Here is a 55,338-nt window from a genome sequence, read left to right on the forward strand (position 1 = left end):
TAGTGCCGGGCCGCGGACGGGCCGTCACCGAACGGGGAGCCCCCCGCCGCCTGCGCGAGCACCACGCCCAGCGCGAACATGTCGACCGCGGGCGTCACCGCCCCGCTGGTGAGCTGCTCCGGAGCCAGGAAGCCGGGCGTGCCGATCTGCAGACCGGTCTGGGTCAGGGCCGTACCGTCCAGGGCGCGCGCGATGCCGAAGTCGATGACGCGCGGTCCGTCCTCCGCGACGATGATGTTGGCGGGCTTGAGGTCGCGGTGGATGACCCCCGCCCGGTGGATCGCCTCCAGCGCCTCCGCCAGGCCGGCCGCCAGGACGCTCAGGGTGTCCGCGGGCAGCGCGCCGACGCGGGCGAGCACCGCCTGCAGCGTCGGGCCGGGCACGAAGGCGGTGACCAGCCAGGGCGGCTCGCCGTCCGGGTCGGCGTCGACGACCGGCGCGGTGTGGAAGCCGCCGACCCGTCGCGCCGCCGCCACCTCGTCGGCGAACCGGCGCCTGAAGCCGGGCTCGGTGCCGAGCTCTGGCCGCACCACCTTGACGGCCACGGCACGGCCGGACGGGGAGCGGCCCAGGTAGACCACGCCCATGCCTCCCTGCCCGAGGCGTCCCACCAACCGGTAGCGGCCCTGCCCGACCGATGTGGGATCGCCCGTTTCGAGCGGCTTCATGGGTCCCCCGTCTCACACCTCACGCGATGAACAGCCTCTGACTACCGGTCGCGTCGCGTACCAGTCAAGCGAGGCCCCGCCCGAGGCCCCGGGAGCGCCGCCGTGGCGCTCGGGGGCGCGGACCACCGGGCGGGCCGGCCCCCCAGCCTGCGCCGATCCTGCGGGCTTCCTTAAGGGACCGTGAAGAACGCCTCCGGAAGGCTTTTTCGCCTGGTCACGGGCCTAGGCTCGGTCCGACCCTGCTCCCCCTCTCCTGCGAGGTGCTACCGGCATGAGCCGCAGCCGAACCCCCGGAACCCCCTCCCGCGTCGAGGCGCGGCGGAAGAAGACGGTGCGTGCGCGCGTCGTACTGTCCCTCACCGCGGCCGCCGCGGCGGTGGCGGTCGGGGTCGCGGTGGCCGATTCCGACGGCGGTGCGCGCACGGACCACCGGGCCGGCGGCCCCGCCGGAGGCGGATCCGCGACGCCGGACTCCGCAGCGGCCGGTGCCGGTGGCGTGGAGGTGACGGCCACCTCCTCCTCCCCGCTGCCCACGCCGACCACCGCGGACGCGTCCGCGGCGGGCGCGACGCCGTCCGGGACCCCCGGCGCCGGATCCCCGGAGTCCGCCGCGCCCACGCGGGCCGGGACGCAGGAGGGGGCTGCCGACGCGCCGGAGCCGGCCCGGACCCGCGCGCCCTCGCGCACGCCCGCCGCTCCCGCCGGCGGGTCCGGGTCCTCCGGCGGTTCCTCGGGCAGCTCCTCGGGCGGTTCGTCGGGCGGAGCCGCCGGCGACACCGAGTCGGCGGTCCTGGCCCTCGTCAACAAGGAGCGGTCGGCGGCCGGTTGCGGGCCCCTGGCGGCGAACTCCAAGCTGACGGCGGCGGCACGGGCGTACAGCGACACCATGGCGCGCAGCGGCGTCATGTCCCACACCGGGCCCGACGGGTCCACCATGACCACCCGGGTGGAAGCCGCCGGGTACGGATGGTCCCGGCTGGGCGAGAACATAGCCCGCGGCCAGGCGGACGCCGCCGCGGTCATGAAGGCATGGATGAACAGCCCCGGCCACAAGGCCAACATCCTCAACTGCTCGTTCAAGGAGATCGGCATAGGCGTGCACAAGGGCGACGGCGGCCCCTGGTGGACGCAGAACTTCGGGACACCGAGGTAGCCCCACCACCACCGGCCGGCCGCTTCCCCCGGCCGGCCCGTCGGCCCGTCGGCTCGCCGACCCGCACCCGTCCTCCTGGCCCGTACGCCGGCCAGGGGGCCATGGGCGTTCCCCGGCCGCTGCCGCCCGCTCGGGGGAGGCGGCGACGGACGGCGCGGTGCGTCGGCCACTATGGGGCCGTGCCCCGAATTCCGCGCTACCTGCTCATATGGCTGTCCTGCACGGCCGCCAGCGTGACCGCCGTGCTCGGCACGGTCCAGTTCGTGGTCGGTTCGACCAGGCACACGCCGCCCGTGGCCCGGTCCGCCCCCATGGTCTTCGACTCCCCGCCCGCGTGGCAGGCGGGGGACGGGCGGTCCCCGAGCCCGCAGCCCCCGAGCGCACCCCCCACCGGGTCGCCCAGTGCGACCGAGCGACCGTCCCCCTCCGCTTCGCCGCCCGCACTCGCGAAGAGCCCGACAGGAGCGTCCCGCACCACCGCGCCGAAGCCCGCCGTCGACTGCGAGCAGGGCGGACCCGGCCTGCACACCGTCCCCTCGCAGGGCGGCAAGGTCACCGTGCGCTACGGGAGCCGCGGCGTCTGCCTGATCTCCGCGATCCCGAGCCGGGGCTTCAAGGCCGCCACGTCCCAGACCGCGGACCACACCCTGACGGTCACGTTCACCAGCGCGGACCACCGCTCGGTCATCACCGCGACGATCGAGCCGGTGGCCAAGGCCAGCGTCCGCGAGTCCTCGCTCTGAGCCGCCGGACACTGCGGCCGCCGCGCCTGGTATGCCCGGTTCGTGATCCCGTATCCGCTCATCGGGCGCGTCGCGGTGTAGCGGAAGTTGAGCTCTTCCTTAGGGGATCCTCAAGATCACGCGCATCGGGTCCCGGCCGTCCCGAGCGGTCCTATGCTCGCGTCAGCCGAGCGGCCCGCGGCGCCCGGGCGGGATGACCCCGGCGGCCGTCGGGCCGCCGGGCCGTCCGGCCGTCCGCCGTCGGCTTCACCGAGTCGGGAGGCATACGCCGCTCCCGCCGTCCGAACCGTGCCTTGGGGTGTCCTCGCCATGACTTCTCGCCAACTCCGACCCGTTCGCACGGGCCGCCGCACGCCGCGGCCGCGCTCCGCCGCGGCCCTGGGGATGCGGCTGCCGCTCGCCGCCGCCGTCGTGGTCGCCGCCGGGCTGACCGCCGCCTGCGGGCCGTCGGCGTCCCAGCCGGTCGGGGCCGCCGTGCCCAGCGCGATCGGGACGTCCGCGCAGGCCCTGCCCACCGGGGCCGAGTCCGCGCCGGCCGCCGCCTCGGCGTCCGCCGGGGCGTCCCCCAGCGCCTCGCCCTCCGCGTCCGCCGGCACCCCGACCGCCGCCTCGGCGAGCCCCTCGCGCGCCAGGGCCACGTCGGCCGCCCCCCAGCCGGCCCGCACGTCCGCCGCGCCCGCTCCGGCCCGGATACCCGGACCCGGCTACGACAGCGCCGCGAACGCCAAGAAGCTGATCGACGCGGCCCTGAGCGCGGCCAAGGCCGACGGACGGATGGTGCTCCTCGACTTCGGTGCCAACTGGTGCGGCAACTGCAAGGCGGCCGACAAGGTGTTCGCCCAGCCGCAGACGGCGGCGGTCCTCGGCTCCTCCTACCACCTCGTCAAGATCGACATCGGCGGCGACAACTCCGCCAACTCCGCCCTCCTGCGCACGTACAGCCCCGCGGGCGGCACGTACAAGATGCCCGTACTCGTCGTCGTCACGCCGTCCGGGACGGTGCGCACGGACACCCACGTCACGGGCAACCCCGCCCTGACCTCGGAAGGGATCAACTCCTTCCTGCGCCAGTGGGCGTCGTGATGGGCCGCAGTGTTCGCCGGCCCGCCGGCCGGGCCGCCCGTGCCGGTCTCGCGGCGGCCTCCGCCTTCCTTTGCCTGGCCGCGCTCGCCGCGTGCGGCGGGAAGCCGGCCGGCGGCGGCGCCGCCGCGGCCCCGGTCGGCTTCAGCGAGAACGGGGTCACCGTCACGCTGTCGGTCTCCGCATGGCAGGGCCGCCAGGGCACCCTGACCGCCGTCTTCACCCCCGAGGGGAAGGGGTTCCACCTCTACAGCACCGATCTGCCGGCCGACGGGGTCGAGGGCGTCGGCCGGCCGACCGCCATGGAGGTCACGGGCGCCCTGCGGTCGGACGGGAAGCTGACGGCCGCCCCGGAGGTGCTGACGATCAGCGTGCCCGGCGTGGAGGCCCCGGTTCCGGTCTACCCGGACGGCCCCGTCACCGCCACCCTGCCCGTCCGGGCCGACGGCGACGGCGAGGCGACGGTCCTCCTGGGCTACGCGAGTTGCAGTTCCCGGGACGGTTGCACCATCCCGGTCTCCGACCGCCCGGTGCACCTGCGCGTCACCGACCGCGGACCGGTCCTCGCCGCCCCCACCGCCCCCAAGCCCTAGCGAACGGGCGTTCACCTAAGGTGTGCCCATGCCCAGCGTCCTGGTCGTGGAAGACGACCCCAGCATCCGCCAGTCACTCATCGAGGTCCTGGCGGAGCACGGGTACGCCGTACGCAGTGCGGCCGACGGGTTCGGCGCCCTGCGCGAGGTCACCCAGACGCCCGTCGACGCGGTGGTCCTCGACCTCGGACTGCCGGACCTGGACGGAGGGGACGCACTGCGCATGATCCGCGGCATATCCTCCGTCCCCGTCCTGGTGGCCACCGCCCGCGACGACGAGACGGAGATCATCAAGCTCCTGAACGCGGGCGCCGACGACTACCTGGTCAAGCCCTTCTCCGGAGGGCAGCTCATCGCACGCCTCACCGCCGTCCTCCGGCGCACCACCCACCTTCCGCCCGCCCACGCCCCCCACGCCCCGGGCGGCGGTCACGGGGCGCGGCCGGCGGCCGCTGAACCCCTGCGCGCGATCACCGTGGGCGAACTGGCCGTCGATCCCGGCGCACGCACCGCGCACCTGGCCGGCCGCGAGCTGCGCCTCACCCGCCGGGAGTTCGACCTGCTGGCCTTCCTCGCCCACCACACCGGCCAGGTCGTCTCCAAGCGGCGGCTGCTGACCGAGGTGTGGCGCGAGCCGTACGTCGACGACCAGACCGTCGACGTGCACCTGTCGTCCCTGCGCCGCAAGCTCGGCGAACGCGCCGCGGCCCCCCGCTACCTGCTGACCGTGCGGGGCGTCGGCATCAAACTGGTGACACCGCGGTGAGACGCTCACTGGCCGGAGTGGCGCTCGCCGTGACCTCCATGGTCGCCCTGTCCTTCCTCATCCCGCTCGCCGCCCTGGTCATGTCGCTGGTCAAGGAGCAGAGCGTGACCGCGGCCGAGCAGCGGGCCGCCGCCCTGGCCCCGGTCCTGACGCTCACCACCGATCCGTCCGCCCTGCGGGAATCCGCCGCCGGCCTGGACGCGACCCAGTACCTGGTCGTCCATCTGCCGGACGCTCCGGCCCTCGGCACGTCCCGGGCCCCCGCGGCCCTGCTCGAACGCGCCCAGCGCGGCCGGGAGTCCATCTCCGAGGAGATCCCCAGCGGCTGGATATGCCTGCAGCCGGTCGTGCTGCCCGGCGAGCGGGTCGCGGTCGTGGAGAACTTCGTCCCCGAGGCGGAACTGACCCGCGGGGTCACGGCGTCCTGGGCGGTCATGCTCCTGCTCGCCGTGGGCCTGGTCGGCGGCTCCGTACTCGTCGCCGACCGCCTCGGGGCCAAGGTGGTCAGGTCCTCCAAGAGGCTGGCGCACGCTTCGCACGCGCTGGGCGAGGGCAACCTGGACGCCCGCGTGGACCCCATGGGCCCCAGGGAACTGAGGGACGCGGGCGTCGCGTTCAACGCGATGGCGCACCGGATGACCGAACTGCTCGCCGTCGAACGCGAACTGGTCGCCGACCTGTCCCACCGGCTGCGCACGCCCCTGACCGCCCTGCACCTGGCGTCGGAGCGGATGGCGGGCTCGCCGGAGTCGGCCAGGGTCGAAGCGGCGGTGTGCGCACTGGAGACGGAACTCCAGGCCATCATCACGGCGGCGCGCACCCCGCTCGCCGTGGGCCCCATGGGCCAGGGCCTGCGCGGCCCGGACGCCGACGGGGGCGCCGACCCGGGAGCGGGCCACCGCACCACCGGCGCGGCAGCGTCCGGACCCCGCTGCGAGGCGGCCGACGTCGTCCGCCGCCGGGCCGCGTTCTGGGCCGTCCTGGCCGAGCAGCAGGACCGTCCCTGCGCCCTCGACGTCACCCAGGAGCCCGCGGCCGTCGGGCTCTCGGACGACGATGTCGCCGCCGTGGTGGACGCGCTCATCGGCAACGTCTTCCGGCACACCCCGTCCGGCACCCCGTTCGGCGTTAGCGTCGTCCGCACGGCCCAGGCGGTGGAACTGGTCGTGGAGGACGCCGGTCCCGGCATCCCGGACCCGGACCGGGCCCTGTCCCGCGGCGGCAGCACCGGCTCCTCGGGGCTCGGCCTCGACATCGCCCGCCGGGCCGCGACCGTCACCGGCGGCTCGGTGCGCATCGCACGCGGCCCCCTCGGCGGCGCGCACATCACCGTGGTCTTCGCCCTGGCCGCGCCCGCGCCGTCCGGGCGCAGGCCGCGCATCTCCCGGCGGCGCACGGGACGGCCGCGCGGCCGGTGACGGAGCCCTGCCGCGGTGGCGCCCGACCCGGGCGGCACCGGCAGGGCCCGCCCGTCACAGGGGCGTGAAGACGTCCTCGAGCGCGTCGTCGAGGATGAACCCGTTGTCGAAGCGGACCCGGAGCGTGACGCGCGGCCCCCGCTCCTGGTGGGCGCGCCACTCCGGCTCCAGCGAGGCGATCTTCTCCTCGAGCTGCCTGCGGCTCTCCGTCGGCATGTCCCGGCCGAACGCGTCGAACAGCGACGTGAGCCGCTCGTACTCGAGGACCCCGTGGCTCCGGTGCCGCTCCTCGACCACCCGCTCGACGGTGCCCTCGGTGCCCGCGGCCAGCGAGAGGAAGCCGGCGACGGCGCCCTGCGACGGCACCGGTGACGCGGAGTCCTCCGCCACCGCGACCGCCCCGGTCAGCCGGGTGTCCGCCGCCAGCTTCACCCGCTGGCCTTCCTTCAGCGTCATGGTTCTTCTTCTCCCGGATCGGTGCGTGGGCCGTGCCATTATCCGTGCCGGGCGGTGGTCCGGGGTCGGAGAGTGCGAGAGTGGGGGCATGTGCGGTCGTTACGCTTCCTCCCGGGCCCCGGAAGACCTCGCGGGCCACTTCGACGCCGAGCGGGAACCCGGCGCCGGGGCGCCGGGTCCCTCGTGGAACGTGGCCCCCACCGACGACGTGTGGGCGGTGCTGGAGCGCGCCGACCGCGACACCGGGGAGGTGGCCCGCCGGTTGCGGCCGGTGCGGTGGGGTCTGGTGCCGTCCTGGGCCAAGGATCCCTCGGTGGGTTCGCGCATGATCAACGCCCGTGTCGAGACCGTCCACGAGAAGCCGGCCTACCGTCGCGCGTTCACCCGCCGGCGGTGCCTGCTGCCCGCCGACGGCTTCTACGAATGGGTCGCCGTGCCCGCCACCGGCTCCGCGAAGGCCTACAAGCAGCCGTACTTCATCCGCCCCGAGGACGCGGGGGTGATGGCGATGGCCGGACTGTACGAGTTCTGGCGCGACCCGGCCGTCAAGGACGACGACGACCCGTCGGCCTGGTTGATCACCGCCACCGTCATCACGACCGAGGCGACCGATCTCGCGGGCCGCGTCCACCCCCGCATGCCGCTGGCCCTCGACCCCGCGGACTACGGGACCTGGCTGGACCCGGCCCACCAGGACACCGCCGACCTCCGCGCCCTCCTGCACACCCCGGCCGACGGCCGCCTCGCGGTGACGCCGGTCTCCACGGCGGTCAACAGCGTCCGCAACAACGGCCCCCACCTCCTCGAACCGGCCGAGGCGTAGCCGGGCCCTGCCGTCAAAGCCCCGCGCGGCCCACGTGCCCGCCTACGAAGCCCTCGTGTGCGTCGGGGACGTCCCGCACACGTGACCACCACGGCCGGTGGCCCCTGCCCGGGTGGCCCGGCCCAACCGCGCGCCCGGCCCGGGGCGATGACGGACGCCCGCGTCGCCGTGCCGCGCGCCGGGCCTCGCGCTGCCGGACTTCTCACGGGGGTACACCGCGCGCTCATGCGGGCGCCGTGCCGCCTCCATCCCCGGCTACCCGGGAATGGACCAGGGTGACGGCGGCCCACCGGCCGCCCGGCCCCGCCCCGTCACCAGGAGGCGCCATGCCCGTGCCCCCCGGCCCCCCGGCCGCTTCGTGACCGACGAGGCGGCGGCCCCGCTGGTCTGCTCCTCCGGCCAGGACGCGGTCGGGGACCAGCGCACCGCGTACGGCCCGGCGGCCTACACCGACCGCCACCGCGGCCGTGCGTTCGCGGTCACCAGCAGGCGCCACGAGACCGGGCTCGCACGCGCGACGCGAGGGCCGGTCCGGGCTTGGGAGGCCGCCACATCAGCGCCGCCGTGGAAGGGCTGCCGATCTGGCGCGCCCCCGCGGATCCCCGCCGCGACGGCTACCTGATCGCCTCCAGCCAGGGTGACGACACCGTCACCGTCGTCCACCGCGGCCACGGCAACGCCTTCGTACGGCAGCCATGGGGTCGCGGCGGGCGACGCACCCGGCGCTTCCCGACGGCTCGGCCGCCGGCGACGACGCCGCCGTCACCGGTGCCCCGCTCGGCAGGCGGTTCCCGCACGGCCTCCCGGTGGTGCAGGACGGCTCGAACACGCCCGAGAGCCCCGGACCCGACGGGCAGGCCGGTACCGACACCGACTTCACGTTCGTCGACTGGGGCGCGGGCGCCCTCCGGCGAGCCGCACGCCTCTGACCGACGTGCCCGTCGCACACCTCTGGCGGACGTGCCCGCCGCGGCCCCGGCCGTTCGGCGGGTACACCCGTACCGGGACTCCTCAGTCGACCCCCAGCTCGCCCATCCGGCTCCAGCCGGTCGCGCCCACGATGGTGGTGCTGACGATGTCGGGCGTACGGGAGATCAGCGGACGCATGGTCTCCATGGCGGCGCGGAAGTGCTCGGAGGTCACGTGGGCCTCCGCCGCGTCGTCTTGGAACGCCTCGGTCAGGACGTAGACGTCCGGCTCCTCCAGGCTGCGGGACCACTCGAACCACAGGTTGCCGGGCTCCGCGCGCGTGGCGCGGGTGAACTCCGCGACCTTCTCGGGCCACCGGTCGACATATTCGGGTTTGACGGGGAATTTCACCACAATGAAGATCATTCGCGCATTGTAGGCGCGAGAGTGCGGCCGGCGGCGCCCCGCCCCGTCCCGTCCCGCCCCGCCTCGACCCCGCCCCCGCTCCACCCGTGCCCTCCGTCGCCCCGTCAGCCACCGTGTTTCCGGGGTGTGTTCGCGAATGCACCGGCGCGTGACGCGAATGTGTGGGTGATTCGAAGAGTGTGGTCATTCCGAGGTGCCCGCGCGGAGGTCTCTTTAAGGAAGCTTGTTGAACAACTCCGAGGCCCGGGGTGGTCTTGAATCAACTCCGGTAATCGGTCAGGGTTTCGACCTGACCCCCGGAGATCTTTCGGCTCCTGCGGGGTTGCGCAACACCGCTTGACGCCCCACACGTCAACACGAGGAGCACCTCCTTCATGTCAACTCACAAGCACGCACGCACCCGTTCGCGCGGCTTCCGGGTCCTTGCAGTGGCCACCGGAGTCGCCACTGCAACCGGTGTCTGCATGCTGCTGCCCTCCCTCGCCGGTGCGAGCACTCCGGCCGAGGGAACGGTGTACGGGCTCGGCGCACCCGGTGCGCTCAGCGGCAGCTACATCGTCATCCTCGACCAGGACGCCGACCGGCAGGCGCTCGTCAAGAAGTACGGCGGCGAGCTGAAGCGCACCTACACGTCCGCGGTCAACGGCTTCTCCGCGTCGGGGCTTTCGGAGCAGGGCGCCCGGCGCCTCGCCGCCGACCCGGCCGTGGGCAAGGTCGTCCAGAACAAGAAGTTCTCCATCAGCACCACCCAGAGCAACCCCCCGTCCTGGGGCCTCGACCGCATCGACCAGACGGCGACCGCGGGGGACAAGAAGTACGCGTACCCCGACGCGGGCGGCGACGGCGTGACGGCGTACGTCATCGACACCGGCGTACGGATCAGCCACAAGGACTTCGGCGGCCGGGCCGTCCACGGCTTCGACGCCGTGGACAACGACCAGAGCGCCGACGACGGCAACGGGCACGGCACGCACGTGGCTGGCACCATCGCGGGCACCGCCCACGGGGTGGCGAAGAAGGCCAAGGTCGTCGCGGTCCGGGTGCTCGACGACAACGGGTCGGGCACCACCGAGCAGGTCGTGGCCGGCATCGACTGGGTGACGCAGCACCACAGCGGGCCCTCGGTCGCCAACATGAGCCTCGGCGGCGGCGCCGACGAGGCGCTCGACGAGGCCGTGCGCCGGTCCATAGCCGCCGGTGTCACCTTCGGCGTGGCGGCGGGCAACGAGTCCTCCGACGCGGGGCAGGGCTCTCCCTCGCGGGTCACCGAGGCCATCACGGTGGCCTCCAGCGCGGCCGACGACTCCCAGTCCTCGTTCTCCAACTTCGGCAAGGTGGTGGACATCTACGCACCGGGCTCGGACATCACCTCGGCCTGGAACGACAGCGACACCGGGACGAAGACCATCTCCGGAACCTCCATGGCGACCCCGCACGTGGTCGGCGCCGCGGCCCTGTACCTGGCCGGGCACAAGGGGGCGACGCCCGCACAGGTGGCGCAGGCCCTGACTGCGGACGCGACCCCGGGGAAGATCACCAACCCGAGCGGCGGGACCCCGAACAAGCTCCTCAAGGTGTCCGCGCAGTAGGCGCAAGCCGCCCGCGAAGCGCCGGGGCCGCCACACCAGAGGGGTGTGTGGCGGCCCCGGCCCCGTGCTGCGCCCGGCAGGTCAGGCCGGTCGACCCGACCAGCCCGTCAGCCGATCAGCCCGTCAGCCGATCAGCCCGTCAGCCGATCAGCCCGTCAGCCGATCAGCCGGTCGGCCCTCAGCCCGGTCAGCGCACCCACGGCTCCCACACCTGCGGGTTGCGCTCCACCCACTTCTTCGCCGCCTGCTCGGGCGGCAGCTTCTCCTCCGCGATCATCAGCGCCACCTCGTTCTGCTCCTCCACACCCCAGTGGAACTTCTTCAGGAACGCGGCGGCCTGGCCGCCCGTGTCCGCGAAGCGCGCGTTCAGGTACTTCCGCAGCGGGGTGTGCGGATAGGCGCAGGCCACCCGCTCCGGCACGGCGTCGCAGCCTTCCTGGTAGGCGGGCAGCTTCACCTCCGTCATGGGAACCCGCTCGAACAGCCACTGCGGCTTGTACCAGTAGGTGAGGAACGGCTTGCGGTCCTTGGCGAACTGCCTGATCTGGGTGATCTGGGCGGCCTCGGAGCCGGCGAACACGACTTCGAAGTCCAGGTCCAGGTTCTTCACCAGCGCCTTGTCGTTCGTGACGTACGACGGTGAGCCGTCCAGCAGTTGGCCCTTGCCGCCGCTCTCGGCGGTGCGCAGCTGGTCGGCGTACTTGTCGAGGTTCTTCCAGTCGGTGACGTCCGGATGGGCCTCGGCGAAGTACGTCGGGACGAACCAGCCGATGTGGCCGGTCACGCCCAGCTCACCGCCCGCCGTGATGGTCTTCTTGTCCTGGACGTACCGCTTCTCCTGCTCGGGATGGCCCCAGTCCTCCAGGATCGCGTCGACCCGGCCTTGGCTGAGCGCGTCCCACGCGGGCACCTCGTCCACCTGGACGGTGTCGACGCGGTAGCCCAGCTCGTGTTCGAGCAGGTAGGCGGCGACGGCGGTGTTCGCCTGGGCCCCGACCCAGGACTGGACGGACAGGGTGACGGTCTTCGCGCCCTCCGCGGCGGCGTACGGGGAGGTCTGGCGGGTCATGTCGGCCGCCCCGCACCCGGTGAGCACGGCCAGGGCGGTCACGGCGGCGAGCCCGCCGAGTCGGCGACGGCCGCGACGGTCGGCATGCATGTCAGGCCCCCTTCGCGGGCTGGGTGATCCGGTCGAGCAGCAGACCGAGGCAGACGATCGCGGCGCCGGCGACCAGACCGGTCGCCAGATCGCCCTGCGCGAGGCCGAGGACGACCTGGTAGCCGAGCGCGCCGCCACCGACCAGGCCGCCGATGATGACGACGGCCAGCACCAGCACCACCGCCTGGTTCAGGGCCAGCAGCAGTGCGGGCCTGGCCAGCGGCAGTTGGACCTGGCGCAGCTGCTGCGCGCCGGTGGCGCCCAGTGAACGCGCCGACTCCATGGCCGCCGGGCTCACCTCGCGCAGGCCGTCGGCGGTGATGCGCACGACGGCGGGCAGCGCGTAGACGACGGCCGCGGCCGCCGCGGGCGCACGCCCGACACCGAACAGCGCGACCACCGGGATGAGGTAGACGAACTGCGGCAGGGTCTGGCACACGTCGAGCACCGGACGCAGCAGCCGCTGCGCGCGTCCGCTGCGGGCGGCGCCGACGCCGATCGCCAGACCCAGGACGAGCGTGACGGCGACGGCGGCCAGCACCTGCGAGAGGGTGTCGAGGGACGGTTCCCACACGCCGAGCACACCGATGGCCGCCAGGGCGAGCACGGCGGTCAGGGCGGTGCGCCAGGTCCCGGCCAGCAGGCCGAGTCCGCCGGCCACGAGCAGCAGCAGCCACCAGGGGGTGGCCTGCAGCCCGGCCCGCAGGGGGTCGAGGATCCAGCCGGTGAAGCGGGCCGCCCAGTCGGCGGTTCCGCCGACCACGGGAACGCCGGAGTAGAGGTGGTCGGTCATCCAGCCGACGGCCCGGTTGACCGGCTCCGCGATCGGTACGGTCCAGGATCCGGGCCACAGCGAGGTGCCCGCCATCCGGCCCGCGACGGCGGCGGCGACGGCCGTGAGGAGGGTCAGCAGCCGCCCGTACCAGCCCGCGAACACCCGCCGCAGCAGCGGCTGGCGGTGTGCGGGAACCGGGTCGGCGCCCAGCCGGGCGCCCGCCGCGTCGGCGGTGCGGTCCAGGACCACCGCGAGCAGCACGATGGGGATGCCGGCGGCGAGCGCCGCACCCACGTCGACCGAGGCGAGGGCCTGGTAGACCCGGTCGCCGAGGCCGCCCGCGCCGATCACCGAGGCGATCACGGCCATCGACAGCGCCATCATGATGGCCTGGTTGACGCCGAGCAGGATCTGCCGGCGGGCCAGCGGCAGCCGCGCGGTCCGCAGCCGCTGCCACCCGGTCGCCCCCAGCGAGGCCGAAGCCTCCAGCACCCCGGCGTCGGCCGCGCGCAGGCCCAGTGCCGTCAGCCGGGCCATCGGCGGCGCCGCGTAGACCACCGTCGCGAGGACCGCGGCCGGCACGCCGATCCCGAAGACCAGCACCATCGGCAGCAGGTACGCGAAGGCCGGCAGCACCTGCATCGTGTCCAGCACGGGGCGCAGCGCGCGGTCGGCCCGCGGCGACAGCCCGGCGGCGAGACCGAGCAGGCCGCCCACCGCGACGGACGCGGTCACGGCCACGGCCATCAGGGCGAGGGTCTGCATCGTCGGCACCCACATGCCGAGCAGTCCGCACACGGCGAACGCGGCCACACAGGTGACGGCGAGCCGCAGGCCCGCCAGGCGCAGGGCGATCAGACCGGCCAGCGCCGTGACGCCGGTCCAGCCCGCCGCGAGCAGGATCACGTACACCGCGCGGACGCAGACCACCACGGCGTTGCTGACGTGCCCGAAGAAGTAGAGGAAGAGCGGATGGCCGTCGCGGTTGTCGATGATCCAGTCCCCGGCCCGGCCGAGCGGCCCGGAGAGGTCAACGGAGAGCGCGGCGGGCCAACTCCCGGCACCCGGGAACGCGATCGCGAGGGACAGCGCCACCACAGCGGCGGCGGCGAGGGGCAGGACCCGGCGGCCGGCGCGGTGGTCGAGCAGCAGCTCCTTGAGGCGGCGGCGTGGCGCAGCGGCGGCGCCGGCGGCGCGCGGGGGAACGGACAGGCCGTCCGCGGGCCGCCGCTCCGGCCGGCCGGGCCGGATCTGGCGTGCGCGTTCGGAGGCGGGTCTCGTCGTCGTGCTCATCGGCGCCCCCTCCCGGTGCCGGGGACGGCACCGGCCCGCTGGGCGCGGACACGGGCACGGGTCAGGCGCGTCATGCCGCCACCCCCCGCCCGGCCGGCGCCGGCAGGCCGGCCACCACCGCGAGCAGTCCCGCGTCGTCCACGACACCGAGGCAGCGGCCTCCGTCGACGACGCGCGCCGGACCTCCACTGCGGGCGACGGCCTCGATGGCCTGCACCACCGTGGTGGCGGGGGTCAGCGCAGGGCCCTGACCGGCTTCGCCGTCCATGGCCGGGCGCATCGCGCTGCGCACGGTGAGCACCTGCTCGCGCGGCACGTCGCGGACGAAGTCCCGTACGTAGTCGTCGGCGGGGGAGCCCACGATCTCCTCCGGGGTGCCGAGCTGCACGATCCGGCCGTCGCGCATCAGCGCGATCCGGTCGCCGAGGCGCAGCGCCTCGGACAGGTCGTGCGTGATGAAGACCATGGTGCGGCCCTCCTCGTGGTGGAGCCGGGCCACCTCTTCCTGCATCTCCCGCCGGATGAGCGGATCGAGCGCGCTGAACGGCTCGTCGAACAGGAGCACTTCGGGGTCGGCCGCCAGGGCGCGGGCGAGACCCACCCGCTGCTGCTGGCCGCCGGACAGCTGCCCGGGCCGGCGGTCCTCCAGACCTTCGAGGCCGACCTTGGCGACCATCTCGGCGGCCTTGGAGCGACGGTCGGCGCGGCCCATGCCCTGGATCTCCAGACCATAGGCGACGTTGTCGAGGACGGTGCGGTGCGGCAGCAGGCCGAAGTGCTGGAAGACCATGGAGGCGCGGTGGCGGCGCAACTCGCGCAGCCGGGGCGCGTCCATCGCCAGGACGTCCTCACCGTCGATGGCGAGGGAGCCGGTCGTCGGCTCGATCAGCCGGGTCATACAGCGCACCAGCGTGGACTTGCCGGAACCGGACAGGCCCATCACCACGAAGACCTCGCCCTTGCGGACGTCGAAACCGACATCGCGGACGGCGGCCGTGCAGCCCGTACGCTCCCGCAGTTCGGCGGCGGTCAGCGCGGCGTGCTCGGAACCCGGCACCAGCGCGGCCTTGCGCCGCGGACCGAAGACCTTCCACAGGCCCCGTACGCAGAACACGGGAGCGGCGTCGCCCCCGGGTCCGGCCGGGCGCCCCGCGGCGAGGGCGGAAGCAGCGGAGGGGGTGGGGGCGGCTGATGCGGCGGAGGCGCTGCCAGGTGCGGTCACCGGAGCTCACCGCCCAGCAGCTCGGCGGCCTTCTCGCCGACCATGAGCACTCCGATCATCGGGTTGACGGCGGGGATCGTCGGAAAGACGGACGCGTCCGCGATCCGGATGCCCTCCAGGCCGCGTACCTTCAAGTCCGGTCCGACGACGGCGGTCTCGTCGTCGGCGGCGCCCATCTTGCACGTGCCCGCCGGGTGGTAGACGGTGTGCGCCACCGAGCGGGCGTACACGCTCAGGCTCTCGTCGTCGGTGACGTCCGGGCCCGGGCACACCTCCCGCTTCAGCCAGCCGGCCAGCGGCTCGGCCGCCGCGATCTCGCGGGCCAGCTTGATGCCGTCCACCAGGGTGCGGGCGTCGTAGTCGTCCTCGTCCGTGAAGTAGCGGAAGTCGAGGGCGGGTTTGACCTCGGGGTCCGCACTGGTGAGGTAAAGGCGTCCGCGGCTGCGCGGCTTGGGGATGTTCGGAGTCAACGACACGCCGTGCGCCGGTCGTTCGTAGCCGATGCGCTCGGGGTTGTCGGTGAACGGGATCTGGTAGAAGTGGAACATCAGGTCGGGCCCGGCCGAATCGGGATCGCGCCGGACGAACAGACCCGCGTCGCTGTCCATCGCCGAGTTCTCCGGGATGGGGCCGTCCGTCTCCCACACGATCACGGATTCCGGGTGGTCCAGCAGGTTCTCGCCCACGCCCGGCAGGTCGTGCACCGGGGGTATGCCCAGCGCCACCAGATCCGCGCGCGGACCTATGCCGGAGTGCAGCAGCAGGCGCGGGGTGTCCACGGCGCCCGCGCAGACCACGACCTCGCGGCGGGCGGTGATCAGCGACTCCGTGCCGTCCGCGGCCCGGACGTGCACGCCGCGCACCCGGGTGCCGTCCAGGTCGAGGCGGTAGGCCCAGGTCTCGAGCAGGATCCGCAGGTTGGGCCGCTCGTCCATCACCGGGTGGAGGTAGGCCACCGAGGCGGACGACCGCTTGTTGGTCTCCGGGTGGTAGGCGAGGTCGAAGAAGCCGACGCCCTCGTGGAACGGCTTCCGGTTGAAGCCCTCGACCTGCGGGACGCCCAGCGCGGACGCCGCCGCGTCCACGAAGTCGCGGGCGATGGAGTTACGGTCCTCCTCGCCGACCGGCACGATGTTGTTGAGCAGCCGGTCGAAGTAGGGGTCCATGGCGGCGGCGTGCCATCCGTCGGCGCCCGCCTCCGCCCACTCGTCCCAGTCGGACGGCAGCGGCTTGAAGGCGATCAGGGTGTTGTGCGAGGAGCAGCCGCCGAGGACCCGGGCCCGGCTGTGCCGGATGTGCGAGTTGCCGCGCGGCTGCTCGGTGGTGGGGTAGTCGTAGTCGAGGTCGCCGCCGAGCAGGCCCATCCAGCGGCGCAGGGTGAGCACGTCGGGGCGGTCGACGTCGCTGGGCCCGCCCTCGATGACGGCGACGCTGACGCCGGCGTCCTCGGTCAGGCGGGAAGCGATCACGGAGCCGGCGGTGCCGCCGCCGACGACGACGTAGTCGTACTCCCGGACGTGGTCGCGGTCGGGTTCCCGCGCGCCGCCGGCCTCCGGATGCTCGCGCCGGTGCGCGGTGGTGGTGTTCCCGGTCATGTCGCTCCCTCCTCAGCCCGCGAACCAGCGCACGGGGCGCGGAGCGAGGTTCTGGTACACGTGCTTGGTCTCGCGGTACTCGGCCAGGCCCGACGGGCCGAGTTCGCGGCCGATGCCGGACTTGCCGAAGCCGCCCCACTCGGCCTGCGGCAGGTACGGGTGGAAGTCGTTGATCCAGACGGTGCCGTGGCGCAGCCGGCCCGCCATCCGGCGGGCACGGCCCTGGTCGGCGGTCCAGACGCCGCCGGCGAGGCCGTACTCGGTGTCGTTGGCCAGCGCGACGGCCTCGTTCTCGGTGCGGAAGGTCTCGACCGTCAGGACCGGTCCGAAGACCTCCTCGCGCACGACCCGCATGCTCCGGTGGCAGCGGTCCAGCACGGTCGGGCGGTAGAAGTAGCCCGGGCCCCCGGGGCGTTCGCCCCCGGCGCGCAGTACGGCGCCCTCGGCGAGCGCGGAGGCGACGTACGACTCCGTGCGCTCCAGCTGCGCGGCGGAGACCAGCGGGCCGCATTCGACGCCCGGGTCGGTGCCCCGGCCGATGCGGATCCTCCCGGCCCGGCGGGCGAGTTCCGCCACGAAGCGCTCGTGCAGCGACTCCTCGACGATCAGTCGCGATCCGGCGGAGCACACCTGCCCGCTGTGCATGAAGGCGGCGTTGAGGGCCTGGTCGACGGCGGTGTCGAAGCCGTCCTCGGTGGCGCAGGCGTCGGCGAAGACGACGTTGGGGTTCTTGCCGCCCAGTTCGAGGGCGACCTTCTTGACCGTGTCGGCGGCCGCGCGCATCACCTTCGTACCGCTGGCGAGTCCACCGGTGAAGGACACCAGATCGACGTCGGGATGGGAGGCGAGGCGGGCGCCCACCGGGTCGCCGGCTCCGGTGACCAGGTTGGCGACGCCGTCCGGCAGCCCCGCCTCCGCCAGCAGCTCCATGAGGGCGACCGTGGTCAGCGGGGTGATCTCACTGGGCTTGACCACGAAGGTGTTGCCCGCCGCCAGGGCCGGGGCGATCTTCCAACTCGCCTGGAGCAGCGGATAGTTCCACGGCGTGATCAGCGCGCAGACCCCGACCGGTTCGTGGACCACGACACTGTGCACGTCGGGGGAGCCGGCATCCACGACCCGGCCGCCGCCCTCACCGACGACGAGGCCGGCGAAGTAGCGGAAGGCGTCGACGACGCAGTCCACGTCCACCCGGCCCTCTTCGAGCGTCTTGCCCGCGTCCCGGCTCTCCAGGAGCCCGATGCGCTCGCGGTCCCGGACCAGCAGATCGGCCGTGCGGTGCAGCAGTGCGGCACGGTCGGCGGCCGAAGTGTCCCGCCAGGGGCCGCCGTCGAAAGCCGCCCGCGCGGCGCCCACGGCTGCGTCCGCGTCGGCGGCGCCGCCCTCGGCGACCACGGCGAGGACGGAGGCGTCCGCCGGATCCAGGACCTCCCGAGTCGCTCCCGATACCGCGGATCGCCATGTCCCGGCTGTGTAGATGGTCTTCTGCTCCGACACGACGCTCCGTACCTCCGGTACCTCCGGGACCGCCACCGCGGTGGACCGGCGGTGACCTTGCAATCGCCGCGCTTGCCCTCTGCCCCGGAACCCATGTCCCATCCGCCCCAGGAGTGACTGGAGTCACGTGCGTGTCGCGAACGGCCAGGGCTCAGCCGGTTCCCGCCCCCCGCATCCGCAGGCTGTCGTAGACCGGCGTGCTCTTCATCCGGTCGGCGGTCAGCGTCGCGGCGAAGCAGGCGAGGAGCAGCGGGACGAGCAGCGTGGTGGAGCCGGTGATCTCGACGGCGAGCACGATGCCGGTGACGGGCGCCCGGACGACCGCCGCGAACAGTGCGGCCATCCCGGTGATCGCGAACGGGACGGCGGTGGAGCCCCCGCCCGGCAGGAGCGGCAGCGCGAGCGCGTGGACGAGTGCACCCCAGACGGCGCCCAGCGCCAGCAGGGGAGCGAAGAGCCCGCCCGGCGCGCCGGCCGCGAAGCTGAGCGGACCGGCGACGAACCGGACCACGAGGTACGCCGCGAGCGCGGCGGCCCCGGGGACGGCGCCGTCCAGCAACTGCTCGTTGAGCCGCTCCCCGCCGCCGCCCAGCAGCGGATCGACGGACAGCAGCAGGCCCACGACCGCCCCGATCGCGGCCGCCCGGGCGACCGGACCGACCCGTCGTACGCGGTCGCAGAACGACAGCATCCCGAGCAGGAGGCGGTTGTAGCACGCCCCGAGGACGCCCGTGGCGGCGCCGAGCAGGAGGAACGCGGGCACGAGCGCGAGCGGCGGGTCCGGGAGGGCCGGGACCGGGTAGACGGTCCGGCTGCCGACGATGAGCTGGGAGCATGCGACGGCCGTGGCGGTGCCGATCAGCGCGAGGAGCACCAGGCGCGGCCTGATCGTCTTGGTCACCTCCTCGAAGACGAACAGGATGCCGCCGAGGGGTGCGGTGAAGGCCACGGCGAGGCCGGCCCCGGCGAGCGAGGTGTGCAGCAGGGTGACGTCGGCATCGCTCATCCGCGTACGGCGCCCCGCCTCGGCCCCGATCACCGCGCCCATGTGCACCGTCGGGCCCTCCCGTCCGAGGAGCAGGCCGGAGCCGATGGCGATCACCCCGCCCGCGAACCGGGCCGGTAGCAGCCAGGGCCCCTGCGGCCGCGCCTGCCGCAGCCATACGGCCGCGACCTCCTGGATGCCGCTTCCGGCGGCCGCGGGCACCAGCCGGGCGATCGCACACGCGAGTGCGGCGCCCGCTGCCGTGACCAGCACCGGAAGCAGCAGGCCGGGCCCGCCCAGCCGCTGAGAGGTGTCCAGCAGCGCGCCGTAGAGCTCCTCGGCCCGGACCAGGCACCAGCGGAAGCTCCCGCCGACGAGACCCACGAGGCAGCCCGCGACAGCCGCGACGAGATACACGGAGGGTCGGCCCCGGGGATCACGGGCGGCGCGGGGAGCACGGGGGGTGCCGGGAGCACGGGGCATGCGCGGACCTCCGCCTGACCGTGGGGTGCGTCCGTCAGAGACTGGCCGGGTGCCGGCGCGGCGTGGCGGACATCACGGCTGCCGCGCCGAAACCGTCCCCGACCGGGCCAACGGCGAGGGTCTCCAACCGGCTTGGGATCGCATCGGGCCACCGATTCAGAACTTGAACTCGGCTCGCTCGGATTCGGAGACGGAGAGTGATGACAACGGTGCCATCTCGTTACTAGTTCACTTCTTGACGACGATCGGGGGCGCCGAGTTGACTGCTCCACCTCGGCCGTACAGATACGGCCTCGTCAGGGAGGTTCATCTCGTGAACGCACATCTGGGTCGCGCCGTCATCGCGACCGCCGCTTCGGCGGTCGCCGCCGTCTCGCTCACCGCCTGCGGCGGCGCGCAGGACGCCGACGGGCAAGGGCGCGCGGCCAAGGGTGACGCGATCACGGTCGGCCTCCTGCTTCCGGAGAACCAGACCGCGCGCTACGAGAAGTTCGACAAGCCCCTCATCGAGAAGGAGGTCGCCCGGCTCACGCGCGGCAAGGGCAAGGTCCTCTACGCCAACGCCGAGCAGGACGCGGCCACCCAGAACTCCCAGGTCGACACGATGATCGCCGCCAAGGTGGACGTCCTCGTCCTGGACGCGGTGGACGCCAAGGCCATCGCCGCCTCCGTGGGCAAGGCCAAGCAGGCCGGCATCCCGGTCGTCGCCTACGACCGGCTGGCCGAGGGCCCCATCGACGCCTACACCTCCTTCGACAACGAGGACGTCGGCAAGGTCCAGGGTCAGGCGCTCCTGGCGGCCCTGGGCGACAAGGCCAAGGACGGCCAGATCGTCATGGTCAACGGCTCGGTCACCGACCCGAACGCCAAGCTCTTCAAGGCCGGCGCGCACGCCGTCCTCGACGGAAAGGTCAACGTCGGCAAGGAGTACGACACCGTCGACTGGAAGCCGGAGAACGCCAACACCCACATGGCGGCGGCGATAGCGGCCCTCGGCAAGGGACGGATCGCGGGCGTCTACTCCGCCAACGACGGCATGGCGGGCGGCATCATCACCGCCCTCAAGGCCGCCGGCCTGACCACCCTGCCCCCCGTCACCGGCCAGGATGCCGAACTGGCCGGAGTGCAGCGCATCGTCGCGGGCGAGCAGTACATGACCGTCTACAAGAGATACGCCCCCGAGGCCGCGGCCGCCGCGGAGATGGCCGTCGCCCTCGCCAAGGGCGAGAAGATCGACGGGATCATCAACCAGTTCGTCGACAGCCCGACCTCCAAGCGCGTGCCCGCGGTGCTCGTCCCGGGCATCTCCCTGACCAAGGCGAACGTCAAGGCGACGGTCGTCGACGACGGCGTCTACACGGTCGCCGAGATCTGCACGGACAAGCTCAGGGCCGCCTGCGAGGAACTCGGCCTCAAGTAGCCGGGCCGCAGCGGTAGCCGGATCGGCCGCCCGGCCGCCCGTCCGGCCGACCCCGCCCCACCCCTCCGCCCGTCCGACCCCGGCCCCGCCGGTGGCCCGGCCGGCCCGCGCCCGTGGCTCACCCGGGCCCCGGGGGTCCGCCGGCCGGCCGCGCCCACAGGCGGGTCAGGTGGGCGTCGAGCACCTCCCGCGCCGCTTCGGGGGAGAGGTGGCCGACGAGCACCTGGGCGGTGAGTCCGTCGGCGAGCGCCAGCAGGGTACGGGCCTCCAGGCGCGGGTCGAGGGGCGCGTCCGGGCGGGGGTCCACGGGCGCCGTCCCGCCGGCGTCCGCGCCCGCCTCGCAGATGAGGCGGGCGAAGGCGTCCTGCAGAGCCGCGTAGTTCTCCCTCAGGGTCTTGGCGAGGGGCTCGCTGACCACGGCCTGCGCGACGAACGCGAGCCAGACCCGGGCCTCGGCGCGGCGCTCGTCGCGCAGCAGCGCGACCTCGGTGACCGCATGGCCCAGCGCCGTGGCGGCCGACTGCGCCGGACTCCCGACCAGGCGCGCCCGTACCCGCTCGCCGATCCGCTCGCCGACGTGCCCGACGGCGAACACAAGCATCTCCTCCTTGGTGCGGAAGCACCGCTGGACGGCGCCCATGGACACGTCCGCCCGAGCCGCGACATCGCGCAGGGTCACCCCCTCCAGGCCCCGCTCGTCCGCCAGCCGGCAGACCGCCTCGGCGATCAGGCGACGCCGCCCCTCGTGATCCACCTGTCTGGGCATGCCCGCCCCCTCCCTCTCGCGCGCCCCCAAAAGCGAGCGCCGCGCCTTTATCCGATGCGTTCGTATCGGTCTCAGGTTACAGTTCCGATGCAGATGCATCGGAACAGATCGGGGAGCAACGCGTGCGACAGGGACGGGAACAGGGGCAGGGACATGGACAGATGCAGGAGCGGGGGAATCCGCTCCAGCAGTGCCCGGAACCGGAACCCGTGCGGGCACGGGCGTCGGGCCGGCGCGAGGGCGACCGGCCGGCGCTGTGGAGCATGTCGGCCGCCGAGCAGGCGCAGGCGGTCCGCCGCGCGGAGATCTCGGCCGTCCAACTCATCGACAGCCACCTGGACCGCATTGCCGAGGTCAACCCGCAGGTGAACGCGGTCACTCAGCTCATGGCGGAACGCGCACGCGAGGCCGCCCCCCGCACCGATCGGCGACTGGCGGCCGGTGAGCCGCTCGGGCCGCTCGCGGGCGTGCCGTTCACGGTGAAGGAGACCACCCCGGTCGAGGGCGTCCCGACCACCTTCGGCGTCGAGCGCTTCCGCTCCCTGGTGGCCGCCGCGGACGCGCCCCCGGTGGCCCGCCTGCGGGCGGCCGGTGCGATCCCCATCGGCCACGCCAACATGCCCACGCTCGTCCTGGCGGGCATGCACACCCGCAGCGAGCTGTTCGGGGACACGCTCAACCCGTGGGACAGCACCCGCACGCCGGGCGGCAGCAGCGGCGGCGACGCCGTGGCCGTCGCCACGGGCATGGCCGCGCTCGGGCTTGGCAACGACTCCGGTGGCTCGATCCGCGTCCCGGCCCAGTTCTGCGGCGTGGCCGGCCTGAAACCGACGGCCGGGCGGTTCCCGGCCGACCACCGCGTCCTCGGCGAGGACGACCCCGGCCCCGCCTCCCAGATGCTGGTGACCGACGGGCCGCTCGCCCGGACCGTCGCGGACCTGCGGCTGGCGTACGAGGCACTGGCCGGCACCGATCCCCGCGACCCCAGGGCCGTACCGGTCCCCGCGTACGGCCCGCCGCTCCCCGGACCCGTGAAGGTCGCGGTGGTGGCGGACCCCGGGGGGCACGGCGTCCACCCCGCCGTCCGCCGCGCCGTCGACGCCGCGGCCGGGGCCCTGCGCGACGCCGGCTACGAGCTGTGCGAGGTGCCGGACGTACCGCGGCTGGAAGAGGCCCTCGACGCGTACGGCCGCATCACGCTCACCGAGTTCGCCCCCACCTGGCCGGCCGTGCGCACCCTGCTGGGCCCGGGCGGGGACCGCTACATCGAGATGGCCATGGACGGGACGCGGCCGGCCGACGCCGCCGAACTCATGCGGCTGATGGGCACCTGGATGAACATCCGCCGCTCCTGGGCCGGCTTCCTCGACGCCTACCCCCTGCTGCTCGGCCCGTCCTTCACCGAACCGCCGGTGGAGCCGGGTCTGGAGTCCCGCGACCGGGCGGGACGCGACCGGGTGGCTTCCGGCATGCGGCTGTGCACGGTGACCAGCTTCGTCGGCGTACCGGCGGTCGCGGTCCCGACCGGCCTGGCCGACGGCCTGCCCTGCGGGGTGCAGATCGTCGGGCGCGCCTTCCGCGAGGACCTGTGCCTGGCCGCGGCCCAGGCGATCGAGGACCGGCTCGGGACCCTGACCCCGGTCGACCCCCGCACCGCAGCGGCCTGAGCGGACCCCGGCCCGGCCCCCGCGGCACCCTCCCGGAGGGCGCATCGGTGAATCCGCGACGGTGCGGAGCCGCGGTCGCCCAGGGGCCCGGACGGTCCCGAGGGACCGCGCCCGTCCGACGTGAACAGCCAGGACCCGGCCCGCACCACCTCACGCTCGATGAGGACGGCAACGTCGTCCCGGAGGACTGGCGGCCCGGTCCGCCGGCCCGGGCCCGCGACGGAAGCTCTGGAGTTGCTCAAGTCCGATTGGCGTGCCCGCCGCACGGGGCATCTCACTCGCACCGGCAGGAGCCGAGGGGAAGACAACGGAAGCGGGGGGCGGGGCACATGGACTACCTGGTGATCGTGGGGATCGTCGGCGTCGTGCTGTTCATCGCCGCGGTGCGCGCGGTCGGCCGGCAGTCGCCGAGACGGGGGCGCGGGTCGCGGTCCGGCGGTGACGGGGGCGGCTCCGGATGCGGAGGCGGCTTCTCCTGCGGCGGTTCGTCGTGCGGCGGGGGAGGCGGAGGCGACTGACCCGCGGGCAGCCGGCGGCGCCGGACGCGCACGTCCCGATGGCGTCACGGAACCGCCACAGCGCGGCATCGTGCGGAACCCCGAAGGGGCGCGGTGCGGTGTCCCGGGGCGAGTGCCGGTGCGGGACCGGTCGCGAACCTCGGGAGCGCTCATGCAGAACACAACAGGCGTCAGCCGGTCCGCGGCGGCGCTGGCGGCGGCCGCGGCGGTCACCGCCCTGATGGCGGGCTGCACTCCGGTCGGCGAGGAGGGCGCGATCCCGGCGCCGGCCTCGCCGACCGCGAAGGTGCAGCCGACGACGCCCACGCCCTCCGCGTCGCCCACGCCCGCGACGCCCACAGCCCCCGCGGCACCCAAGCCCCCCGCGTCGCCGGCCGGCGCGGGCACGTCCACGGCGTGCACGATCGACCAGATCAAGGTCTCCGACGCCCGCCAGGCCGCGGTCCGCCCGCCCGGTACGGGGACGGGAGCCGTCATCGTGTCCGTCGCCAACACCTCGGCACGGCCCTGCACCCTGCGCGGGTTCCCGACCGTCGCAGGCGCCGGCCACGGCTCGCCCGACAAGAACCTCCCCCTGGCCGTCACCCGCAGCGGCACGGCCTCCCCGGTGGCCCTGGCCCCGGGGGCCAGGGCCTGGACCAAGCTCACCTTCGTCAACGTGCAGGGCGAGGCCGACGGCTACTGCGCGTCCGGCGCGACGCCCAGCAGCTTCCCCACGCTCGTCCTCGGGGTGCCCGGCGCGGGCTCGCACCAGACCGCCCTGGACGACGGGGTCTTCGCGGAATGCGACGACAAGGCGACCGTCACCGCCTTCTCGCCGACCGAACCCTCCTGACCTGCGGTGCGGGCACGCGGCCGCTCAGGCGATCCCCACGGTGTACGCGGCACGGTAGCCGCTGCCGTCCGGGACGGGTGCCAGGGTCATGGCGGCGCCGGTGGCGCGGTAGCGGCCGTCCCGCCCGTTGGGGTGCCGCGGGGCGGACCGCAGGGCGTAGGGCCGGCCCGCGTACACCTCCCGCAGGAGGTCCTCCGGGAAGAAGAACTGGGAGGTCGTCGTGCCGGTACGGGTGTCCGGCCGCACCGTGAAGTGGATGTGCGGCGCCAGACCCGCGTACCACCCCGGCACGATCGTCCGGAACACGCACCGGCCGGCGCCGTCCGTGACCTGCCTGCCGCGCAGGAACCCGGCCGCACCGGTGGAGTAGGTGCCCGAGGCGTCGGCCTGCCACACGTCGACGGCGGCGTCCTCGAGCGGCCGGCATCCCTCCCGGACCCGGACCACCGTCAGGTCCAGGCGCAGCGGTACGCCGTCCCGGCCTCCGGTGATGTCCGACCGGACCAGGTCGAGGTCCATGTAGTACGGGCCCGCGCCCGTCTCGGTGGTGAGCACACAGCCCGGGCTCCGGCCGCTGCCGCCCGTCGGGCGGACCGCGGACACGGCGGCGGACGGCGCCCCGGCCCGGGAGGCGGCGGCCGACGACTCCCCGGCCGCACCGCGGGTACCGGCGGGGCCAGCGCAGGAAGCGGCCAGCAGGGCGGCCCCGGCCGATCCGGCGGCCCGCAGGACGGCACGGCGGCTGGGGCGGGCGGTGTCGTTCTCGGCCATGCGAACCCCTCACCGGTAGGGTCCCGGGCGCCGTCACACGGGGCGGCCGGGCACTGCGCACCACCGTGCCGGACGGTGCGGTGCCCACCCGGTACCGACACTCCCGGTTCCCCCGGCCGCCCGTAGCCGCCCGAGGCCGGGCGCGGACGGGCCCGAATGCGTCCCCTGGGGCCGGGTAAGCGCACTACATGTCCGAATCCTCACCACCTGCGGTGGATGGGGAAGACCACCCGGTGACACCCGTGAGAGGGAAGTGAGTGTTGTGCGCATCGCGTTCCTGGCCGCGCCCGAGGGCGTGGAGGAGATCGAACTGACCGAACCGTGGAAGGCGGTCGAGGGGAACGGATGGGTTCCGCAACTGGTCTCGACGGAACCCGGACGGGTCCAGGCGTTCCAGCACCTCGACAAGGCCGGTACGTACGGCGTCGACCACGTCCTCGCCGGCGACACCTCGGACGCCTTCGACGCGCTGGTCCTGCCCGGGGGAGTGGCCAACCCCGACGCCCTGCGCATGAACGAGCGGGCCGTGGGGTTCGTACGGAGCTTCTTCGAGGCCGGCAAGCCCGTCGCGGCCATCTGTCACGCGCCCTGGACCCTCGTGGAGGCGGACGTCCTGCGGGGCCGCACGCTGACCTCCTGGCCCAGCCTGGCGACCGACATCCGCAACGCGGGCGGCACCTGGGTGGACGAGGAGGTCCTCGTCTGCCACGCGGCGCCCGCGACGCTCGTCACCAGCCGCAAACCGGACGACCTCGACGCCTTCTGCTCCGTCCTCGTCCGCGAGTTCGCCGAGAGCGGGCAGGGGTCCGGTCAGCGCTCGTCGGCTGCCCGCTCCTGATCGGGGCGCGTCTGCTCCTCACGCCCCGTCCCGGGCCGCTGGTGCTTGGCGGCGTGACCGCCGCTGTCACCGGCGTCGCCGGTGACAGCGGGGGCGGGTCCGCCGGCGGTGCCGGCGCGGCGGCGAGCGGCGGCCTCATCGGCCGCCTCCGCTCCCCGCAGGGCCTCCTGGTCGGCCAGCGCCCGCCGGCCACCGCGCCGGGGCTCTCGCTCGTCACTCATGTCACCCTCCTCGGAAAAGACCATGGGATGGGGTCGTCCCCGGCCCCGGGCCGGGGACGACCTTCGTTCGTCGTGGTGGGTACGGGCAGGCCCGCAGGCGGGCCGCTCCTACTCCGTGCGCAAGGTGTCCTTGATCGTGTCCTTGATCTTCTCCTTGGCGCCCCGGGCGTCGCCCTTGGCCTGCTCGGCGCGGCCCTCCGCGGTCAGACGCTCGTTGCCCAGGGTGCGGCCCACGGCCTCCTTGGCCTTGCCCGCCGCCTGCTCCTTCTTGGCCCGGATCTTCTCTTCGCCCGACACGATGTCACTCCCGTCGCTGGGTGGTCCGTCCTGGACAGCGTCTAACCCGTCCCCGAACCCCCAAACTTTCCCCGCTTCCGCCGATAACACGGGCGCTGGCGGGTAGACGCCCTGTGCGGTCCTGCCGCGGGGCAAGTCGCTCCGCAGCCTCAACCGCGGGATTGAGGGACATCATGCTCATCCTCGGACTCATCCTGTTGCTCGTCGGCTGGCTGACCGGAATCGGCATCCTGTGGACCATCGGCATCGTCCTGCTCGTCGTGGGCGCGATCCTGTGGATCCTCGGTTCCGTCGGGCACGCGGTGGGTGGCCGACGCCACTACTGGTGACGGCCTCGACGGGCGGTACCCGGTACCGCACCGGGACTGCTACCCGCCGTGACAGGTGGTGACCTGGTGGTGGAGTCCTGAACCCGCGCGGGGCAGGCGGGGCGTACCAGCCGACCGAGCCGGCGGGGGCGCCGTTCGAGAGAACGGCGCCCCCGCCGGCTCTTCGCCGTCCGCGGCGGGGCGCACGCGGCCGACCGGTCAGGCTTACCGGGCGCGGCGGCGGGTAGGCGCCCGGCACGAACCGCTTCGGCAGCGGGAGGAACGATGACGCGACGCGTCCACGAGGTGATGACCGACAAGCCGGTGACCGTGGGAAGCCTCACCTCGCTGGCAGAAGCAGCACGGGTGATGCGGGACGCTTCCATCGGGGACGTCCTCGTCGTCGAAGACGGCCGGTTGCGCGGCATCGTGACGGACCGGGACCTCGTCATACGGGGCATGGCCGAGAACCGCGATCCGGCCGACACCACCGTGCAGGCGGTCTGCACCAAGGAGCCGGTCACCGTGAAGCCCGGTGACGGCGTCGACCACGCCATGGACCTGATGCGCCGGCACGCCCTGCGCCGCCTTCCCGTACTGACGGAGAACGGCGAGCTCATCGGCCTCGTCACCCTGGGGGACCTGACGGTGGAACGGGACCCGGGGTCCGCCCTCGCGGCCATCGCGGCCGCCGAACCCGACACCTGAGACCGCATGCGCCCGAGTGAGAAGAGGTCGCCGTGAACGCTTCGGTTCCGCTGGTCTCCCTGCCGGGCGGCGGGTTGCTCATTCCCGCCGCCGACGCCACATCCCTGCTGCGGCACCTCGCGGCGGGCTGGCTGCACTCCGTGTACGAAGGGGAGTCCGAACTCGATCCGGGCACGACCCTCGCCCTGGCCGGCGTGCTGATGGAGCTCGCCGACCAGATCGACGTGGAGTGCATCGCGTTCATGCCGATCCGGAGCGAGGACTCCGACTGACCGCCTGCCCGCACCCGGGGTCGGGCGGCTCCTCCCTCACTCCTGCTCCTCTATCCCGATCGCCTTCTGCAGGTCCCGGTGGGCCGCGCCGCCGCGGCCCTCCTGCTGTTCCAGGAGGGCCGCGGCTATGGCGTCCAGCTTGCGCTGGATGGCGTGCTCGGCCCGCCGCTCCGAGTTCTTCAGCAGGGCCAGCAGCAGCAGGGACACCGCCGCCATGGCATCACCGGCGAGGTGCTGCCACGAGGACGGCAGGTGGAGCAGGTGGCTGGTGGCGTAACCCGCCACCAGCAGGACGCACAGGAGGGCGAACGGTGCGGAGCTGGTGAAGTTCGAGGCGCGCTCGGCCAGTCTCTCGAACGGGCCGAGCCGCCCCGTGTCGTTCTTCTCAGCCGGATGTTCGAATGTCATGTTCCGCCGCCTGCCCCGCGGCGGGCCGTCGAACCTCCTCCGCGCCGTCTCAGGTGCGCAGCAGGCGGCCGAAGAAGGCCCGGTAGCGCTGCAGGGCGAGGCGCAGGTCCTCGGTGGCCACCTCACCGCCCTCCCGCCACTGTCCCTCCAGGTCCTTCTTGTGGTCGGCGAAGGTGGCGGCGAGGGTCTGCATGACCTCGGCGACCAGGCCGTCCGCGTCGCGCACCGCACCCTGCGGGTCGTCGACGAAGCGGCCCTGGATCTCTCCCCAGGTCCTCTGGTACTCCTCGGCCTCCTTCCGGGGGAGCAGCGACTCGGCGTCCTCCTCCTGCGCGCCGGAGGTCGTCGTCCGCTCCGCGGCCGCACCCTCGCCGAACGCGCTCTCCTCGGCGTCGGTGGCGTCCGCCTCCCGACGCATCTCGTCCCGGTCCTCCTCCGCGGCGAAGTCGCCGGTCCCGCCGGCGAAGTCGGCGGTCGCGTCTCCGGGGTACACCGGCTGCGGGTCACCGCCTCCGGGGTGGGCCAGCTGCTCGGTGGTCAAGCCCTGTTCGTCGTTGCGACGTTCCTCATCGCTCTGCATTGCGGGTCACCTCGTCGTCCCGACCAGTTCGTCGAAGAGCGCGCGGTAGTGCACCATCGCACCGCGCAGTTCCTCCGTGGTTGCGTGCCCGCTGCTGCTGCGGACGTTGACCTCGTGCGCCGCGCGGTAGTGCTCCAGGGTCCGCCCGTGCTCGACGGACAGTTCGCGCAGCTGCTGCTCGTAGCCCTCGGTGGGATAGCCGCGGTCCCGCATCAGGCGGGTGACCAGCTCGTCCGCCTGCGCGACCGCGCCCTCCGGCCGGTCGACGAAGCGCTGCTGGACCGTGGTCCACGCGTCGGCGTAGCGCTCCCGCTCCTCGGGGGGCAGCTCCCTGATCTCGAGGTCGTCGTGCCGGGCCTGGCGTTCGCGCAGCTCGGCGTCGGCAGCGCGCTTGCTGCCCGTGTGCTCCACGGTCCGTTCGTACTCCGGACCGAACCGCTCCTGCAACCGGCGCCGCCGCTGGATCATCCACGCGGCGATGCCGACGAGGACAAGTACGACGACGACCGCGATCAGGACGGCGAGAAGTGTGCTGGTGGACATTGCATCCTCCGCGGGCCGTCTTCCGTTTTCCGGTGTCCGACGTGTCGGCGTCTGCCCTCATCCCACCCGCTCAAACAGGCGGCACCGCCAAGTGGTACAGCGCGAAGGCGCGGTCGATCACGGGCATCGCGACGTTGCGCACCCGTACCCCGCCCGCCGTCATCCCGTGCTCGGTGCCCGAGTGGGCATGGCCGTGGACGGCGAGGTCGGCGCCCGCCTCGTCCACGGCCTCCGCCAGGAGGTAGCTCCCGAGGAAGGGGTAGATCTCCAGCGGTTCACCGGCCAGGGTGTCCGGAACGGGGGAGAAGTGCGTCAGCGCGATCCGCACCGCGCAGCCGTCGGCGCCCAGCTTCCGCAGCGCCCCGGCCAGGCTGTCCGCGCAGGAGCGGGTGTAGCGGATGAACGCCTTCATCTCCGGCTCGCCGAACTCGCTCGCGCTGCGCCCGGCGAAGCCGCCGCAGAAGCCCTTGGTCCCCGCGACACCCACCTTCGTCCCGGCGATGTCGAGGACGACGCCCTCCCCCTCCAGGACGCTCACGCCCTCCGCGGCCAGTTCCCGGGTGACGAGGTCCTGCTGGTCGCTCTGGTAGTCGTGGTTGCCGAGCACGGCGACCACCGGCACCGGCAGCGCGGCCACCTCGCGGGCCACCACCCGCGCCTCCTCCGGTGTGCCGTGCCGGGTGAGGTCGCCCGCCAGCAGCAGCAGGTCCGCGCACTCCCCGAGCGTCTCGAAGGCCGGGCGCAGCATCCCCGCGCTGCCGGGGCCCAGGTGCACGTCCCCGACGGCCGCGACGCGGATCACGACAGCTCCTCGGCGTGGTCGGGAGGGGTCGCACGGTTCACGGTCAGATCCTCCTGCCAGTCGACCCCCGCCAGTTCCTCCGCCGCGACGGCCAGCACGGCGTCCCGGGCGTCCGCCCCGGAGACGTGCCCCCAGATCAGCGCCCCGGCCCCGCGCACCTCGATCCGCACCCCCAGCTCGGCGACGTCCTCCCGGGCCAGGCGCTCGCGCAGCCGCTGCACCCGGTACTCGATCTTGTGGACGTCGGTCATGGCGTCGCCTCGCGGGAGTCGATGACGCGGAGCCGTTCCAGCAGGTACAGGAAGGCGTCGGGCAGGGGGTCGCCCCGGTGGGTCCGGTCGAGCCGGTCCCAGTCGATCTGCTCCCTCAGCATCCGGGCCATGGGCAGCAGGTCACCGAAGTCGCAGTAGTGCTCGCACAGGGCGGCCAGGCGGCTGTCCATCAGGTCGGTGGGCGACAGGACGGGCATCCAGACCGAGTCCACCGACTTCACCGTCGCCCGCTCCAGGAGCTCGGTGCTGACCGGCTTCCGGGCGAGTTCGAAGATCAGGTCGATGTCCTCGCCGCCCGAGCTGCCCTTGACCAGCCAGTCCTCCGGAGCCCGGCGCATGGTGATCCCACCGGCCTCCAGGGCCTTGATCACCGCGTCCGCGTCCTCGTGCCGGACGCAGAAGTCCGTGTCGTGCTGGAAGCGGGCCGGCACGCCGTGCGCGAACGCGGCCACGCTGCCGGCCAGCGCGAACGGCTGCCCGGACTGCTTGAGGAGCGCCGCCACGTGCTTGGTCACCTCCAGGATCGCCTGGGTGTGGTCCTTCGGCAGCTGACCGCTGGTCAGGGCCGGGGGGCTGAGGCTCTCCGGTGGGGGGAGCCCGCCCGCCTGGGAGGGACGATGACTGATCATGAGAGCCTCGCTCACCTACGTAACGACGCCGCACGCGCAGGAGGACGTACGGGTACGAACGCTCGCTCCGGACCGGCGAAGCAGCCCGGCGGGTGCGGTCGGGACCCGGCCGTCATGGCAGACGCCTAACCGCTCGCGCCCCCTCTGAAACCCCCGGGAGCACGGCGGAGGGGAGTGCGCCCGGGCGCAGCGGGTAGGGGCCGGATCACGGGCCCTCCGCGCGGACAGCGGGCCCGCCGAAGACGGCTCCCGCGGAGCCAGGCCGGAGGACCGACGCCGTGACGTGCGCAGACTGGCTGCTGACCGCAGCGGAACGGGGCAACAACGCGACCCGTATCGACGACCGGCACGCGGACGGCGCGGCCTGGACCGAGGGGAACAGCGCCGTGGCCCTCGTCCACGGTGCCACGTACTTCGCCGAGCTGCTCGCCGGTATCCGCGCGATGCGCACGGGCGACCAGCTCCTGTTCACCGACTGGCGCGGCGACCCCGACGAACGGCTCGACGGGCCCGGTAGCGGCATCGGCACCGTCCTGTGCGAAGCGGCGAAGCGCGGGGTGGTCGTCAAGGGCCTGCTGTGGCGCTCCCACCTGGACGGGCTGAACTTCAGCGAGCAGGAGAACCGCCACCTCGGCGACGAGATCGAGGAGGCCGGCGGCGAATGCCTCCTCGACCTGCGGGTACGCCCCGGCGGCTCGCACCACCAGAAGCTCGTCGTCCTGCGCCACCCGGATTGGCCGGAACGGGACGTCGCCTACGTCGGCGGCATCGACCTCTGCCACAACCGCAACGACGACACCGACCACCGCGGCGACCCCCAGGCCCTGCCCATGGCCGCCGCCTACGGGCCGCACCCGCCGTGGCACGACGTCCAGCTGGCCCTGCGCGGACCGGCCGTCGGCGACATCGAGACCGTCTTCCGCGAACGCTGGGAGGACCCCTCGCCGCTCGGCCGCAGCCCCCGCGTGCGCCTGCAGGAACTCATGCGCCGGGAGGACACCCGCGCGGACACCCTGCCCGCGCAGTGCGAAGATCCCCAGCCGCGCGGCACGCACACCGTGCAGGTGCTGCGCACATACCCGAACCGCCTGCTGCACGGCTACCCCTTCGCACCCGACGGCGAGCGCAGCATCGCCCGCGGCTACCTCAAAGCACTGCGGCGGGCGCGCGCGCTGATCTACCTCGAGGACCAGTACCTCTGGTCACCCCGGGTGGTCGACTGCTTCGCCCGGGCGCTGAGCGCGAACCCGGAGCTGCGGCTCATCGGCGTCATCCCGCTGGTCCCGGAACAGGACGGCCGGTTCAGCCTGCCGATGAACCTGATCGGGCGGATCAGCGCCCTGGACGAACTGCGTCGGGCCGGCGGCGACCGCGTCGCCGTCTACGGCCTGGAGAACCCCGCCGGGACCCCCGTCTACGTCCATGCCAAGGTGTGCGTGATCGACGACGTGTGGGCCTCGATCGGCTCCGACAACGTCAACCTCCGCTCCTGGACCCACGATTCGGAACTCAGCTGCGCCGTGCTCGACCGCAGTCGGGACCGGCGGGAGCCGGCCGACCCGGGGGGTCTGGGGGACGGAGCGCGCGTCTTCGCCCGCGAGCTGCGCCTGGAACTCATGCGCGAGCACTTGGACGCCCCGCAGGACGCGGGCGAGCGGGCACCGGACGCCCTGTGCGACCCGGTCACCGCCTTCGACGCCTTCCGGCAGACCGCCGCGGCCCTGGACACCTGGTACGCGGACGGCTGCCACGGCCCCCGGCCGCCCGGCCGCCTGCGCCGCTACGTCCCGCCGCGCCTGCCGACCGTGAAACGGGTGCTGGCGACTCCCCTCCACCACGTCCTGGTGGACCCGGACGGGCGCCCCCTGCGGCTGCGGCGCCGCAACGCGTTCTGAAACCCGGCGGCCCGGGTAGGCGCCCCGACGTGAGCCATGTCAGCCCCGGTCAGGGGTACTCCCGCGACAGCCGGTACCTCACCACCCGGATCACCGCCGACGGCCGCGACGGCCACCGCGTGGAGCCCGGCCGCTACCGCCTGGTCGTCAGCCGGGCCTGCCCCTGGGCGAGCCGCGCGGTGATCGTGCGGCGGCTCCTCGGCCTGGAGGAGGCCCTGCCGATGGCCGTCGCGGGCCCCGTGCACAACGAGCGCAGCTGGACCTTCGACCTCGACCCCGGCGGACGCGACCCGGTGCTCGGCATCGAACGGCTCGAAGAGGCGTACCTGGCCCGCGACCCGGCGTACGAACGCGGCGTCACGGTCCCGGCCGTCGTGGACGTCCCGAGCGGGAAGGTGGTGACCAACGACTTCCCGCAGCTCACGCTCGACATGTCACTGGAGTGGAGGGCGCACCACCGGCCCGGGGCGCCCGATCTCTATCCGGCCGCGCTGCGGCCCCACATCGACGCCGTGAACGAGGTCGTCTACCGCGACGTCAACAACGCCGTCTACGAAGCCGGCTTCGCCGGCTCACAAGGCGCGTACGACGACGCCTACGGGCGCCTGTTCGCCCGGCTCGACTGGCTCGGCGCCCGGCTCGAACGCTCCCGTTACCTCGTCGGCGACACCCTCACGGAAGCGGACGTGCGGCTGTTCACCACGCTCGTCCGCTTCGACGCCGTCTACCACGGCCACTTCAAGTGCAACCGGCAGAAACTGGCCGAGATGCCGGCGCTCTGGGCGTACGCGCGGGACCTGTTCACGACGCCCGGCTTCGGCGACACCGTCGACTTCGACCACATCAAGCGCCACTACTACCTGGTCCACGAGGACATCAACCCCACCGGCATCGTGCCGGCCGGCCCCGACCCGGCTGCCTGGCTCGAGCCGCACGGGCGCGCCGTCCTCGGCGGACGCCCCTTCGGCGACGGTACGGCGCCCGGGCCGGTTGCCCCCGGGGAAGCCGTACCGGCCGGCCACAACCCGCTCACCTGACCCCGGCGGCGCCCGCCGGGGCCCGGCCGTCAGCCTCGGCGGACGACCCGGCGCACGTTCTCGATGCTCCCGCAGTCGGACGCCAGCTGCTTCTCGCGTTCCCGCAGGAAAGCGGCGCCCAGCTCGGCCCGGCGCTCGTCGGGCACGCCCTCCCGGGCCCCGTTGAGGATCGTCCGCTCCTCCTCGTCCAGGTGGTGGGAGACCGCCTTGACCAGCTCCTCCAGCCGCTCGTCCCACTCATCGGAGCCGACCTCGTCCACCTCCAGCAGCGCCAGCAGGGCCTCGTTGCCCTCCGCGTGCTCCTCCTCGCCGTGCTCCACCTCGTCGTTGTCGACTTCCTTGAAGCGCTTGAGCGCCCCGTAGACCTTGGACTCCTCGGCCTCCCCGTGCGCGATGAGCAGGGCCGAGAACTCGTCCCGTGCCGCGGCGCGGTCCGCCTCGACGCTCCGCATACGGCGGAACAGCTCCTCCATCGTCCGGTGGTCCGCGAGGATCACCTCGACGACGTCCTGGTCCTTCTTCGCGCCCGCCATGCCCTGCTCCTCCTGTGTCTGGAATGCGACATAGGGGCGGCTGCCCCCGCCCGCCCCGTTCATGCGGTGCTTCCGGTCGCCGCCCCGCGATCACCGGGCCGGGGCGGGCGTACGGATACGGCGCCCCGGCCGGCCCGGCAGGCCGGCCGGGACACCCGTCTCAGGCGAGGTCGAACCGGTCCAGGTTCATCACCTTGTCCCACGCCGCCACGAAGTCGCGCACGAACTTCTCCCCGGCGTCCTCGGCCGCGTAGACCTCGGAGACCGCCCGCAGCTGGGAGTGCGCACCGAAGACCAGGTCGACCGCCGTGGCGGTCCACCGGGTCTCGCCCGAGGAGCGGTCGCGGCCCTCGTAGACGTTCTCGGCCGAGGACGACGCCTTCCACTCCGTGCCCATGTCGAGCAGGTTCACGAAGAAGTCGGTGGTCAGGGCCTGCGGCCGGTCGGTGAGGACACCGTGCGGGGACTGGCGGAAACCGGTGCCCAGGACGCGCATGCCGCCGACGAGGACCGTCATCTCGGGCGCGGTCAGCGTCAGCATGTTGGCGCGGTCCAGCAGGAGCGTCTCCGGCGACAGCTTCTCGCCCTCCCGGAGGTAGTTGCGGAACCCGTCCGCCTCGGGCTCCAGCACGGAGAACGACTCCACATCCGTCTGCTCCTGCGAGGCGTCCGTGCGCCCCGGCGCGAACGGCACCGTGATCTCGTACCCGGCGTTGCGGGCGGCCTGCTCGACGGCCGCGCACCCGCCGAGGACGATCAGGTCGGCGAGGGAGACCTTCGTCCCCCCGGTCTGCGATCCGTTGAACTCCCGCCCGATCCCCTCGAGCGCCCGCACCGTCTCGGCCACCTCGGGCGAGGAGTTGACCTCCCAGTCCTTCTGCGGCGCCAGCCGGATCCGGGCCCCGTTGGCGCCACCGCGCTTGTCGGTGCCGCGGAAGCTGGCCGCCGACGCCCACGCGGTGGAAGCCAGCTGGGACACCGACAGCCCGGACGCGAGGATCCGGGCCTTGAGGTCGGCGATCTCCGCGGCCCCGACCAGTTCGTGGTCGACCGGGGGAACGGGATCCTGCCACAGCTGCGGCTCGGGGATCCACGGGCCGAGATAACGCGAGAGGGGCCCCATGTCACGGTGAAGCAGCTTGTACCAGGCCTTGGCGAACGCCTCCGCGAGCTCGTCCGGGTTCTCGTGGAAGCGCTTCGCGATCGGCCCGTAGACCGGATCCACCTTCAGGGCGAGGTCGGTCGTCAGCATCATCGGAGCGTGCCGCCGCGACGGATCGTGCGCGTCGGGGACCGTCCCCTGCGCCGCCGGATCCTTGGGGGTCCACTGCTGCGCACCGGCCGGGCTCCTCGTCAGCTCCCAGTCGTAGCGGAAGAGGTTGTCCAGGTAGCCGTTGTCCCACTTCGTCGGCTCGGAGGTCCACGCGCCCTCCAGCCCGCTGGTGAGGGTGTGGACGCCGTGGCCGGTGCCGTAGCTGTTCTTCCAGCCGAGGCCCTGCTGCTCGATCGGGCAGCCTTCCGGTTCCGGGCCCAGGTATTCGGGATCGACCGCCCCGTGGCACTTGCCGAACGTGTGACCGCCGATGATGAGCGCGGCCGTCTCCTCGTCGTTCATCGCCATGCGCCCGAACGTCTCGCGGATGTCCCGTGCGGCGGCCATCGGGTCCGGGTTGCCGTTGGGGCCCTCCGGATTGACGTAGATCAAGCCCATCTGCACCGCGCCGAACGGACCGCCGAGTTCCCGCTCACCGCTGTAGCGCTCGTCCCCCAGCCAGGTGTCCTCGGGACCCCAGAAGATCTCCTCGGGCTCCCAGATGTCCTCCCGGCCGAAGCCGAATCCGAAGGTCTTGAAGCCCATCGACTCCATGGCGCAGTTGCCCGCGAACACCAGGAGGTCGGCCCACGAGATCTTCCGGCCGTACTTCCGCTTGATCGGCCAGAGCAGACGGCGCGCCTTGTCGAGGCTCGCGTTGTCGGGCCAGCTGTTGAGGGGCGCGAAGCGCTGGGCGCCCGAGCCGCCGCCGCCCCGGCCGTCGGCGATCCGGTAGGTCCCGGCGGCATGCCAGCTCATCCGGATGAAGAGCGGCCCGTAGTGGCCGTAGTCGGCCGGCCACCAGTCCTGCGACGCCGTCATCACCGCGAGGACGTCCCGCTTCAGCGCGTCGACGTCGAGGCCGGCGAACTCCTCGGCGTAGTCGAAGTCCTCGCCCATGGGATTGGCCTGCTGCGAGTGCTGGTGGAGGACCTGGAGGTCCAGCTGGTTGGGCCACCAGTCCCGGTTCGTCCTCGGGCGGGTCGTCGCCGGGGACGGGGAGGGGATCGCTGGGTTCTCGCTTTCGCTGCCGGACACGTCAGTCCTTCTTCCTGTCTCGGGTTTCCCTCTGCTGGCTGCTTGCTCGTGACGCCGTCGCCGTCGCCTCGAACGGGTGTCGGCGTCCGTTATGGTCGCGCACCCCGGGTCGCTTACCCACCGGAACACGCAGGGTGCACCCGCGTAACACACTCGGCCGGGAGGGGCGCACCGGAGGCCGGCGTCCTGTGGGCCCGCCGCGGACCGTGCCCCGCGTGCGCGTCCGCCGTCGGCCGTATTGAATGAGGAGACCGCACCCGGGCAGGTGCCCCGCGGATCGGTGCGACGGGCCACCCCCGGGGTGCCCCGGTGGAGCAGTGGAGGCGAGGTGCGCATGACCGAGAGCGCGAGTCCCTACATCTCCGCGGCGCGGGTCACGGTGCTCGGCGTGATGCCCGGCGACCCGCCGTTCCGCATCGTGGAGATCGACGGTGAGTACGTCGGGACCGCCAGGTCCATGACGGACGTCCTGCTGACCGCGGCGGCCAACGGCATCACGGTCCACGACCTGGACGATCCGGACGAGGTCCGCTGGGTCGGCGGCGGCAAGTACCGCTGGGCCGGCCACCAGCGCTGACGCGGCCGCTCGGGGCAGGACCTGGCGGCGGTGCAGGGGGGCGAGGGCGTCGACGAGGACGTGTGGTCGTGTCCGCCTTGTCGAGGCGCAGCAGCTGGGACACCGCCGTCAGGCGGTGCGTACGGGAAGAGGCCCTGATCCCCGGTTCGGGACCAGTCGCGCGGCCGCGGTAACCGTAGGTGATCCGGGGTCTGCAGGACGTCGCGGTGGCCAATCGGGAGGCGGCGGCACGCAGACCGGAAGACGATGGAACCGGGAGACACAGCTCCCGGACGGTCCGCGTGATCGACCCGGTGCCCAGCCGCGACCGCTTACAGCCGAGCGAGGACACCGCCGCACGGGATGCCGGTGCCAGATGAACGAGCAGAATCCGGTCGACCAGCTCATCAGCAACGCCGCACAGGCGGCCGGCGGCTGGCTGGGCGCCCTGCCGGTCGCGGTCGTGGCCACCAGCGCCGACGGGACCATCGTGCGCTGGAACCAGCTCGCGCAGGAACTGCTGGGCCACGCCCCGGCGCAGATGCTGGGCCGCAACATCGCGGACCTGCTCCACCCCGGGGCCGACCGCAGTCTGGGCCGCTCGCTGTGGGAGGCCGCGGCCACGGGGCGGGGCGTCATGGGCACGGTGACCGCCTGGCACCGCGACGGGCACCCCATCGAGATCGAGATCTGGGCCTCCCCGGTCTCCGACCGCCGGCACGGCACGACCACGGTGCTGGTCTTCGCCGCGGACGCCCACGCGGCTCGGCGCGTCAGGGGGTCCTCCGCGGTGTGGGACGGCCTGTTCGCCCGCTCCCCGGTCGGCATCGCCATCCTCGACACGCAGCTGCGGTTCCTGCAGGTCAACGCCGCCCTCGAAGCCATGAACGGGCTGCCGGAATCGGCGCACGTCGGCCGCCGGCTGGCCGAGATCCTCCCGCAGGTGAACGCCCGGGAGATGGAGGACGCCATGCGGCAGGTCCTGGAGACCGGCCGCCCCGTCCTGGATCGCCGCCGGGTCGGACGCACGCCCTCCGAACCGGACCACGACCGGGTGTGGTCCTGCTCCTACGTCCGGGTCGAGGACCCCGCCCGCATGCCGATCGGTGTCATCGCCTCACTCGTCGACATCACCGAGCAGCAGCGCGACCACCTCGAAGCCGAGGCGGGACGCCGCAGGCTGGCCCTCCTCAGCGAGGCCAGCATGCGGGTCGGATCCAGCCTGGACCTGGAGCGCACCGCGCAGGAACTCGCCGATCTCGCCGTGCCGCGCCTGGCCGACGCCGTCACCGTGGACGTCCTGGACGCGCTGTCGCGCGGGGACGACCCCGGCATGGGGCTGAGCGGCGGCGTCGAGCTGCGGCGGCTGGGCAAGGCCCCGCTGTCCGGATCCGAGGTGACCGCCATCCTCGCCCCCCTCGGCCGTACCCTCACCTTCCCCACCGCCGCCCCCTACACTCAGGCGCTCGCGGCGCGGCAGCCCTTCCTGATCGGCCGCCTTGACGCGCAGTCCGTCGCCTCCGCCGCCCGGTACTCCGCCAAACCCGCACAACTGGTGTCGGCGGGCGTGCACTCCTTCATCATGGCGCCCCTCGTGGCACGGGAGTCCGTCCTCGGCGTCGCCACCTTCTACCGCACCCGCCCGATCGGCCCCTTCGGATCCGAGGACGTCACCCTCGCCGGCGAGCTGACCGCCCGCGCCGCCCTCAGCATCGACAACGCCCGGCTCTACCACCGCGAGCACGAGACCGCGGTCATCCTCCAGCGCAGCATGCTCCCCCAGCACATCACCCCGCCGGCCGGCATCGCCGTGGCCCACCGCTACCTCCCCGCGAGCGACGTGAACGAGGTGGGCGGGGACTGGTACGACGTCCTGTCCCTGGCCGGCGGCAAGGCCGGGCTGCTCATCGGCGACGTCATGGGGCACGGCATCGCCGCGGCCGCCGTCATGGGTCGGCTGTCCGCCTCCGTACGGGCCCTCGCCCGTCTGGACCTCTCACCCGCCGGGTTGCTGCACCAACTGGAATCCGCCCTCGCCGATCTGGCCGAACCGATGCTGGCCTCGTTCCTGTACATCGTCTGCGACCCCGCCACCGGGCACTGCACCGTCATCCGGGCCGGCCACCCCCCACCCGCCCTCGCCCTCCCCGACGGCACGGTCCACCTCCTGGACACCCCGCCCGGAGTCCCCCTGGGCGTCGGCGGGATCCCCTTCACCCCCGTCGAGATCGACGTGCCGCCCGGCAGCCTCCTCGTGCTCTACACCGACGGCCTGATCGAAGCCCGGGGACGCGACATCGACGAGCGGCTGGCGGAACTGACCCAGCTGCTCGCGGACCCGCAGCGGCAGCTGGACCACGTGTGCGACTCCCTGATCACCCATCTCGTCCCGGCGGCCGCCGACGACGACATCGCGCTCCTCGTCGCCCGAGTCGGAGGTTAGGGGCGGCAGGTCCCGCCCATCAGAACGTCCACCGCGTGTGGGTGTACACCCCCGCGTCCCGGCCGAACCCGTAGGCCACCGTCGGTGCCACGGCGAACAGCAGGTCCTCCCCCCTGCGCATCGAGTCCCCGAACCCGTGGAACGTGCCCTCGGGCGAGGTGATGTGCGCGCCGTACTGCGCCTCGAACGCCGCGACCACCTCGTCCACCACCACCGGGTCGGTGACCCGCTCCGCCATGCCCTCGATCACGAGGTCGAGGCCCTCGGTGAGCGAGTTCCCGCCGGTGGTCAGCGCGCAGTGCCCGTCGTGCGCGAGGTTGCGGGCCTTCTGCTCGGTCCTGCCGGTGGAGAAGTACAGGACCCCGTCGTACCAGGCGGCGATGACGGGAGTGACGTGCAGCCGGCCGTCGGGCCGGACCGAGGACACCCAGAAGATCTCGGCGGCCTCCAGCCGCCGCTGGGCCTCGTGCCACGCGGTGGCGGTGACGTCCGCGGCGCCCGGGCGGGGATGGAGCGCGGAGCTGTAGCGGGCGTCGAGCTCGGTCGTGGGCTGCTGTCCGGATGCTGGTGTGGGCATGGTGTGTCGTTTCCCTTCTGCGCGCCGATACCGTCCGCCGGGCGTTTGCCGTTGCGCGTCTGACGACCGGCACCCCGCCCGGGGCGAGCAGTCCGGCTGGCCGGGAGACCGTCCGCGCCGCGGAGGGCAGGTGCATCAGCACGAACCGGGCGTGGACCAGCCCGAACCGGCCGGGGGAGAAGCCCTCGGAGGCGGTGTAGGCCCGAGCCGCTCATGCCCGGCACCGGGTGCGCCCCTGGGAACCGCACGTCGCGGTCGACCACGAGGACCCGCGCGCCCCCCGCTTCGCCGCACCGGCCATGTGGCCATTGTGGCAAGCGAGGGGGGATGCCACACGTCGGGCGATACGCCCCTGCGGCACCGTGGTCACCGCACCCGCGGGCACCAGCACCGGCCTCAGCGCACCCGCACGTACCACCGCCGGTGCACCGCGGGTTCCACGCACAGCACGGCGGCGCCGGCGACCGCACCCAAAGCAGGGACGGCGCGCCGCCGCCGTTGACCAGCGCACCGAGGCAGGCCGCGGCGAGGGCGAGCGGGCGCAGCAGGGTCAGCGGGCCGAGGCCGATGACCACGGCGAGGGTGCCGGCGCGCAACGGCAGCAGAAGGTGGCCGGCGAGGCAGAGCAGTACGGCGGCGGCGTAGGCGGCGAGCGGGAGCAGGTAGCCGAGGGCTCCCGCGGTCAGGGCGCCGTAGGTCCGCGCCGGGTCGGGGGCGCCGCGTCGAGCAGACCGAGCAGGACGAGCAGGACGGCGAACGTCACCGGCCGGCTGCTCCGGCCCGACCAGACGGCGCGCGGCCCGGACGAGGGCCAGGCGGAGCGGCGCCTGTAGGCGGGGGCGGATCCCGACGATGGGGCGCAGCGTGGTGCAGAACGGGTCCACCGTTCCCCGCGGCTCGTACAGCAGCGCCCGGATGCCCGGTACGGCAGCCGCGCGCAGCAGCGTCTCGACGCCGTGCGCGCGGCGCGCGGAGACGACTTCCGTCGTGGCGGCCGAGCGGGTGCCGCATCCGAGCGCGGTGGAAGATCCCCGCAACAGCCGGACCGCCTCGCGCGCCGGACGGGGAGCCGGCGGCCGCCGGCCGGATCCCCGCGGTGATCAGGTCGGATATCTCGAGTGGCTGCACGGGGCAGAACCTTGCGTCCTGCGCGGCAGGGCCCGGCGGGTCTCAAGATCGCACAACTCCCTCGGACATGCGCCGCGGTTCCGATAGGTTCGCGGATGTCCGTCGCAGGGGCGGGCCTGAACGAGATTGTGGGGGAGCCCATGGCCGTCATCCACCGCACCACCATGGCGCCGACGAAGCTGGAGCTGCTGGCCGCGTGGCTGCCGAAGCAGAGCTGGTACGAGGGCCACGGGGGAGCGCCGGATCTGGTCAAGGCGGGCGGGTTCCGCCTGGACGATCCCGAGGGCGAGGTCGGGATCGAGTTCATGGTGGTCGCGGACGCGGGCGCACCCGAGCCGGTGGCGTACGCGGTTCCGGTGGCCTACCGCGGCGCCGCGCTGGAGGGCACGGCCGGCGAGGCGCTGATCGGCACCTCGGAGCACGGGGTGCTCGGGACCCGGTGGGTCTACGACGGCGTGCACGACCCGGTGGTCATGGCGCAGCTGCGCGCCCTCCTGCGGGGTGCGGCGGTGGCGCAGCACCAGGACCTGAGCGACACCCCCGACCCGACCGTCACCGTGCACGGCGCCGGCCCGGACGACGGGTCCGACGTGCATGTCCACCGCGTCCTTTTCGGGTCCGGACCGGGCCCGCGGGGCGAGGCCGCGCAGGGTGCCCCGCGGTCCGGGCCGCAGGACGCGGCGCAGGGCACGGCCGGACACCTCGTCGCCGGATGGACCTGGCCGGACGGAACGGCCGCCTCCGGCGTCGTCGCGACCGTCGCCCCGCGGTAACCGGCCGGGCGGCGGCGGCCGGTCAGCGGGGCCGGTGGGCGTTGAGCCGGGCGGCCTGGCGGGTCAGGTGGTCGCGTTCGGCGAGATGGGCCGCCTTCCGGGCCGCCTCGGCGTAGAGCCGCGCCGCCAGCGCCGGGTCCCCGTCGCGCTCGTGCAGGTACGCCGCCACGGCGGTGTGCCGGGGCAGGGAGTCGTCCAGCGCCGCGAGCGCCGCCAGGCCGGCCCGCGGCCCGTCCGCCTCGCCGACGGCGACCGCGCGGTTGAGGCGGACGACCGGGCTGTCGGTGAGGCGCGCGAGCTCGTCGTACCACTCGACGATCTGCACCCAATCGGTCTCCGCGGCCGTGGGGGCGTCGGCGTGGAGTGCCGCGATGGCGGCCTGCGCCTGGAACTCGCCCAGCCGGTCGCGGGCGAGGGCCGCCTGCAGGATCCCGACGCCCTCGGCGATCGACGCGGTGTCCCACCGGCTCCGGTCCTGCTCGGCGAGGGGCACCAGGCAGCCGTCGGGCGCCGTCCGGGTGGCGCGCCGGGCATGGTGGAGCAGCATGAGCGCGAGCAGCCCCGCCACCTCTGGATGGTCGCTCGCGGCCGCCAGCTGCCGGGGTGAGCCGAATGGCCTCGGCCGCCAGGTCCACGTCGCCGGAGTAGCCCTCGTTGAAGACCAGGTAGAGCACGCGCAGCACGGTGGCGACGTCGCCGGGCCGGTCGAGCCGCACGCCGGAGACGGTGCGCTTGGCCCGGCTGATGCGCTGCGCCATGGTCGCCTCCGGCACCAGGTACGCCCGTGCGATCTGCCGGGTGGTCAGTCCACCGACCGCGCGCAGGGTGAGCGCGACGGCGGACGACGGGGTGAGCGACGGGTGGGCGCACAGGAGGTAGAGCTGGAGCGTGTCGTCCACCTCGGGCGCGGGGCCCGGCGCCGGCTCCTCCTCCACGAGGTCCTCGCGCATGCGGCGCGCGGTCTCCGCCCGGGCCGCGTCGAGGAACCGCCGCCAGGCGACCGTGACCAGCCAGCCCTTGGGGTCCCGCGGTTGCCCGGCCGGCCAGACGCGGACCGCCTCGACCAGCGCGCCCTGCACGGCGTCCTCGGCCGCCGCGAAGTCGGCTCCGCGGCGGACGAGGATTCCGAGCACGCTCGGTGTGAGACTGCGGAGCAGGACGCCGTCCATCGCGGCGGTCACTCGGTGATGGTGGGCGCCGCGGTCAGGAACGGGCGCAGCTCCAGCCATTCGTGGAGGGGCTTCCCGCCCGCGCCGGGGGCGGCCGAAAGCTCCCCCGCCAGCTCGACGGCACGCTCGTGGCTGTCGACGTCGATCACCATCCAGCCGGCGATGAGGTCCTTGGTCTCGGCGAACGGGCCGTCGGTGACCGGCGGGCGCCCCTCACCGTCGTACCGGACCCAGGAACCCTCGGGAGCGAGTGCCTGACCGTCGACGAACTCGCCGGTCTCCTCCAGCCGGGCCGCGAAGTCGTGCATGTACCGCATGTGCGCCGAGATCTCCTGGGGCGTCCACTGGTCCATGGGTACGTCGTTGTGCGCGGCCGGGGCGCCGCGGTAGTGCTTGAGCAGCAGGTACTTGGCCATCGTGGTTCTCCTCGGTGCGGTGCGGCCCTTTCCTGGCCGCGTTCAGACCTGGGACGGAGCCGGGCACGGGTTCTCGACACTCCCTCGGAAAATATTTCATCCTTCTCTCCCGGAGGTGTCGAAGACGTCCGGCGAAGCCCTCCCGTGAAAGGTCTCCCGTGCAGCCTCGGCGGGGGACCTCGGCCCCCGGCCCGGCCCCCGACCCGGGCCGTCGGCGCGTTGTCAGACCCGTGCGCGAGGATCATGCTCATGAAGAGCCTTCCCGCCGATGAGGCGCTGTCCGCCATGTCCAGCCGCAGTGACTACGCGGCCGCCCTCGCCCGCCTGCGCGAGCTCTCCCGCGCGTACTACGGCGACGGCGACAGCCCCGTGGACGACGCCGCCTACGACCGGCTGCGGCTCTCCGTGCTGGACTGGGAGCAGGCCCACCCGGGGTGGGCCGAGCAGGATTCACCGACGGGTCTGGTCGGGGACGGTGCCGCCCCCGAGGGCGATGTCGCGCACACCGCCCCGCTGCTGAGTCTGGACAACGTCTTCGACCCGGCCGGCCTCCTGGCCTGGGGTGCCTCGCTCCAGCGCCGTCTCGGGCGGGCGCCGGCCGGAGGGTTCGCCGTCGAGCCGAAGATGGACGGCGCGGCCGTCGCCGCCCGCTACCGCGCCGGACGGCTCGAGCAGATCGTCACCCGCGGCAACGGCACCCACGGTGAGGACGTCAGCCACGTCATCGGCACCATCGAGGGCCTGCCCGAGCGGCTGCCCGTGGCCGCCACGTTCGAGGTCCGCGGCGAAGTCCTGTTCACGCAGGCCCAGTTCGAGACCGCGAACGAGGTCCGCGTCGCGCACGGCGCACAGGTCTTCGCCAACCCGCGCAACGGCACGGCCGGCACCCTGCGCGCGAAGGACCGCCCCTACCGGCTCGCGATGACGTTCTGGGCCTACGGCGCGGTCGGACTCGACGGCGTGCCGTTCCTCCCGTCCGGGGCCACCCACGCCGAGGTCCTCACCGCGGTCGCCGGGGCCGGAGTGCGGACGACCGCCGATACGCCCGCCGGCCTGCACGTGGTGGCGACCCTCGAGGAGGCGCAGACGAAGGTCGACGAGACGGCCGCGATGCGCGCCGCCCTGCCGTTCGGCATCGACGGGGTCGTCATCAAGGCGAACGACCCGGGCGAGCAGGCGGCGGCGGGCCTCGGCAGCCGCTTCCCGTACTGGGCCATCGCCTTCAAACTCCCGGCCGTCGAGCGGCAGACCGTGCTGAAGGACGTGGTCTGGGACGTGGGCCGGACGGGAGTGCTCGCCCCGACCGCCCTCCTCGAACCGGTGGAGATCGACGGCTCCACGGTCACCCGGGCCACCCTCCACAACCCCGCCGACATCCGCCGCCGCGACCTGCACATCGGCGACACCGTCACGGTCTACAAGGCGGGCGACATCATCCCCCGTGTCCAGGCCGCCGTGCCCGCCCTGCGCCCCGCCGGCGCCCGGGAGGTGCCGCTGCCCACGGCGTGCCCCCGCTGCGCCGGGGAGATCGACAAGGGCCAGGAACGGTGGCGTTGCGCCCGGGGCACGGCCTGCGCCCTGCCCGCACTGATCGAGTACGCCGCCGGCCGCGACATGCTCGACATCGACGGCCTCGGCAGGACGTACGTCAACGCCCTGATCGAAGCCGGTGCCGTCACCGACGTGGCGGACCTGTTCACCCTCACCGAGGACCAGCTCACCGCCGCCTCCGGCAGCGCGAAGCGAGGAGCGAAGCTGGCCGAGCAGATCGCGGCCGCACGGTCCCGCCCGCTCAGCCGCGTCTTCTGCGCCCTGGGCTTCCTCGGCACCGGGCGCCGCATGTCCCGCCGCATCGCCGCCCACTTCGGCACCATGGACGCGATCCGCCGGGCCGACGCCGCGCTCATGCAGGAGGTCGAGGGCATCGGCCCGGAGAAGGCACCGGTCATCGTCGAGCAGGTCGCCTCCCTGGCACCGGTCATCGACAAGCTGGCCGCGGCCGGAGTCACCATGGAGGAGCCGCAGGAGGCCGGGGCGGCCGGTGGAGGCCCGCTGGCCGATGCGGTCGTGGTCGTCACCGGCAGGATGAGCGGCCCGCTGGCGGACCTCGGACGCTCCGAGATGAACGGCCTGATCGAGAAGGCCGGAGGCCGGGCGGGCAGCAGCGTCAACTCCAGGACCACCCACCTGGTCTGCGCGCCGTCCGCGAGCGGCAAGCCGAGCTCCAAGGCCGTCAAGGCCGCGGATCTGGGCGTCACGGTCCTCACACCGGAGGCGTTCGCCGAGCTCGTCGCCGACTACCTGGGCTGAGCCGGGGCGGGCGGCGTATGGGCCGGTCGGCCGCGTGCGTCGGGGTTTCCGCCGAGCCGCCGAACGGCCTGGGCCGGGAACTCGGTTGCGCCGTCCGGCAGGTCTTCGGCACGGCCGAGGGGCTGCTCACCCTCACCCGGCCCGGCGATCCGGAGGAGACGGTACTCACCACCCACGGCCGTCCCCTCTCGCCGGACGACGATCTCCGCATCGTCGGCGCCGACGGCAAGGACGTCCCGCCCGGGGAGCCCGGTGAACTCCTGGCCCGCGGCCCGCACACGCCGCGCGGCTGCTACCGGGCGCCCGACGACGACGCCCGTTCCTTCACCCCCGACGGCCATCTCCGTACCGGCGTCCTCGCGCACCGCACCGCGGACGGCGACCTGGTGGTGACGCCGCCTCCCCGACGCGCCGCGGACATGAGGCGGCCCCGGCCCGGACGGTGAGCCAGAGTGGTTGGCGCCATTAATGACTCGTACTGGTGCCATCAGCGTGCCACTATGGCACCACGGGGGACGGTCCCTCGGCTTCGCGGCCGAGGGGCCGCCCGTCAACGGGGTCGGGATGGGGTGGGTGGGTCATGGGCACAGGGCGAAACCGTGAACGGAGGGCGTCCCGGAACGCCGCCACCTCCACGGCCTTCAGCCGCTTCGTGGTCTGCGGCGGCGGGGTGGGCCTCGCCGCCTCCTTCGCGGTCGCGGCCCTCTCCGCCCGGATGCCCTGGGTTCTGGCCAACGCCTTCATCGCCGCCGTCTCCACGGCTCTCGCCACCGAACTGCACGCCCGTTTCACCTTCGGTGTCGGCCGCTCCGCGACCTGGCGCCAGCATGCGCAGTCGGCCGGCTCCGCGGCCGCCGCGTACGGGGTGACCTGCCTGGCGATGCTCGTTCTGCGGCAGGTGGTGGCCGAGCCCGGCGCCCTGCTCCAGCAGGCCGTCTACCTCTCGGCCTCCGCCCTGGCCGGTGTCGCGCGCTTCGCCGTACTGCGCCTCGCCGTCTTCGCCCAGCGCCGCCCGCGGACGCCCGGTGCCCCGCACGCGCGCCGACCCGCTCGCGCGACCCCGACCCCCGCGGCGGCTCCGGCTCCGGCCCCAGTGGACCCGACGGGCTTGTGCTGCGCCGCTTGACCGGCACCGGCGTACGCCGCGGCATGTCGGCGCAGGGCCGCCCCTGGTGGTGGCGCAGCCCTGACTCTACGGATGTAGAGTCAGGGCTGCGCCCGTACGGGGCGCGCCAATCGAAGGGGAGTGGTCTGCCATGCCCACACGTCGCGCAGTGGTGGTCGGTGCCGGAATCGGGGGTCTCACGGCGGCCGTCGCCCTGCACCGCCGCGGCTGGCACGTCACCGTGTGCGAACGCGCCCCCCGGCTCCCCACCGCAGGCGCCGGCATCGGCCTCGCCCCCAACGCCCTGCGCGCACTCGACCACATCGGCGTCGACGCCACCGCCGCCGCCGGGAGCGCCGTGGCCACGGCGATGGGCGTGCGCCGCCCCGACGGCCGGTGGCTCACCCGCGTGACGACCGCGGACATGGCCGCCCGTTACGGCACGCCCCCGATCGCCGTCCCGCGGCCGGCCTTCACCGCTGCGCTGGCCGCCGCCCTGCCGCCGCAGGCCCTCCGCTACGGCACCGCCGTGACCGGCGTCGAGGATGCGACGGGCCGCGCGACCGTCCGTACGGACAGCGGACCGGACCTCCCCGCCGACCTCGTCGTGGCCGCCGACGGCATCCACAGCCCGCTGCGCCGCGCCTTCTTCCCCGCTCACCCCGGCCTGCGCTACCTCGGCGAGATGGCCTGGCGGACGATGGTGGACGCCTCGGATCTGCGGATGCCCGACATGAGCGAGACCTGGGGGCGCGCGCAGCGGTTCGGCGTGACCCCGCTCTCCGACGGCCGGTACTACCTCTACGCCACCGCGGTCGTCCCGGAGGGGACCCGGTGGGACGATCCGCGTGCCGAACTCCGCCGCCGCTTCGGCAGGTGGCACGACCCGATTCCGGCGCTGCTGGACCGCATCGACCGCCTCGACCCCGACGCCCTCCTCTGCAACGACCTCTACGACCTGGCCGCCCCGCTGCCGCGCCTGCACCACGGCCGGATCGCCTGGCTCGGCGACGCGGCCCACGCCATGGCCCCGAACCTCGGCCAGGGCGGTTGCCAGGCCGTCGAGGACGCGGTGGTACTCGCCCACCTGCTTCCCGCCGGGAACGAGGGAGCGGACGGCGCGCACGAAGACGGCACCGGCACCGGGACCGGCATGGGCGCCGACTCCGTCCCGGCCGCCCTCGCCGCGTACACCGCGGCCCGCCGCAGCCGCACGGACACCGTCCGCGTGCGCGCCCGCCGGATCGGCCGCCTGGGCGCCGCCCGCAATCCGCTCCTGGCCGCGGCCCGCGACCTGGCGGTCCTTGCCACGCCGGACCGCCTGGCCCTGCACGGCATGGACGACCTCTTCAACGGCTTCCGCCTCCCCGGCCGTACCGGTCACAGGGGTCACATGGGACGGACGCCCCGTGCCGGCTCCGGACCGGTGAAGTAGTGCGCGTCCCTGGGGCGCGTGGCGTCGTGGCCGCCGGGGCGGGGCGCCGGCTCCAGGTGCGGTATGTACTTCGAGCAGTGGATGTACGCCTCCTCGACGCTGAGGTGGACCCACAACTCGGGCGTGCGGCCGGGCGCCACGTCCCCCGGCAGCCCGGGATGGAGCGCACGCAGGTCCGCGTCGGTGTAGAGCCGGGCCACGCCGTTGACGTGCAGACCCACGTGGTGGTGGGTGAAGTCGACGAACAGCATGCCGAGATGGGGGTTCTCCGTCATGTTGCCGGCGCTGGCGAGCACACCGTTCCCGCGGAACTCGGGGTAGGCGAGCGTGCGGTCGTCGATCACGTGGACGAACCCCGGGGGCCCCGCCCGGAAACTGGCATCGCACTCCCCGTGGGAGTCCGCGGTGGCCAGGAAGACCATCGCCTGGCGGCCGATGAAGTCCCGCATCTCGGACGTGAGGTGGGGACGCACCTGCTGGTCGTAGAACCGGGCGGCACGCTCGGCGGTGCCCAGCTGCTGCTGCAGCCGGTGCTCACCTGCAGATCCAAAGGGTGGCGGGGACGAGATCACGGGGCGTTCTCCTGGCAGGACGGACGGGCGGTTGCGGCTCAGGGCAGGGACAGGACGGGCGTTTCGAACGGGTCGTAGTGGATGCGTTCGGGCAAGGTGCCGTGCTGGGTGAGCGTCTCCCGCGCGGAGACGACCATCTGGGCCGGACCGCTGAGGTAGACGTCGTGCTGGTACCAGGGCCCGTACTCGGCCAGCACCTCCGGCAGGGACCCCCGGATCCCGGGGATGTGCTCGTGGGAGACGGCGCCCCTGATGGTCAGCCAGTGGTGGCGCTGGGCCATGCGGAGCATGTCGTCCACCCCGTACAACTCGGCGCCGGTGCGGGCGCCGAGGAACAGGTCCACCTGGTGGCGCCCGCCGCGACGGGCGACCTCTTCGACGAGCGCGCGGATCGGAGCGAGGCCGGTACCGCCGGCCACGCAGAGCAGATCCCGGTGCACGGCGGCGTCCAGCACCATGTCGCCCATCGGCGCGCCCAGGTGGACCACGTCCCCCACGGCCGCCCGATGCACCAGGGCCTGGCTGACCGAGCCGCCGGCGACCGCCCGCACGTGGAAGGTCAGGGTGCCGTCCTCGCGCGGGGCGTTGGCGGGGGAGTAGTAGCGCCAGTGCTTCGGCAGCCAGGGGGTCTCGATGCTGACGTACTGGCCCGCGGCGTAGGCGTAGGGCATGTGGGGTCGTACGGTGATCTCGGCGATCCCGTTGCCGCGCGACACCCGGTGCACGACGGCAGCGGGCCACACGGCGGGCCGTACCGCCTCGTCCTCCGCGGCCGCGCTGATCATGACCTGGGCGACCACGCCGTAGGCCTTGGTCCAGGCGGCGGCGAGGTCGGCGGTCCAGGCGGGGCCGGCGTAGCGGGCGAGTGAGGCCAGCAGGCATTCGCCGACGGCCGGGAAGTGCGCGCTGAGGGTGCCGAACTTGCGGTGGTCGCGTCCGAGATGTCCGCAGAAGCGGACCAGGCTCTCCGGGTCGTCGACCAGGTCCACGATCCGCAGCAGCGCGCGCAGCAGACGGCCGCGCTGGGCGTCCATCCCGGGCGGGAACAGGGGGCGGACCTCGGGGTAGCGGGCGAAGAGGATGGCGTAGAAGTACACCGTCATGTCCGCGGCGAGGGGTTCGACCACGGCGACGGAGGCGCGAATGAGGCCGATCTCGTGGTCCGACAAGGGCGGCTCGGCGGCGACCGGCTCGAGGGGTTCCGGCTCGGCGTGGCCCGTCTGCGGCGTGGGTGAGGGCGCCTCGGGGGACGGGTGGCGAGACGTGTGGCTCGCGCGGGGTATTCGGAATCTCAAAGGATCAGCGCTCCTCCAGCCAGGTCCGAGGTGGCGTCTCCCAGGGGGCCGGGAGAGCGGTGACGGGGGCGTCGCAGGTGGGGGGCATGAGTCCTCGAGGCAGGGCGGAGCGTTGAAACGGATCAAGCGGCTCCGGACGCTACATGACCACGGAGGTGACTCAGAAGTAGCCACGGGGCACGGCGCGTACCGAGTCGGGGCCGTCTGGCCGGATTTCTCCGGTAACAGGTACTTCGCGGCCACCCGACCTTCACATGATCGCCACATTCCATGCGCGGCCCTCCGGTGGAGGAAGGGCGGCGAGCGTTCGGTGGGCGGAGGGCGTGCACCCCGGCGGACGTCGGTCCGCGCCTGTCCGCCGAGCCGGGGTGCGCGGTGAGCCGAACCGCCGCCCCGGATGGCGCCGGCGTGTCCGCCGCCACGGCAGCGGGGCGGCCGCGGTGCCCCCTCGGGCGGGGTCGTCAGCCGGTCGCGGCGGCCTGGCCGGCGCCGCGTGCGCGGCAGGTCGCACTTGATAGGCAAGTGAGAGTTTGCCTATGCTGGGGCGTGGCCGATGACGTGTTCAAAGCCCTGGCCGACCCCACGCGTCGCATCATCCTCGACGAACTCGCGGAACGGTCCGGGCAGACCCTGTTCGAGATCTGCTCCCGCCTGAGCGGTAGGCACGGGCTCGGCATCTCACGCCAGGGGGTCTCCCAGCACCTCGCCGTGCTGGAGGCCGCCGGGCTCGTGGAGACCCGGCGGGAGGGGCGCTACAAGTTCCACGACCTGAACACGGGTCCGCTGCGGCAGATCGCCGAGCGGTGGCCCGTGCCCGCTGTGCCCGAACCGGAGGAGAGAGCCCCGTGAAGATCCATCTGACCAGTGTCTTCGTCGACGACCAGGCCAAGGCCCTGCGCTTCTACACCGAGATCCTCGGCTTCGTGAAGAAGCACGACGTCCCGGTGGGCGAGACGGACCGGTGGCTCACCGTCGTCTCGCCCGAAGAGCCCGGCGGCACCGAACTCCTCCTGGAGCCCGCGGGCCACCCGGCGGTCAGGGCCTACCGGGACGCCCTCCTCGAGGACGGCATCCCGCTCGCCCAGTTCGCTGTCGCCGACGTGAAAGCGGAGTACGAGCGCCTGCGCGGACTCGGTGTCCGGTTCCTCCAGGAACCGCTGGACATGGGCCCCGTCACCACCGCCGTCTTCGACGACACCTGCGGCAACCTGATCCAGATCGCGACCCAGCCGGCGTAGAGCGGAGACGGGGACGGGGACGGGGACGGGGACGTACGGGCGTCTACGCGGTGCGGCTGGTCCGTGAGCCGTTCCGCCACCCGTCGGGCTGCCCCGTGCTCGGCGGCCGGCGGCCGGCGGCGACGGTTCGTCGGGGGCGGGTAAGGGAGGCGCCGCTCGGTGGAGGGGCGATCGTGGGGCGAGGGCCTGTTCAGCCCTCGACGCCCGTGGCCGAGTGCGGCGCTCCCACCGGCTTCGACTCCGGTGAGCCGCGCTGCCGCGGGTAGACCGCGAGGATCGCCATCGAAGCCACCGCGAGCAGCTCGGACTGCCAGTTCTGGAGGGTGCGGTTCCAGAACTCGGCGGACGAGACGTACGTGGTCCAGCCGACCGGCTCCTGCAGCTCGCGCAGCTGCTCCTCGTTGAAGGCCACCCGGCCGGTGACGGACTGGGCCAGCCAGGACAGTACGAAGATCGTGCCCATCGGGATGCCGAGCGACCGGGAGTACACCCCCTGCCGCAGGCCGCCCGCGGACGCCCAGCGCGGAGAGTCCGCCCGTCGGGGGTAGGCGGCCAGGAACACGCTGTCCGTCGGGAAGACCACCAGGGCCTGCGAGCCGTAGGCGCCCACGCGTACGGCGGGGCCGGCATCGGGGGAGAGGCCCAGTTCGCCCAGCGAGGTGACGCACGGTCCGTCCTGTTCGACCTCCTCACGGGTGCCCGGAGCCAGGGCCGCACAGGCGCGCCGGAGGGCCCCGGCCCGCAGCGCTGCCTCGAATGCGGTGGCCGCGGCCTGCGCGGCGCCGGCCCGGTCGCCGACCGACGCACATCCGGAGGAGGCCATGGCCAACGGCCAACGTGCCCACGAGGAGGAGTACGGCGATCGGACGTATGGACCGAGCATGGACGGCGCACGCGCACGGCCCGCCTCCGGAGCACCACGACACGCGGGGGTTTGCCCTGGGAGGACGCGGGTGCGGGCGCCGGCCCGGCCACCGGGGGTGGGCGGGCCCCGGGCGGCCGGAACGGGACCGGGCGGGCCGGCTACCCGAGGTCGGGGCAGGGCGAACGCGGAGGCGGGCGGTGCGTACGGAGACCCTGGCAGTGGGCGGGAGCGGCCCGGCGGGTACCTCTGGTCCGGGCGGCGCGAAGGGGCGGGGGGCCGGCACACCCGGGCTTCGCGAGCGTGACCGGGGCTCGGTCCGTTCAGGGACGTCCGGGTGCCGCGCCCGCCGGGGGCCGTACGGGCGTGCGTCAACCTCGGGCACGCGCGCTCCCGCCGGGGGCTGAGCCGCGGTGGTTCCGGCGGCGCGTCCACACGGCGCGGACGGGCCCGGCTGCTACACAGTCCTCCATCCCGGATCCCCTGGTCCTGGGATCGTCGCGGAGGTGCCACGGTGACCAGCACAGATTCCGGCCGGCCGCGCCCGGCACCCGACCTCGCGGTCCTCGCGAACCTCGCGGAACCCGCCGAGATGGCCGCCCCGGCCCCTCCGGCCGAGCCGTCGGAGCGGGTCGAGCCGCCGGCCGACGCGCAGGCCGTGGGCCGGGCGACCGGAACCCTGATGGCGCTGTTGCCCTGCGACAGCCGCAGTGCCCGCCGGGTGCTGGCCGAGGCCGCCGCCCTCGCGGGCCTCAGCCTCGCGGAGGCCGCCGACGCGATGACCGCGGTGCTGCGCGAGGACGCACCGGCGCCGCCGACCGCCGTGGCGTCGGCGGTTCGGACCGCTGTCGACCGGGCCCTGACCGCAGCCCGGACGCCCAGCGCCGCCCTGCTGCCGAACCCGTACGTCCTGCGCCGACACCTCGCCCGCTTCCGGGAGCTGCGCCGGCGTACCTTCGTCCGCCCGGAGGACCCCAGCCTGCGCGCCCGGTTCGACGACGCCGCCTACACGCTGTGCGTCCTGCTGGGCCACCGCAGGGTCCACCACGCGCTGATCGCCGCCGAGGACCTGATCGCCGCCCACCAACCCACCGACGCGGAGCCCGCCGAATCCGCCGAGCACCCGGAGGGCTGAGGCGATCCGGCCGTGGCCCGGGACGCCGTGTTGCACGCCGGCGTGACCACCTCGGCCGTGCGGCGTCCTCCCCCGGATGTCTCCGGTCGGCCCGGCGGCCTCGAGAGGGGCACCGGCCGGGCAGCAGCACACCACGCGGTCGTGTCATGCTCGGAGAATGACGGGTGATCCCGCACTCACCGACGGCCAGGTCGGCCAGGAGGTGCTCGCCCTCGCCAAGGTCGTGGCGCGGCTGCGTGCCGAGGTCGAAAACGAAAAGGGCGCGGCCTCGATGGCCGCGGTCCTGGAACGCGCCAAGGGCGTGCTGATGGGCACGGAGAACGTCTCCGCGGACACGGCCGCCCGGCTGCTGAACGAGCGCGCGGCCCGGGGCGAGCGGACCTTGATGGAGCAGTGCTGGCACACCCTGGGCGACGCGGGCGGACCCGCCGCAGCGGCCTCCGCGTCGGCCGGCGCCCCGACGGCCGACCTGCCCGCCTCCTCCTTCGACACGGCGCGGTACGTCCTGGGCACCCGGCGCGGGCAGGAGGGTCCCGGCAGCCCCCTGGCCCGGCTTGCCGAGGCCCTGACCGGGGCCGTTACGGCCAGCGACGTGGCGGAGCTGCTCGTGGAGACGCTGGCCGGCCCCGGCCGCGTCGACGCCGTCATGATCTACACCGAGGCGGTCGCCGGAAGTCTGGAACTGGCAGGGCACGCCGGGGTCAGCCGGGCCCTGGCCGAGCAGTGGTGCCACATCCCCCCGCTCAGCGGTGTCGCCGCGCCGGACGCCTTGGCCGGGCGGGACGCGGTATGGCTGGAGGACCCGCGGCGGGACGCCGTTCGGTACCTGCTCATCGGGGACCCCCTCGAGCGGTGGCCGTCGCGCGCCTGGCTCCCGGTGCCCGGCGAGGGGCTGCCGACCATGGTCGTCGGCTTCTTCCGTACCCAGCGGGGTCCCTTCGACGCGGCCTCCAGGAAGCTGCTGCGCCGGGCCGTCAGGCTGTGCGCGGGCGCCCTGCGGTCGGAGGGCGCGGCCGGTCCC

56 protein-coding genes and 1 pseudogene (2 of these 57 cut by a window edge) are annotated in these 55,338 nt (G+C 73.8%); 30 read left to right on the forward strand and 27 right to left on the reverse strand.

The genetic code is table 11. The annotated features are described in order from the left end of the window. On the reverse strand, nt 1–668 hold the 5' end (the start) of the coding sequence (locus AC07FY_RS25410; RefSeq protein WP_479010158.1) for a protein kinase domain-containing protein. 1,483 nt of this gene lie to the left of the window's left edge; only the first 668 of its 2,151 coding nucleotides appear in the window; it begins with the start codon at nt 666–668; its stop codon lies beyond the left edge, outside the window. A gap of 271 nt (nt 669–939) precedes the next feature. Here AC07FY_RS25410 and AC07FY_RS25415 point away from each other — a divergent pair, with 271 nt between their 5' ends. From AC07FY_RS25415 to AC07FY_RS25440, 6 genes are all read left to right on the forward strand, one after another. Beyond that, nucleotides 940–1,821: a CAP domain-containing protein gene (locus AC07FY_RS25415; RefSeq protein ID WP_479010161.1), complete on the forward strand. Its 882-nt coding sequence runs from the start codon at nt 940–942 to the stop codon at nt 1,819–1,821. Between the two features lie 179 nt (nt 1,822–2,000). After that, on the forward strand, nt 2,001–2,564 hold the full coding sequence (locus AC07FY_RS25420; protein ID WP_479010164.1) for a hypothetical protein: 564 nt from the start codon (nt 2,001–2,003) through the stop codon (nt 2,562–2,564). Nucleotides 2,565–2,873: 309 nt separating this feature from the next. After that, nucleotides 2,874–3,647: a thioredoxin family protein gene (locus AC07FY_RS25425; RefSeq protein ID WP_479010166.1), complete on the forward strand. Its 774-nt coding sequence runs from the start codon at nt 2,874–2,876 to the stop codon at nt 3,645–3,647. Continuing rightward, nucleotides 3,647–4,237, forward strand: a complete 591-nt coding sequence (locus AC07FY_RS25430; protein WP_479010169.1) for a hypothetical protein — start codon at nt 3,647–3,649, stop codon at nt 4,235–4,237. The genes AC07FY_RS25425 and AC07FY_RS25430 overlap by 1 nt, the downstream gene beginning before the upstream one ends. Before the next feature lie 28 nt (nt 4,238–4,265). Continuing rightward, entirely contained in the window at nt 4,266–5,003 is a 738-nt protein-coding gene (locus AC07FY_RS25435; protein ID WP_479010172.1) for a response regulator transcription factor, read from the forward strand. Next, complete coding sequence (locus AC07FY_RS25440; protein ID WP_479010175.1) at nt 5,000–6,421, forward strand: ATP-binding protein; 1,422 nt, start codon at nt 5,000–5,002, stop codon at nt 6,419–6,421. Before AC07FY_RS25435 ends, AC07FY_RS25440 begins: the two co-directional genes overlap by 4 nt. 54 nt (nt 6,422–6,475) lie before the next feature. On the opposite strand, the gene AC07FY_RS25445 is transcribed toward AC07FY_RS25440, so the two are convergent. Beyond that, nucleotides 6,476–6,877 carry a hypothetical protein gene (locus AC07FY_RS25445; RefSeq protein ID WP_479010177.1) on the reverse strand — a complete coding sequence of 134 codons (402 nt, stop codon included), beginning with the start codon at nt 6,875–6,877 and terminating at the stop codon, nt 6,476–6,478. A gap of 88 nt (nt 6,878–6,965) precedes the next feature. Here AC07FY_RS25445 and AC07FY_RS25450 point away from each other — a divergent pair, with 88 nt between their 5' ends. Continuing rightward, nucleotides 6,966–7,700, forward strand: coding sequence for an SOS response-associated peptidase (locus AC07FY_RS25450; protein ID WP_479010180.1), 735 nt, complete (start codon nt 6,966–6,968; stop codon nt 7,698–7,700). Between the two features lie 695 nt (nt 7,701–8,395). Then, nucleotides 8,396–8,629, forward strand: a complete 234-nt coding sequence (locus AC07FY_RS25455; protein ID WP_479010182.1) for a hypothetical protein — start codon at nt 8,396–8,398, stop codon at nt 8,627–8,629. An 82-nt stretch (nt 8,630–8,711) separates the two neighbouring features. Here AC07FY_RS25455 and AC07FY_RS25460 read toward each other — a convergent pair whose 3' ends face one another. Next, the gene (locus tag AC07FY_RS25460) at nt 8,712–9,035 is read right to left on the reverse strand and encodes a putative quinol monooxygenase (RefSeq protein ID WP_479010185.1); all 324 of its coding nucleotides are present in this window, start codon (nt 9,033–9,035) and stop codon (nt 8,712–8,714) included. A 374-nt stretch (nt 9,036–9,409) separates the two neighbouring features. Here AC07FY_RS25460 and AC07FY_RS25465 point away from each other — a divergent pair, with 374 nt between their 5' ends. Continuing rightward, nucleotides 9,410–10,624 carry a S8 family peptidase gene (locus tag AC07FY_RS25465; protein WP_479010188.1) on the forward strand — a complete coding sequence of 405 codons (1,215 nt, stop codon included), beginning with the start codon at nt 9,410–9,412 and terminating at the stop codon, nt 10,622–10,624. Between the two features lie 187 nt (nt 10,625–10,811). Here AC07FY_RS25465 and AC07FY_RS25470 read toward each other — a convergent pair whose 3' ends face one another. From AC07FY_RS25470 to AC07FY_RS25495, 6 genes are all read right to left on the reverse strand, one after another. Next, on the reverse strand, nt 10,812–11,783 hold the full coding sequence (locus AC07FY_RS25470; protein WP_479010191.1) for an ABC transporter substrate-binding protein: 972 nt from the start codon (nt 11,781–11,783) through the stop codon (nt 10,812–10,814). Between the two features lies 1 nt (nt 11,784). Beyond that, nucleotides 11,785–13,851 (reverse strand): ABC transporter permease subunit, encoded by a 2,067-nt coding sequence (locus AC07FY_RS25475; protein ID WP_479010194.1) that lies wholly within the window; start codon nt 13,849–13,851, stop codon nt 11,785–11,787. 70 nt (nt 13,852–13,921) lie between these two features. After that, a complete protein-coding gene (locus tag AC07FY_RS25480) occupies nt 13,922–14,965 on the reverse strand; it encodes a quaternary amine ABC transporter ATP-binding protein (protein WP_479010384.1) in 1,044 nt (347 codons plus the stop codon). A 104-nt stretch (nt 14,966–15,069) separates the two neighbouring features. Next, the gene (locus AC07FY_RS25485) at nt 15,070–16,668 is read right to left on the reverse strand and encodes a GMC family oxidoreductase (protein WP_479010197.1); all 1,599 of its coding nucleotides are present in this window, start codon (nt 16,666–16,668) and stop codon (nt 15,070–15,072) included. Between the two features lie 12 nt (nt 16,669–16,680). Continuing rightward, nucleotides 16,681–18,165, reverse strand: coding sequence for an aldehyde dehydrogenase family protein (locus AC07FY_RS25490; RefSeq protein ID WP_479010200.1), 1,485 nt, complete (start codon nt 18,163–18,165; stop codon nt 16,681–16,683). A gap of 151 nt (nt 18,166–18,316) precedes the next feature. Beyond that, a complete protein-coding gene (locus AC07FY_RS25495; RefSeq protein ID WP_479010203.1) occupies nt 18,317–19,567 on the reverse strand; it encodes a ClC family H(+)/Cl(-) exchange transporter in 1,251 nt (416 codons plus the stop codon). Nucleotides 19,568–19,946: 379 nt separating this feature from the next. Between AC07FY_RS25495 and AC07FY_RS25500 the strand changes: the two genes are divergently transcribed. After that, on the forward strand, nt 19,947–21,053 hold the full coding sequence (locus AC07FY_RS25500; protein ID WP_479010206.1) for a sugar ABC transporter substrate-binding protein: 1,107 nt from the start codon (nt 19,947–19,949) through the stop codon (nt 21,051–21,053). Nucleotides 21,054–21,171: 118 nt separating this feature from the next. On the opposite strand, the gene AC07FY_RS25505 is transcribed toward AC07FY_RS25500, so the two are convergent. Then, entirely contained in the window at nt 21,172–21,819 is a 648-nt protein-coding gene (locus tag AC07FY_RS25505; protein WP_479010209.1) for a TetR/AcrR family transcriptional regulator, read from the reverse strand. A 263-nt stretch (nt 21,820–22,082) separates the two neighbouring features. On the opposite strand from AC07FY_RS25505, the gene AC07FY_RS25510 reads away from it, so the two are divergent. Then, nucleotides 22,083–23,486 carry an amidase gene (locus tag AC07FY_RS25510; protein WP_479010387.1) on the forward strand — a complete coding sequence of 468 codons (1,404 nt, stop codon included), beginning with the start codon at nt 22,083–22,085 and terminating at the stop codon, nt 23,484–23,486. Between the two features lie 669 nt (nt 23,487–24,155). Continuing rightward, nucleotides 24,156–24,839 (forward strand): DUF4232 domain-containing protein, encoded by a 684-nt coding sequence (locus AC07FY_RS25515; RefSeq protein ID WP_479010212.1) that lies wholly within the window; start codon nt 24,156–24,158, stop codon nt 24,837–24,839. A gap of 24 nt (nt 24,840–24,863) precedes the next feature. Here AC07FY_RS25515 and AC07FY_RS25520 read toward each other — a convergent pair whose 3' ends face one another. After that, complete coding sequence (locus tag AC07FY_RS25520) at nt 24,864–25,610, reverse strand: dioxygenase family protein (RefSeq protein WP_479010215.1); 747 nt, start codon at nt 25,608–25,610, stop codon at nt 24,864–24,866. A 262-nt stretch (nt 25,611–25,872) separates the two neighbouring features. On the opposite strand from AC07FY_RS25520, the gene AC07FY_RS25525 reads away from it, so the two are divergent. Then, a complete protein-coding gene (locus AC07FY_RS25525) occupies nt 25,873–26,448 on the forward strand; it encodes a type 1 glutamine amidotransferase domain-containing protein (RefSeq protein ID WP_479010218.1) in 576 nt (191 codons plus the stop codon). Here AC07FY_RS25525 and AC07FY_RS25530 read toward each other — a convergent pair. Next, on the reverse strand, nt 26,421–26,669 hold the full coding sequence (locus AC07FY_RS25530) for a hypothetical protein (RefSeq protein ID WP_479010221.1): 249 nt from the start codon (nt 26,667–26,669) through the stop codon (nt 26,421–26,423). The genes AC07FY_RS25525 and AC07FY_RS25530 overlap by 28 nt on opposite strands. 108 nt (nt 26,670–26,777) lie before the next feature. Continuing rightward, nucleotides 26,778–26,966, reverse strand: coding sequence for a CsbD family protein (locus AC07FY_RS25535; protein WP_479010223.1), 189 nt, complete (start codon nt 26,964–26,966; stop codon nt 26,778–26,780). Nucleotides 26,967–27,139: 173 nt separating this feature from the next. Between AC07FY_RS25535 and AC07FY_RS25540 the strand changes: the two genes are divergently transcribed. The 3 genes from AC07FY_RS25540 to AC07FY_RS25550 all read left to right on the forward strand — a co-directional run bounded on the left by AC07FY_RS25540 (nt 27,140) and on the right by AC07FY_RS25550 (nt 28,254). Next, nucleotides 27,140–27,295 carry a DUF6131 family protein gene (locus AC07FY_RS25540; protein WP_479010226.1) on the forward strand — a complete coding sequence of 52 codons (156 nt, stop codon included), beginning with the start codon at nt 27,140–27,142 and terminating at the stop codon, nt 27,293–27,295. A gap of 264 nt (nt 27,296–27,559) precedes the next feature. Next, the gene (locus AC07FY_RS25545; protein ID WP_479010229.1) at nt 27,560–27,982 is read left to right on the forward strand and encodes a CBS domain-containing protein; all 423 of its coding nucleotides are present in this window, start codon (nt 27,560–27,562) and stop codon (nt 27,980–27,982) included. 32 nt (nt 27,983–28,014) lie between these two features. Then, nucleotides 28,015–28,254: a DUF6213 family protein gene (locus AC07FY_RS25550; RefSeq protein WP_479010232.1), complete on the forward strand. Its 240-nt coding sequence runs from the start codon at nt 28,015–28,017 to the stop codon at nt 28,252–28,254. Between the two features lie 36 nt (nt 28,255–28,290). Here AC07FY_RS25550 and AC07FY_RS25555 read toward each other — a convergent pair whose 3' ends face one another. From AC07FY_RS25555 to AC07FY_RS25580, 6 genes are all read right to left on the reverse strand, one after another. Continuing rightward, nucleotides 28,291–28,662 carry a low affinity iron permease family protein gene (locus AC07FY_RS25555; protein WP_479010235.1) on the reverse strand — a complete coding sequence of 124 codons (372 nt, stop codon included), beginning with the start codon at nt 28,660–28,662 and terminating at the stop codon, nt 28,291–28,293. A gap of 49 nt (nt 28,663–28,711) precedes the next feature. Continuing rightward, entirely contained in the window at nt 28,712–29,242 is a 531-nt protein-coding gene (locus tag AC07FY_RS25560; RefSeq protein ID WP_479010237.1) for a hypothetical protein, read from the reverse strand. Nucleotides 29,243–29,248: 6 nt separating this feature from the next. Next, nucleotides 29,249–29,785, reverse strand: a complete 537-nt coding sequence (locus AC07FY_RS25565) for a hypothetical protein (protein WP_479010240.1) — start codon at nt 29,783–29,785, stop codon at nt 29,249–29,251. A 70-nt stretch (nt 29,786–29,855) separates the two neighbouring features. Further along, the gene (locus tag AC07FY_RS25570) at nt 29,856–30,587 is read right to left on the reverse strand and encodes a metallophosphoesterase family protein (protein ID WP_479010242.1); all 732 of its coding nucleotides are present in this window, start codon (nt 30,585–30,587) and stop codon (nt 29,856–29,858) included. Then, the gene (locus AC07FY_RS25575) at nt 30,584–30,838 is read right to left on the reverse strand and encodes a hypothetical protein (RefSeq protein WP_479010245.1); all 255 of its coding nucleotides are present in this window, start codon (nt 30,836–30,838) and stop codon (nt 30,584–30,586) included. The genes AC07FY_RS25570 and AC07FY_RS25575 overlap by 4 nt, the downstream gene beginning before the upstream one ends. Beyond that, nucleotides 30,835–31,488 (reverse strand): nucleotidyltransferase family protein, encoded by a 654-nt coding sequence (locus AC07FY_RS25580; RefSeq protein WP_479010248.1) that lies wholly within the window; start codon nt 31,486–31,488, stop codon nt 30,835–30,837. The genes AC07FY_RS25575 and AC07FY_RS25580 overlap by 4 nt, the downstream gene beginning before the upstream one ends. Before the next feature lie 278 nt (nt 31,489–31,766). Between AC07FY_RS25580 and AC07FY_RS25585 the strand changes: the two genes are divergently transcribed. Both AC07FY_RS25585 and AC07FY_RS25590 read left to right on the forward strand, forming a co-directional pair. Further along, nucleotides 31,767–33,383 (forward strand): phospholipase D family protein, encoded by a 1,617-nt coding sequence (locus AC07FY_RS25585; protein WP_479010250.1) that lies wholly within the window; start codon nt 31,767–31,769, stop codon nt 33,381–33,383. 29 nt (nt 33,384–33,412) lie between these two features. Further along, on the forward strand, nt 33,413–34,420 hold the full coding sequence (locus tag AC07FY_RS25590; protein ID WP_479010253.1) for a glutathione S-transferase family protein: 1,008 nt from the start codon (nt 33,413–33,415) through the stop codon (nt 34,418–34,420). 29 nt (nt 34,421–34,449) lie between these two features. On the opposite strand, the gene AC07FY_RS25595 is transcribed toward AC07FY_RS25590, so the two are convergent. Together AC07FY_RS25595 and katG are read right to left on the reverse strand one after the other, a co-directional pair. Next, a complete protein-coding gene (locus tag AC07FY_RS25595; RefSeq protein WP_479010256.1) occupies nt 34,450–34,953 on the reverse strand; it encodes a hemerythrin domain-containing protein in 504 nt (167 codons plus the stop codon). A 160-nt stretch (nt 34,954–35,113) separates the two neighbouring features. Next, the gene (gene katG, locus AC07FY_RS25600; RefSeq protein WP_479010258.1) at nt 35,114–37,303 is read right to left on the reverse strand and encodes a catalase/peroxidase HPI; all 2,190 of its coding nucleotides are present in this window, start codon (nt 37,301–37,303) and stop codon (nt 35,114–35,116) included. Between the two features lie 334 nt (nt 37,304–37,637). Here katG and AC07FY_RS25605 point away from each other — a divergent pair, with 334 nt between their 5' ends. Both AC07FY_RS25605 and AC07FY_RS25610 read left to right on the forward strand, forming a co-directional pair. Next, nucleotides 37,638–37,880, forward strand: a complete 243-nt coding sequence (locus AC07FY_RS25605) for a hypothetical protein (protein ID WP_479010261.1) — start codon at nt 37,638–37,640, stop codon at nt 37,878–37,880. Nucleotides 37,881–38,235: 355 nt separating this feature from the next. Beyond that, entirely contained in the window at nt 38,236–40,302 is a 2,067-nt protein-coding gene (locus AC07FY_RS25610; RefSeq protein ID WP_479010264.1) for a SpoIIE family protein phosphatase, read from the forward strand. Nucleotides 40,303–40,321: 19 nt separating this feature from the next. Here AC07FY_RS25610 and AC07FY_RS25615 read toward each other — a convergent pair whose 3' ends face one another. Then, nucleotides 40,322–40,879, reverse strand: coding sequence for a pyridoxamine 5'-phosphate oxidase family protein (locus AC07FY_RS25615; RefSeq protein ID WP_479010267.1), 558 nt, complete (start codon nt 40,877–40,879; stop codon nt 40,322–40,324). Between the two features lie 608 nt (nt 40,880–41,487). Between AC07FY_RS25615 and AC07FY_RS25620 the strand changes: the two genes are divergently transcribed. Both AC07FY_RS25620 and AC07FY_RS25625 read left to right on the forward strand, forming a co-directional pair. Beyond that, on the forward strand, nt 41,488–41,712 hold the full coding sequence (locus tag AC07FY_RS25620) for a hypothetical protein (RefSeq protein ID WP_479010269.1): 225 nt from the start codon (nt 41,488–41,490) through the stop codon (nt 41,710–41,712). Nucleotides 41,713–42,147: 435 nt separating this feature from the next. Further along, entirely contained in the window at nt 42,148–42,780 is a 633-nt protein-coding gene (locus AC07FY_RS25625) for a maltokinase N-terminal cap-like domain-containing protein (protein WP_479010390.1), read from the forward strand. Between the two features lie 22 nt (nt 42,781–42,802). Here the strand turns inward: AC07FY_RS25625 and AC07FY_RS25630 are convergent. Together AC07FY_RS25630 and AC07FY_RS25635 are read right to left on the reverse strand one after the other, a co-directional pair. After that, nucleotides 42,803–43,949: pseudogene (locus AC07FY_RS25630) on the reverse strand (RNA polymerase sigma factor). An 8-nt stretch (nt 43,950–43,957) separates the two neighbouring features. Next, nucleotides 43,958–44,365, reverse strand: a complete 408-nt coding sequence (locus tag AC07FY_RS25635; protein WP_479010272.1) for a YciI family protein — start codon at nt 44,363–44,365, stop codon at nt 43,958–43,960. Nucleotides 44,366–44,614: 249 nt separating this feature from the next. Between AC07FY_RS25635 and ligA the strand changes: the two genes are divergently transcribed. From ligA to AC07FY_RS25655, 4 genes are all read left to right on the forward strand, one after another. Further along, nucleotides 44,615–46,675, forward strand: coding sequence for an NAD-dependent DNA ligase LigA (gene ligA, locus AC07FY_RS25640; protein ID WP_479010274.1), 2,061 nt, complete (start codon nt 44,615–44,617; stop codon nt 46,673–46,675). Nucleotides 46,676–46,692: 17 nt separating this feature from the next. Continuing rightward, nucleotides 46,693–47,121, forward strand: coding sequence for an AMP-binding protein (locus AC07FY_RS25645; RefSeq protein ID WP_479010277.1), 429 nt, complete (start codon nt 46,693–46,695; stop codon nt 47,119–47,121). Between the two features lie 134 nt (nt 47,122–47,255). Further along, nucleotides 47,256–47,801 carry a GtrA domain-containing protein gene (locus AC07FY_RS25650; RefSeq protein WP_479010279.1) on the forward strand — a complete coding sequence of 182 codons (546 nt, stop codon included), beginning with the start codon at nt 47,256–47,258 and terminating at the stop codon, nt 47,799–47,801. A 130-nt stretch (nt 47,802–47,931) separates the two neighbouring features. After that, entirely contained in the window at nt 47,932–49,215 is a 1,284-nt protein-coding gene (locus tag AC07FY_RS25655; RefSeq protein ID WP_479010282.1) for an FAD-dependent monooxygenase, read from the forward strand. Here the strand turns inward: AC07FY_RS25655 and AC07FY_RS25660 are convergent. Both AC07FY_RS25660 and AC07FY_RS25665 read right to left on the reverse strand, forming a co-directional pair. Further along, nucleotides 49,170–49,784: a pyridoxamine 5'-phosphate oxidase family protein gene (locus AC07FY_RS25660; RefSeq protein WP_479010394.1), complete on the reverse strand. Its 615-nt coding sequence runs from the start codon at nt 49,782–49,784 to the stop codon at nt 49,170–49,172. The genes AC07FY_RS25655 and AC07FY_RS25660 overlap by 46 nt on opposite strands. A 41-nt stretch (nt 49,785–49,825) precedes the next feature. After that, on the reverse strand, nt 49,826–51,082 hold the full coding sequence (locus AC07FY_RS25665; RefSeq protein ID WP_479010285.1) for a globin domain-containing protein: 1,257 nt from the start codon (nt 51,080–51,082) through the stop codon (nt 49,826–49,828). A 546-nt stretch (nt 51,083–51,628) separates the two neighbouring features. On the opposite strand from AC07FY_RS25665, the gene AC07FY_RS25670 reads away from it, so the two are divergent. Further along, nucleotides 51,629–51,931 carry an ArsR/SmtB family transcription factor gene (locus AC07FY_RS25670; protein WP_479010288.1) on the forward strand — a complete coding sequence of 101 codons (303 nt, stop codon included), beginning with the start codon at nt 51,629–51,631 and terminating at the stop codon, nt 51,929–51,931. Then, nucleotides 51,928–52,320, forward strand: a complete 393-nt coding sequence (locus tag AC07FY_RS25675; protein ID WP_479010291.1) for a VOC family protein — start codon at nt 51,928–51,930, stop codon at nt 52,318–52,320. Before AC07FY_RS25670 ends, AC07FY_RS25675 begins: the two co-directional genes overlap by 4 nt. Before the next feature lie 190 nt (nt 52,321–52,510). Here AC07FY_RS25675 and AC07FY_RS25680 read toward each other — a convergent pair whose 3' ends face one another. Continuing rightward, complete coding sequence (locus AC07FY_RS25680) at nt 52,511–53,143, reverse strand: DUF6766 family protein (protein WP_479010294.1); 633 nt, start codon at nt 53,141–53,143, stop codon at nt 52,511–52,513. Between the two features lie 553 nt (nt 53,144–53,696). On the opposite strand from AC07FY_RS25680, the gene AC07FY_RS25685 reads away from it, so the two are divergent. Together AC07FY_RS25685 and AC07FY_RS25690 are read left to right on the forward strand one after the other, a co-directional pair. Continuing rightward, nucleotides 53,697–54,317 (forward strand): DUF5133 domain-containing protein, encoded by a 621-nt coding sequence (locus tag AC07FY_RS25685; RefSeq protein ID WP_479010297.1) that lies wholly within the window; start codon nt 53,697–53,699, stop codon nt 54,315–54,317. 157 nt (nt 54,318–54,474) lie between these two features. Beyond that, a protein-coding gene (locus AC07FY_RS25690) for a SpoIIE family protein phosphatase (protein WP_479010299.1) crosses the window boundary here: on the forward strand, nt 54,475–55,338 show its 5' portion. Its footprint extends 1,572 nt past the window's final position; only the first 864 of its 2,436 coding nucleotides appear in the window; it begins with the start codon at nt 54,475–54,477; its stop codon lies beyond the right edge, outside the window.

The sequence above is a fragment of the Streptomyces sp. NPDC045967 genome (genome assembly GCF_056430495.1).

Bases quoted from the DNA above. Each gene is read 5' to 3' on its own strand.
- AC07FY_RS25645 (WP_479010277.1), top strand. From the start codon at position 46,693: ATGGGCCGGTCGGCCGCGTGCGTCGGGGTTTCCGCCGAGCCGCCGAAC.
- AC07FY_RS25540 (WP_479010226.1), top strand. From the start codon at position 27,140: ATGCTCATCCTCGGACTCATCCTGTTGCTCGTCGGCTGGCTGACCGGA.
- AC07FY_RS25470 (WP_479010191.1), bottom strand. From the start codon at position 11,783: ATGCATGCCGACCGTCGCGGCCGTCGCCGACTCGGCGGGCTCGCCGCC.
- AC07FY_RS25615 (WP_479010267.1), bottom strand. From the start codon at position 40,879: ATGCCCACACCAGCATCCGGACAGCAGCCCACGACCGAGCTCGACGCC.
- AC07FY_RS25455 (WP_479010182.1), top strand. From the start codon at position 8,396: ATGGGGTCGCGGCGGGCGACGCACCCGGCGCTTCCCGACGGCTCGGCC.
- AC07FY_RS25605 (WP_479010261.1), top strand. From the start codon at position 37,638: ATGACCGAGAGCGCGAGTCCCTACATCTCCGCGGCGCGGGTCACGGTG.
- AC07FY_RS25505 (WP_479010209.1), bottom strand. From the start codon at position 21,819: ATGCCCAGACAGGTGGATCACGAGGGGCGGCGTCGCCTGATCGCCGAG.
- AC07FY_RS25415 (WP_479010161.1), top strand. From the start codon at position 940: ATGAGCCGCAGCCGAACCCCCGGAACCCCCTCCCGCGTCGAGGCGCGG.
- AC07FY_RS25515 (WP_479010212.1), top strand. From the start codon at position 24,156: ATGCAGAACACAACAGGCGTCAGCCGGTCCGCGGCGGCGCTGGCGGCG.
- AC07FY_RS25565 (WP_479010240.1), bottom strand. From the start codon at position 29,785: ATGTCCACCAGCACACTTCTCGCCGTCCTGATCGCGGTCGTCGTCGTA.
- AC07FY_RS25560 (WP_479010237.1), bottom strand. From the start codon at position 29,242: ATGCAGAGCGATGAGGAACGTCGCAACGACGAACAGGGCTTGACCACC.
- AC07FY_RS25635 (WP_479010272.1), bottom strand. From the start codon at position 44,365: ATGGCCAAGTACCTGCTGCTCAAGCACTACCGCGGCGCCCCGGCCGCG.
- AC07FY_RS25460 (WP_479010185.1), bottom strand. From the start codon at position 9,035: ATGATCTTCATTGTGGTGAAATTCCCCGTCAAACCCGAATATGTCGAC.
- AC07FY_RS25545 (WP_479010229.1), top strand. From the start codon at position 27,560: ATGACGCGACGCGTCCACGAGGTGATGACCGACAAGCCGGTGACCGTG.
- AC07FY_RS25520 (WP_479010215.1), bottom strand. From the start codon at position 25,610: ATGGCCGAGAACGACACCGCCCGCCCCAGCCGCCGTGCCGTCCTGCGG.
- AC07FY_RS25485 (WP_479010197.1), bottom strand. From the start codon at position 16,668: ATGACCGGGAACACCACCACCGCGCACCGGCGCGAGCATCCGGAGGCC.
- AC07FY_RS25425 (WP_479010166.1), top strand. From the start codon at position 2,874: ATGACTTCTCGCCAACTCCGACCCGTTCGCACGGGCCGCCGCACGCCG.
- AC07FY_RS25625 (WP_479010390.1), top strand. From the start codon at position 42,148: ATGGCCGTCATCCACCGCACCACCATGGCGCCGACGAAGCTGGAGCTG.
- AC07FY_RS25475 (WP_479010194.1), bottom strand. From the start codon at position 13,851: ATGAGCACGACGACGAGACCCGCCTCCGAACGCGCACGCCAGATCCGG.
- AC07FY_RS25575 (WP_479010245.1), bottom strand. From the start codon at position 30,838: ATGACCGACGTCCACAAGATCGAGTACCGGGTGCAGCGGCTGCGCGAG.
- AC07FY_RS25650 (WP_479010279.1), top strand. From the start codon at position 47,256: ATGGGCACAGGGCGAAACCGTGAACGGAGGGCGTCCCGGAACGCCGCC.
- AC07FY_RS25430 (WP_479010169.1), top strand. From the start codon at position 3,647: ATGGGCCGCAGTGTTCGCCGGCCCGCCGGCCGGGCCGCCCGTGCCGGT.
- AC07FY_RS25610 (WP_479010264.1), top strand. From the start codon at position 38,236: ATGAACGAGCAGAATCCGGTCGACCAGCTCATCAGCAACGCCGCACAG.
- AC07FY_RS25555 (WP_479010235.1), bottom strand. From the start codon at position 28,662: ATGACATTCGAACATCCGGCTGAGAAGAACGACACGGGGCGGCTCGGC.
- AC07FY_RS25655 (WP_479010282.1), top strand. From the start codon at position 47,932: ATGCCCACACGTCGCGCAGTGGTGGTCGGTGCCGGAATCGGGGGTCTC.
- AC07FY_RS25580 (WP_479010248.1), bottom strand. From the start codon at position 31,488: ATGATCAGTCATCGTCCCTCCCAGGCGGGCGGGCTCCCCCCACCGGAG.
- AC07FY_RS25530 (WP_479010221.1), bottom strand. From the start codon at position 26,669: ATGAGTGACGAGCGAGAGCCCCGGCGCGGTGGCCGGCGGGCGCTGGCC.
- AC07FY_RS25595 (WP_479010256.1), bottom strand. From the start codon at position 34,953: ATGGCGGGCGCGAAGAAGGACCAGGACGTCGTCGAGGTGATCCTCGCG.
- AC07FY_RS25435 (WP_479010172.1), top strand. From the start codon at position 4,266: ATGCCCAGCGTCCTGGTCGTGGAAGACGACCCCAGCATCCGCCAGTCA.
- ligA (WP_479010274.1), top strand. From the start codon at position 44,615: ATGAAGAGCCTTCCCGCCGATGAGGCGCTGTCCGCCATGTCCAGCCGC.
- AC07FY_RS25445 (WP_479010177.1), bottom strand. From the start codon at position 6,877: ATGACGCTGAAGGAAGGCCAGCGGGTGAAGCTGGCGGCGGACACCCGG.
- AC07FY_RS25680 (WP_479010294.1), bottom strand. From the start codon at position 53,143: ATGGCCTCCTCCGGATGTGCGTCGGTCGGCGACCGGGCCGGCGCCGCG.
- AC07FY_RS25465 (WP_479010188.1), top strand. From the start codon at position 9,410: ATGTCAACTCACAAGCACGCACGCACCCGTTCGCGCGGCTTCCGGGTC.
- AC07FY_RS25510 (WP_479010387.1), top strand. From the start codon at position 22,083: ATGTCGGCCGCCGAGCAGGCGCAGGCGGTCCGCCGCGCGGAGATCTCG.
- AC07FY_RS25450 (WP_479010180.1), top strand. From the start codon at position 6,966: ATGTGCGGTCGTTACGCTTCCTCCCGGGCCCCGGAAGACCTCGCGGGC.